The sequence below is a fragment of the Streptomyces sp. NPDC060031 genome (assembly GCF_042736805.1).
Classification (GTDB): Bacteria; Actinomycetota; Actinomycetes; order Streptomycetales; family Streptomycetaceae; genus Streptomyces.
This window is the reverse complement of the sequence record NZ_JBHWVM010000022.1, coordinates 55813-98564: the sequence shown is the minus strand read 5'-3', so window position 1 is coordinate 98564 and position 42752 is coordinate 55813. Positions and strand designations below refer to the sequence as shown.

42 protein-coding genes (1 of these 42 running past the window's edge) are annotated in these 42752 nt (G+C 71.7%); 19 read left to right on the top strand and 23 right to left on the bottom strand.

The window, feature by feature from the left end; all coding sequences use genetic code 11:
* Positions 1–79: 79 nt before the first annotated feature.
* The 3 genes from ACFWB8_RS13025 to ACFWB8_RS13015 all read right to left on the bottom strand — a co-directional run bounded on the left by ACFWB8_RS13025 (position 80) and on the right by ACFWB8_RS13015 (position 1354).
* On the bottom strand, positions 80–334 hold the full coding sequence (locus ACFWB8_RS13025; RefSeq protein WP_385225270.1) for a hypothetical protein: 255 nt from the start codon (positions 332–334) through the stop codon (positions 80–82).
* Positions 331–765, bottom strand: a complete 435-nt coding sequence (locus tag ACFWB8_RS13020; RefSeq protein WP_385225268.1) for a sigma factor-like helix-turn-helix DNA-binding protein — start codon at positions 763–765, stop codon at positions 331–333. Before ACFWB8_RS13020 ends, ACFWB8_RS13025 begins: the two co-directional genes overlap by 4 nt.
* A 61-nt stretch (positions 766–826) precedes the next feature.
* Positions 827–1354, bottom strand: a complete 528-nt coding sequence (locus tag ACFWB8_RS13015) for a MarR family winged helix-turn-helix transcriptional regulator (RefSeq protein ID WP_385225266.1) — start codon at positions 1352–1354, stop codon at positions 827–829.
* Between the two features lie 245 nt (positions 1355–1599).
* Here ACFWB8_RS13015 and ilvA point away from each other — a divergent pair, with 245 nt between their 5' ends.
* The 4 genes from ilvA (at position 1600) to ACFWB8_RS12995 (ending at position 5042) form a co-directional block, all read left to right on the top strand.
* Entirely contained in the window at positions 1600–2832 is a 1233-nt protein-coding gene (gene ilvA / locus ACFWB8_RS13010; RefSeq protein WP_385225264.1) for a threonine ammonia-lyase, read from the top strand.
* A gap of 117 nt (positions 2833–2949) precedes the next feature.
* Positions 2950–3474 carry a hypothetical protein gene (locus ACFWB8_RS13005; protein WP_385225262.1) on the top strand — a complete coding sequence of 175 codons (525 nt, stop codon included), beginning with the start codon at positions 2950–2952 and terminating at the stop codon, positions 3472–3474.
* A gap of 150 nt (positions 3475–3624) precedes the next feature.
* Positions 3625–4314: a transposase gene (locus ACFWB8_RS13000; RefSeq protein ID WP_385225260.1), complete on the top strand. Its 690-nt coding sequence runs from the start codon at positions 3625–3627 to the stop codon at positions 4312–4314.
* Complete coding sequence (locus ACFWB8_RS12995) at positions 4272–5042, top strand: ABC transporter permease (protein WP_385225278.1); 771 nt, start codon at positions 4272–4274, stop codon at positions 5040–5042. The genes ACFWB8_RS13000 and ACFWB8_RS12995 overlap by 43 nt, the downstream gene beginning before the upstream one ends.
* A 72-nt stretch (positions 5043–5114) precedes the next feature.
* Here ACFWB8_RS12995 and greA read toward each other — a convergent pair whose 3' ends face one another.
* Both greA and ACFWB8_RS12985 read right to left on the bottom strand, forming a co-directional pair.
* On the bottom strand, positions 5115–5612 hold the full coding sequence (greA, locus tag ACFWB8_RS12990; protein WP_385225258.1) for a transcription elongation factor GreA: 498 nt from the start codon (positions 5610–5612) through the stop codon (positions 5115–5117).
* A 196-nt stretch (positions 5613–5808) separates the two neighbouring features.
* Complete coding sequence (locus ACFWB8_RS12985; protein ID WP_385225256.1) at positions 5809–6222, bottom strand: DUF4307 domain-containing protein; 414 nt, start codon at positions 6220–6222, stop codon at positions 5809–5811.
* A gap of 120 nt (positions 6223–6342) precedes the next feature.
* Here ACFWB8_RS12985 and mca point away from each other — a divergent pair, with 120 nt between their 5' ends.
* Together mca and ACFWB8_RS12975 are read left to right on the top strand one after the other, a co-directional pair.
* Positions 6343–7224: a mycothiol conjugate amidase Mca gene (gene mca / locus ACFWB8_RS12980; RefSeq protein ID WP_385225254.1), complete on the top strand. Its 882-nt coding sequence runs from the start codon at positions 6343–6345 to the stop codon at positions 7222–7224.
* A 2-nt stretch (positions 7225–7226) separates the two neighbouring features.
* Positions 7227–7454, top strand: coding sequence for a hypothetical protein (locus tag ACFWB8_RS12975; RefSeq protein WP_385225252.1), 228 nt, complete (start codon positions 7227–7229; stop codon positions 7452–7454).
* A 99-nt stretch (positions 7455–7553) separates the two neighbouring features.
* Here ACFWB8_RS12975 and ACFWB8_RS12970 read toward each other — a convergent pair whose 3' ends face one another.
* Positions 7554–10814: a tetratricopeptide repeat protein gene (locus ACFWB8_RS12970; protein WP_385225250.1), complete on the bottom strand. Its 3261-nt coding sequence runs from the start codon at positions 10812–10814 to the stop codon at positions 7554–7556.
* 127 nt (positions 10815–10941) lie between these two features.
* On the opposite strand from ACFWB8_RS12970, the gene ACFWB8_RS12965 reads away from it, so the two are divergent.
* On the top strand, positions 10942–11694 hold the full coding sequence (locus ACFWB8_RS12965; RefSeq protein WP_385225248.1) for a DUF4344 domain-containing metallopeptidase: 753 nt from the start codon (positions 10942–10944) through the stop codon (positions 11692–11694).
* A 33-nt stretch (positions 11695–11727) separates the two neighbouring features.
* Here ACFWB8_RS12965 and ACFWB8_RS12960 read toward each other — a convergent pair whose 3' ends face one another.
* A complete protein-coding gene (locus ACFWB8_RS12960) occupies positions 11728–12294 on the bottom strand; it encodes a Uma2 family endonuclease (protein WP_385225246.1) in 567 nt (188 codons plus the stop codon).
* A 212-nt stretch (positions 12295–12506) separates the two neighbouring features.
* On the opposite strand from ACFWB8_RS12960, the gene ACFWB8_RS12955 reads away from it, so the two are divergent.
* The 5 genes from ACFWB8_RS12955 to ACFWB8_RS12935 all read left to right on the top strand — a co-directional run bounded on the left by ACFWB8_RS12955 (position 12507) and on the right by ACFWB8_RS12935 (position 21448).
* The gene (locus ACFWB8_RS12955; protein WP_385225244.1) at positions 12507–14567 is read left to right on the top strand and encodes a thioredoxin domain-containing protein; all 2061 of its coding nucleotides are present in this window, start codon (positions 12507–12509) and stop codon (positions 14565–14567) included.
* Positions 14568–14806: 239 nt separating this feature from the next.
* The gene (locus ACFWB8_RS12950) at positions 14807–16132 is read left to right on the top strand and encodes a glycosyltransferase (protein WP_385225242.1); all 1326 of its coding nucleotides are present in this window, start codon (positions 14807–14809) and stop codon (positions 16130–16132) included.
* Positions 16129–17817, top strand: a complete 1689-nt coding sequence (locus tag ACFWB8_RS12945) for an ArnT family glycosyltransferase (protein WP_385225240.1) — start codon at positions 16129–16131, stop codon at positions 17815–17817. The genes ACFWB8_RS12950 and ACFWB8_RS12945 overlap by 4 nt, the downstream gene beginning before the upstream one ends.
* Positions 17818–17823: 6 nt before the next feature.
* On the top strand, positions 17824–18999 hold the full coding sequence (locus ACFWB8_RS12940) for a glycosyltransferase (protein WP_385225238.1): 1176 nt from the start codon (positions 17824–17826) through the stop codon (positions 18997–18999).
* A gap of 22 nt (positions 19000–19021) precedes the next feature.
* Positions 19022–21448 carry a galactose oxidase-like domain-containing protein gene (locus ACFWB8_RS12935; protein ID WP_385225236.1) on the top strand — a complete coding sequence of 809 codons (2427 nt, stop codon included), beginning with the start codon at positions 19022–19024 and terminating at the stop codon, positions 21446–21448.
* Here the strand turns inward: ACFWB8_RS12935 and ACFWB8_RS12930 are convergent.
* A complete protein-coding gene (locus tag ACFWB8_RS12930) occupies positions 21445–22137 on the bottom strand; it encodes a hemolysin III family protein (RefSeq protein ID WP_385225234.1) in 693 nt (230 codons plus the stop codon). The genes ACFWB8_RS12935 and ACFWB8_RS12930 overlap by 4 nt on opposite strands.
* Positions 22138–22356: 219 nt before the next feature.
* On the opposite strand from ACFWB8_RS12930, the gene ACFWB8_RS12925 reads away from it, so the two are divergent.
* Complete coding sequence (locus ACFWB8_RS12925; RefSeq protein ID WP_385225232.1) at positions 22357–24201, top strand: phosphoenolpyruvate carboxykinase (GTP); 1845 nt, start codon at positions 22357–22359, stop codon at positions 24199–24201.
* Between the two features lie 26 nt (positions 24202–24227).
* On the opposite strand, the gene ACFWB8_RS12920 is transcribed toward ACFWB8_RS12925, so the two are convergent.
* The 4 genes from ACFWB8_RS12920 to ACFWB8_RS12905 all read right to left on the bottom strand — a co-directional run bounded on the left by ACFWB8_RS12920 (position 24228) and on the right by ACFWB8_RS12905 (position 28906).
* A complete protein-coding gene (locus ACFWB8_RS12920) occupies positions 24228–24860 on the bottom strand; it encodes a hypothetical protein (protein WP_385225276.1) in 633 nt (210 codons plus the stop codon).
* Positions 24861–24903: 43 nt separating this feature from the next.
* On the bottom strand, positions 24904–26511 hold the full coding sequence (locus ACFWB8_RS12915) for a substrate-binding domain-containing protein (protein ID WP_385225230.1): 1608 nt from the start codon (positions 26509–26511) through the stop codon (positions 24904–24906).
* A gap of 113 nt (positions 26512–26624) precedes the next feature.
* Positions 26625–27812: a toxic anion resistance protein gene (locus ACFWB8_RS12910; RefSeq protein WP_385225228.1), complete on the bottom strand. Its 1188-nt coding sequence runs from the start codon at positions 27810–27812 to the stop codon at positions 26625–26627.
* Positions 27813–27826: 14 nt separating this feature from the next.
* Complete coding sequence (locus ACFWB8_RS12905; RefSeq protein WP_385225226.1) at positions 27827–28906, bottom strand: substrate-binding domain-containing protein; 1080 nt, start codon at positions 28904–28906, stop codon at positions 27827–27829.
* Between the two features lie 143 nt (positions 28907–29049).
* Here ACFWB8_RS12905 and ACFWB8_RS12900 point away from each other — a divergent pair, with 143 nt between their 5' ends.
* Positions 29050–29472 (top strand): hypothetical protein, encoded by a 423-nt coding sequence (locus ACFWB8_RS12900; protein WP_385225224.1) that lies wholly within the window; start codon positions 29050–29052, stop codon positions 29470–29472.
* A gap of 306 nt (positions 29473–29778) precedes the next feature.
* Here the strand turns inward: ACFWB8_RS12900 and ACFWB8_RS12895 are convergent, their stop codons facing one another.
* Positions 29779–30171, bottom strand: coding sequence for a hypothetical protein (locus ACFWB8_RS12895; protein WP_385225222.1), 393 nt, complete (start codon positions 30169–30171; stop codon positions 29779–29781).
* A gap of 70 nt (positions 30172–30241) precedes the next feature.
* A complete protein-coding gene (locus ACFWB8_RS12890; protein WP_385225220.1) occupies positions 30242–31453 on the bottom strand; it encodes a pyridoxal phosphate-dependent aminotransferase in 1212 nt (403 codons plus the stop codon).
* Positions 31454–31745: 292 nt separating this feature from the next.
* Here ACFWB8_RS12890 and ACFWB8_RS12885 point away from each other — a divergent pair, with 292 nt between their 5' ends.
* Together ACFWB8_RS12885 and ACFWB8_RS12880 are read left to right on the top strand one after the other, a co-directional pair.
* Positions 31746–32222, top strand: a complete 477-nt coding sequence (locus tag ACFWB8_RS12885; protein ID WP_385225218.1) for a macro domain-containing protein — start codon at positions 31746–31748, stop codon at positions 32220–32222.
* A 25-nt stretch (positions 32223–32247) separates the two neighbouring features.
* Positions 32248–32796 carry a GNAT family N-acetyltransferase gene (locus tag ACFWB8_RS12880; RefSeq protein ID WP_385225216.1) on the top strand — a complete coding sequence of 183 codons (549 nt, stop codon included), beginning with the start codon at positions 32248–32250 and terminating at the stop codon, positions 32794–32796.
* Here ACFWB8_RS12880 and ACFWB8_RS12875 read toward each other — a convergent pair.
* Positions 32769–33026: a DUF397 domain-containing protein gene (locus ACFWB8_RS12875; protein ID WP_385225214.1), complete on the bottom strand. Its 258-nt coding sequence runs from the start codon at positions 33024–33026 to the stop codon at positions 32769–32771. The genes ACFWB8_RS12880 and ACFWB8_RS12875 overlap by 28 nt on opposite strands.
* Positions 33023–33817 (bottom strand): Scr1 family TA system antitoxin-like transcriptional regulator, encoded by a 795-nt coding sequence (locus tag ACFWB8_RS12870; protein ID WP_385225212.1) that lies wholly within the window; start codon positions 33815–33817, stop codon positions 33023–33025. The genes ACFWB8_RS12875 and ACFWB8_RS12870 overlap by 4 nt, the downstream gene beginning before the upstream one ends.
* 103 nt (positions 33818–33920) lie before the next feature.
* On the opposite strand from ACFWB8_RS12870, the gene ACFWB8_RS12865 reads away from it, so the two are divergent.
* Positions 33921–34328 (top strand): ATP-binding protein, encoded by a 408-nt coding sequence (locus ACFWB8_RS12865; RefSeq protein ID WP_385225210.1) that lies wholly within the window; start codon positions 33921–33923, stop codon positions 34326–34328.
* Here the strand turns inward: ACFWB8_RS12865 and ACFWB8_RS12860 are convergent.
* From ACFWB8_RS12860 to ACFWB8_RS12840, 5 genes are all read right to left on the bottom strand, one after another.
* Complete coding sequence (locus tag ACFWB8_RS12860; RefSeq protein WP_385225208.1) at positions 34315–34779, bottom strand: nitroreductase/quinone reductase family protein; 465 nt, start codon at positions 34777–34779, stop codon at positions 34315–34317. The genes ACFWB8_RS12865 and ACFWB8_RS12860 overlap by 14 nt on opposite strands.
* A 131-nt stretch (positions 34780–34910) precedes the next feature.
* Complete coding sequence (locus ACFWB8_RS12855; RefSeq protein WP_385225206.1) at positions 34911–35096, bottom strand: hypothetical protein; 186 nt, start codon at positions 35094–35096, stop codon at positions 34911–34913.
* 90 nt (positions 35097–35186) lie between these two features.
* Positions 35187–36197 carry a YdcF family protein gene (locus ACFWB8_RS12850; protein ID WP_385225204.1) on the bottom strand — a complete coding sequence of 337 codons (1011 nt, stop codon included), beginning with the start codon at positions 36195–36197 and terminating at the stop codon, positions 35187–35189.
* A 17-nt stretch (positions 36198–36214) separates the two neighbouring features.
* Complete coding sequence (locus ACFWB8_RS12845) at positions 36215–37792, bottom strand: amidohydrolase family protein (RefSeq protein ID WP_385225202.1); 1578 nt, start codon at positions 37790–37792, stop codon at positions 36215–36217.
* Between the two features lie 13 nt (positions 37793–37805).
* The gene (locus ACFWB8_RS12840; protein WP_385225200.1) at positions 37806–39098 is read right to left on the bottom strand and encodes an amino acid deaminase; all 1293 of its coding nucleotides are present in this window, start codon (positions 39096–39098) and stop codon (positions 37806–37808) included.
* Between the two features lie 272 nt (positions 39099–39370).
* Between ACFWB8_RS12840 and ACFWB8_RS12835 the strand changes: the two genes are divergently transcribed.
* Together ACFWB8_RS12835 and ACFWB8_RS12830 are read left to right on the top strand one after the other, a co-directional pair.
* The gene (locus tag ACFWB8_RS12835) at positions 39371–40129 is read left to right on the top strand and encodes an IclR family transcriptional regulator (protein ID WP_385225198.1); all 759 of its coding nucleotides are present in this window, start codon (positions 39371–39373) and stop codon (positions 40127–40129) included.
* Positions 40126–40536: a RidA family protein gene (locus ACFWB8_RS12830; RefSeq protein WP_385225196.1), complete on the top strand. Its 411-nt coding sequence runs from the start codon at positions 40126–40128 to the stop codon at positions 40534–40536. Before ACFWB8_RS12835 ends, ACFWB8_RS12830 begins: the two co-directional genes overlap by 4 nt.
* Before the next feature lie 58 nt (positions 40537–40594).
* Here the strand turns inward: ACFWB8_RS12830 and ACFWB8_RS12825 are convergent, their stop codons facing one another.
* Both ACFWB8_RS12825 and ACFWB8_RS12820 read right to left on the bottom strand, forming a co-directional pair.
* Positions 40595–41926 carry a M14 family zinc carboxypeptidase gene (locus tag ACFWB8_RS12825; protein WP_385225194.1) on the bottom strand — a complete coding sequence of 444 codons (1332 nt, stop codon included), beginning with the start codon at positions 41924–41926 and terminating at the stop codon, positions 40595–40597.
* 109 nt (positions 41927–42035) lie between these two features.
* Positions 42036–42752 carry the final stretch of a chitinase gene (locus ACFWB8_RS12820; RefSeq protein WP_385225192.1) on the bottom strand. 975 nt of this gene lie beyond the right edge of the window, so the window shows 717 of its 1692 coding nt (coding positions 976–1692); the start codon falls outside the window, past its right edge — the gene reads right to left on this strand; the stop codon is at positions 42036–42038.

The following is a 42752-nucleotide window of genomic DNA, read 5'->3' as shown; positions in this document are numbered from 1 at the left end:
GGGGGCGGGGGGCGGCCCCCCCCCGGGCGCCCGGCGCCCCGCGGCGGAGCTGATACGGCCGGGCGGAGCCGGCGCCCCGCTACCAGCCCTCCAGCGGCGGGGACACTCCGCTCGACGGGGTCGTCCACGCGTGGGTCAGCGAGGCCCACACCAGCAGGGCCACCACCGCCGCGAACAGCAGGGTCCAGCAGGCCCGCCGCAGGACCCGGCGCCGGCGCCGCAGCCGGTCCCCGCGGGCGGCCGCGCCGGCCGCGAGGCCGGCCGGGACCACCGGGTACGGGCCGTCCATCAGCCGCCTGACCTGGGCTTCCTTGTGATCCGGGACCCCGCTCACGCCGCCTCCCGGGACCTCATCGCGGTCACCGCCCGGTGGCAGAGCGCCCGGACCCGTTCGACCGGCAGGCCCAGCTGCGCCGCGGTGACCTCCTCGGCGACCCCCTCGTAGATCCGCAGCACCAGCACGAGCCGCTCCAGCGGGCCCAGCCGCGCGAGTACGCCCGTACCTCCGTGGTGGCGCCAGGCGGTGCGGGCGTAGGACGCGCACAGCTCCTGGCGGGTGTGGTCGTACGGGTCGTCCCCGCGCAGCCGGCGCCAGTTCGCGTACGTACGGGCCAGCGCGCCGTCGAGCAGGGTGCGTGCGAGGGGGGCGTCGGCCTCGGGCTCGGCCGTCAGCAGGATCGCGACGCGCAGGAGCCGCCCCGCCGCGCCCGCGACGAAGGCCTCGAACTCCACGTAGCGGCCCGAACGGTGGTCCACAGGCCACATAGTGCGGCCTGCGGGTCCACCCGGGTCAAGAGGTCGGACGCACTCCGGATAGACCGGCGCCTCAGGACGCGGGTCCGGCCTCGGCCACGGCCACGGACGCCATCAGCTCCGACAGCGAGAGGTTGAAGCGGGTCAGCAGCGAGGTGAACACCTCGCGCTCCTCCTCGTTCCAGCCCTCCGTCACCCGCGCCATCAGCTCGCGCCGCGAGGAGCGGACCTCCTCCAGCCGCGACAGCCCGCGCGGGGACAGCGCCAGCACCACGGCCCGGCCGTCCTCGGGATGCGAGGTCCGCTTGACCAGGCCGCTGTCGACCAGCGGCGCGACCTGCCGGGTGACGGTGGAGGAGTCGATGCCCATGCCGCCGGCGAGCGCCTTGACGCCCATCGGCCCCTCCAGGTCGAGCCGGTTCAGCAGCAGGTACGCGGCCCGGTCCATCGAGTTGCGGGCCTGGCCGACCCCGCCCAGGCGGGTCTGCTCGGCGCGCCGGGCGAAGACCGCCACCTGGTGCTGGAGCGCGTCGAGGAGACCGGCTTCGGCGGGCGCGCCGGCTGGCGCGGGCAGGTCGGAACTGGCCGGGATGGAGGGCATGGCCGTGGGCTCTCTTCGCGTGGGGCCGACAAGGATGGGGGACAGAGTACGCGGACGCGCGGCGGCTCGTACTCCGCGTACGAGAACTGATACGGCCAGTACGGAGCCAGGTTGCCGGGGTGTCCCGGATGGCCGGATTCCGCCCCTTCTCCGGGCTCTCGCGAGGGCCTCTCCGGGCTCTCGCGAGAGCCTCTCCAGCCCCTCGCCACGGCGCCGCGATCCGCGCGGGCTGCCAGACTGGCCGCATGAACTACCGCGTGCCCGAGCCCGTCCCGCAGGTCATCCTCGACGACGTCCGGGGGGCTCAGAAGATGCTCTCGGGCGTCTCCCGGGTCACCGCGATGGAGGGCAGCCGGCACCTGTCCGCCCTCACCGGCTCCCCGGTCCACCTCAAGTGCGAGAACCTCCAGCGCACCGGCTCCTTCAAGCTGCGCGGAGCGTACGTGCGCATCGCGGGCCTGCGCCCCGAGCAGCGCGCCGCCGGCGTGGTGGCGGCCAGCGCCGGCAACCACGCGCAGGGCGTGGCCCTGGCCTCCTCCCTCCTGGGGGTCCACTCGACGGTCTTCATGCCGTTCGGGGCCCCGCTGCCGAAGGTGGCCGCGACCCGGGACTACGGCGCCGACGTGCGCCTGCACGGGCAGGTCGTCGACGAGACGCTCGCCGCCGCGCAGGACTACGCGGACCGCACCGGGGCGGTGTTCATCCACCCCTTCGACCACCGCGACATCATCGCGGGCCAGGGCACGGTCGGCCTGGAGATCCTGGAGCAGTGCCCGGAGGTGCGCACCATCCTGGTGGGCATCGGCGGCGGCGGTCTCGCGGCCGGTGTCGCGGTCGCGGTGAAGTCGCTGCGGCCGGACGTGCGGATCATCGGCGTCCAGGCGGCGGGCGCGGCCGCGTACCCGCCCTCGCTGAAGGTCGGGCACCCGGTGTCGATCGACCACCCGAGCACGATGGCGGACGGCATCAAGGTCGGCCGCCCCGGCGACATCCCCTTCAAAATCATTGGCGAACTCCTCGACGACGTCCGTACGGTCTCCGAGGACGCGCTCTCCCGCGCGCTGCTGCTCTGCATGGAGCGGGCCAAGCTGGTGGTCGAGCCGGCCGGGTGCAGCCCGGTGGCCGCCCTGCTGAGCGAGCCCGAGCTGTACGGCGGCGGCCCGGTCGTCGCCGTCCTGTCCGGCGGCAACGTCGATCCGCTGCTGCTCCAGCGGATCCTGCGGCACGGCATGGCGGCGGCGGGCCGCTACCTGTCGCTGCGGCTGCGCGTGGCGGACCGGCCGGGGGCCCTGGCCGGGCTCCTGGGGGTGTTGTCAGTGGTGGATGCGAACGTGTTGGACGTGAGCCACGTACGGACCGACCCGCGGCTCGGGCTCACGGAGGTGGAGGTGGAGCTGCACCTGGAGACGAAGGGGCTGGACCACTGCGCCGAGGTCGCGCGGTCGCTGCACAACGCGGGTTACAGGGTCATGAGCTAAAACACGACATCTCTAGGTCCTGACCCGCTCATGGCTGATAATCACGTGCACAACGAGGCGAATTCACGGCGGATGTGTGAAAGTCCCGCCGTGTTCACATGGGGTGGGAGTGTCACGGTGTACACACGCGTAAGACCGCAGGCGGCGGTCGTCATCGCCCTGGCCGCGTCGGCGGCCCTCGCCCTGACGGGCTGCTCGGCCGACACCCCCGCCGGCAAGCCTGCCGCCGCGAAGGCGGCCGCGACGACGACCCCGCCCCCGAAGCCCACCCCCAACAACACCGGTGCGCCGCTGACCCGGGACGCCGTGGACGGAGAGGTCCGGTCGGCGCTGCGCACGGCGGGCCTCGACCCCGAGAAGGGGAAGGCCACCACCGCCGGGGCCTCCGGCACGAAGAACGCGAGCCTGGTCGACTGGACCGCCATCCTCTCCACCCAGCAGGCCGACTGGGCCCTGCCCAGGTTCGGGCAGCAGCTGGAGCACCTCGGCTGGAAGTCGCACCCGGTCGGCACCGCGACCCTCAGCTACGAGAAGACCGACTGGGTCCTGCTCGTCGGCAGTGTGAAGCAGGCGGACGGCGTCACCCTGCGCACCGGCGAGAGCCTGCTCACCGTGAACGTCACCTACCTCGGCGCGGGCTGACGCGGCGCGGGCCGATGCGGCCGATCGGGTGAAGCCCGCCCGGAAAGCATATGAACAGATCCCTAAGGGCTGGCTCTTGTTCTGGCGAAGCTGACGGCCCTCCTTGAAGACGATAGCGAGGACGCGACGGATGTCCTGGCTGAGGATGCAGTGGCTGAGGTGAAGGCCGCACTCATGGAGAAGGAGGCGACGCTTCGGGAGGAGCGGGATCGGGTTGCCGGCTGGTTGGCTGAGGCTGAAGGTCAGACTGCACGCGTACAGGGGGTGATCGATGTCGTGGAAAACCTGTCCACCAAGATCACGGACTTTACGGAGGAACAGCGGCGGGACCTCCTGACGATGCTGGACGTGCGGGTTCAGGTCATGGCTCCGGGTAAGCGGCAGCGCCAAGGAAAACCCGACCCCCTGACGGAGTGGCATCGGGAGACGGGGACGGTCGTGCCTCTTGAAATCACTGATGAACAGTGGGCTCAGATCGATCCTCTGTTGCCCTCGTCCCGTCAGCAGGGTTCACCCAAGCGTGAAGTGTTTGAAGCGATCTTGGGCAAGCTGCGAACCGCCTGCGCTTGGAACGAGGTGACTGTCTCTGCCAACGCCTGGAACGCCGTACGGCGCCGCTCTGAGGTGTGGCGCACCGGCGGGCGCTGGGAAGAGGCCATGAGGGTTCTCGGCGCGGTGGAGGGCGTACCTGTGCCCCCTCTGAGGACTCTGCCCCCGATGGTGGTGACTGGGGTGGTTGACCCGACCTACACCACACAGGCCCTGGAGGAGCGCGGGGAGGACCAGGAAGCCGCGAGCTGCAACCGGACTTTTACCACTGCACAGTCTTCCCCGAGATGATCATCTTCGGCGTGATCCAGCCGGTGATGTTCGTGGTCCTCTTCAGTTACGTCTTCGGCGGCTCGATCAGCGTCGGCGGCAGCACCTCGCCCGCCGCCTACCGCGAGTTCCTGATGGCGGGCATCTTCGCCCAGACCGTCACCTTCGCCACGGCCGGCGCGGGCGCGGGCATCGCGGACGACATGCACAAGGGCCTCATCGACCGCTTCCGCTCACTGCCCATGGCCCGCGGCGCGGTCCTCACCGGCCGTACCCTCGCCGACCTCGTCCAGACGACGCTCACCGTCGTCGTCCTGGCGATCGTGGCCCTCATCGTCGGCTGGCGCACCCACGAGAACATCGGCAAGGTGCTCGCCGGCTTCGCCCTGCTGCTCCTGCTCGGTTACGCGTTCTCCTGGATCGGCGCCCTGATCGGCCTGTCGGTGCGCACCCCGGAGGCGGCCACCTCGGGCGGGCTGATCTGGCTCTTCCCGCTGACGTTCATCTCGAACGCGTTCGTCCCCTCCGACAACATGCCGACCTTCCTGCGGCACATCGCGGAGTGGAACCCCTTCAGCGCCACCGTCCAGGCGGCCCGCCTGCTCTTCGGGAACCTCCCACCGGGCTACGAGGCCCCGCAGGCCTGGCCGATGCAGCACCCGATCCTGGCGTCCGTCATGTGGTCGCTGCTGATCATCCTGGTCTTCCGCACGCTGGCGGTCCGCAAGTACCGCTCGGCGACGGCGTAGGGCGCGGCAGCGGAAAGAAGCCCGGCCGGGGGAGACCCGGCCGGGCTTCTTTTCATCGGAACAGGGGGGTGATCAGCCGGTGAAGGGCTTGACGTCGAGGATCTTGACGGAGGCCTTCTTGCCGTTCGGCAGCTCGTACTCGGCGTCCTCGCCGATCGTCTTGCCCATCACGCCGCTGCCCAGCGGGGACTGCGGCGAGTAGGTCTCGAAGTCCGAGGACGCGTACTCGCGCGAGGCCAGCAGGAACTCCATGGTGTCGCTCTCGTCGCCGTCGAAGGCGATCTTGACCAGGGTGCCCGGGGCCACCACGCCGTCGGAGGCGGGCGCGGTGCCGACCTTGGCGTTCTCCAGGAGCTGCGTCAGCTGGCGGACGCGAAGCTCCTGCTTGCCCTGCTCCTCCTTGGCCGCGTGGTAACCGCCGTTCTCACGGAGGTCACCTTCCTCACGGGCAGCAGCGATCTTCGTCGCGATCTCCGTGCGTGCGGGACCAGAGAGGTAGTCCAGCTCCGCCTTCAGCTGGTCGTACGCCGCCTGGGTCAGCCAGGTGACGCTTTCGCTCGTCTGGGTCACGGGGTGCTCCTCGTCGGTACAGGGGGACTACATGGCCGCCAGCGGCGGACGAAACCACGAGCCTAACAATTCGGGAAGAAAAGGGGGAGGACCCGAAGGCGTCCCGGGGGTCCCCGATCACCCCGGCCACGCGCCCGGGCCCCGGGCCGCGCCCAGGGTCACCCCGGGCGTGTTCCCCGCGGAACGGCCGGATCCGTCAGCGCTTCGCGGCGGCGGGACGACAGCCGACGAGCTCGATCACCGCGGCCCGGCCGGTGGTCTTCAGCGAGACGACCTCGTCCACGCGCGTGTCCTTCTGCGCGAAGGTGAAGTCCGCGCGACCCACCTCGCCGTGCTCCTTGTTCTGTGAGCTCAGAGTGCACACCCCGGCGATCGAGGCCTCCTTGCGCACCTCCAGGTGCACCTTCACCTCGGTGTCCGAGACGACCTGGAACTTGATCACCTCGGCGCTGACGGTCTGCCCGGCGACGTAGTCCCAGCCGATCCAGCCGACCACGGCCAGCAGCCCGACGCCCAGCACCGACCCGACGATCTTGAGCTTCCGGTCCGCACGCTCGTCCGCCGACCGGCCGTACCGGCCCTCGGGCAGTCCCTCGCGCACCGCGCTCATTGATCGATCCTTTCGAGAGGGCGGGACCGGGCCTTCACAGGCCCACCCCAGGAATTTTCCGTCCCCCGATTCGGTCACTATAGAAGCCGCCCACCCTGACGAATCACAGAGGATCCTGTCTTGACCGAGCAGCTTCGACTGATGGCCGTCCACGCCCACCCCGACGACGAGTCGAGCAAGGGCGCGGCCACCATGGCCAAGTACGTGTCCGAGGGGGTGCCCGTGCTGGTCGTGACCTGCACCGGCGGCGAGCGCGGCTCCGTCCTGAATCCCAAGCTCCAGGGTGACAAGTACATCGAGGAGCACATCCACGAGGTCCGCGCCAAGGAGATGGACGAGGCGCGCGAGATCCTCGGCGTGCAGCAGGAATGGCTGGGATACGTCGACTCCGGGCTCCCGGAGGGCGACCCGCTGCCGCCGCTGCCCCAGGGGTGCTTCGCACTGGAGGACATCGACGAGGCGGCCGGCCGCCTGGTGAAGAAGATCCGCGCCTTCAGACCGCAGGTCATCACCACGTACGACGAGAACGGCGGCTACCCGCACCCCGACCACATCATGACCCACCAGATCTCGATGGTCGCCTTCGACGGCGCCGCCGACACCGAGAAGTACCCGGAGGCCGAGTTCGGCCCGGCGTACCAGCCGCAGAAGCTGTACTACAACCAGGGCTTCAACAAGCCGCGCACCATCGCCCTGCACGAGGCGCTGCTCTCGCGCGGCATGGAGTCCCCGTACGGGGAGTGGCTGGAGCGGTGGAAGGAGTTCGAGCGCACCGAGCGGACCCTGACCACGCACGTTCCCTGCGCGGACTTCTTCGAGATCCGTGACAAGGCGCTCATCGCGCACGCCACGCAGATCGACCCCGACGGCGGATGGTTCCGCGTCCCGATGGAGCTCCAGAAGGAGGTCTGGCCGACGGAGGAGTACGAGCTGGCGAAGTCGCTCGTCGACACTTCCCTCCCCGAGTCCGACCTCTTCGCTGGCATCCGGGACAATGCCTGACTATGAGCGCTACGCAGGCAGCACTGACCCAGCTCCTTCCGCTGGCGGGTGACACCTTCGACAAGAACAAGGTGACCCCCGGAATCCTGGGCTTCATCGTGTTCGCGGCCCTCGCCCTCGGGGTGTGGGGCCTGATGAAGTCGATGAGCCGGCACATGGGCCGGGTGGACTTCAAGGAGGCCCCCGAGCCCGCCCCGACCGCGGGCCAGGACGGCTCCCGGACCCCGTAGCCCCCGGGCTGCCCCGCACGACCGCCGCCACCGCCCCGAAAAGGGGTGGGGCGGCGGGTTCGGCGCGCTCTCACCTGCACCCCCCCGGGGGGGCGGGCCTCAGGCCGGCACTCCCATGATCTCCTGCGCGTGCAGGTTCGGGACCAGGGAGAGCCGCCAGGCCTGCCAGCCCTCCGAGGGGTCGACACCGCGGGCCAGGATGAGCCCGTACGTCTCCAGGCAGTCCTCCAAACGTCCGTCCCGCAGCGGGTGCGGTGCGCCGGCCAGGCGGGCGAGTTCCGTCCGGGCCTCCTCGGGGGCGCTCGGGAGCGCGTACGGGAGCAGGGTGCAGCGCAGGAAGCGCGCCCAGTCCTCGCCGCGCCGGTCCCCGTACGAGATGAACAGCCGGACCGCCTCCTCGCACAGGCCCAGCGCCTGCGCGATCTTGGCGTTGCCCGCGTCGACGACCGCGAGTTCCAGACAGGTCCAGGCCTCGCCGTGGGCCAGGCCGATGCGCCGGAAGTCCGCCCGCGCGTCCACCAGCAGCTGGCGGGCGAAGCCGGAGTTCCTCAGGTTCCCCGTCTGGACGGCGCGCTGGTCGCGCGTCACCCGGCCCGAGTGGTGGCGGGCGTGGGCCAGCCCGTACACGTCCCGCATCCGGGAGAACATCGTGCGGGCCCGCTCCAGCTCCCGTATCGCCCGGTCGCGCTCGCCGTCCTCCTCCAGCGCCTGCCCGAGGTAGAACAGCGTCCACGCCTCGCCGCGCGCGTCCTCAGCCTCGCGGTGCCGGGCGAGCGCCTCGCGCAGCCGCTCCACCGCCGCACCGGGATCCCCGTCGACCACCCGGGCCCGGCCGAGCTGGGTCAGCGCCCAGGCCTCGCCGCGGTCGTCGCGCGTGCGCCCGTACAGGTCCAGGGCCAGGCGCAGCTCCGCCTCCGCCCGGTCCACCTCGCCCAGGCGCAGGTGCACCTGGCCGAGCTGGAAGTGCGCCCAGGCCTCGCCGTGCACGCTCTCGCTCTCCCGGTGCAGGGCCAGGGACTGCCCCAGCAGCCGCCGTGCCTCCGCCAGGCGTCCGAGGTCGCGCTCGACCGCCGCCAGGGCGTGCAGCCCCCAGGCCCGGTCGCCCGCCAGTTCCTCGGGCGCCTGCAGGGCGAGGGCCTCGCGGATGCGGGCGGCCGCCTCGGGGAGGTTGCCCTGGTGGTGCAGGGTGATGCCGAGGGAGATCAGGGCCATGCCCGCGCCCGCTTCCTGGCGGGCCTCCATGTACTGGTCGACGACCGAGGTCAGGGTGGTGCGCGCCTTGTCGAGGTCACCGAGCTGACGGGCCGCGATGCCCGTGCGCCACTGCACGGAGCGCCCCAGCAGCCCTTGGCCCCCGGCCTCCACCGCCTGGGTGAGCTCGTTGATCTCCCCGAGGCGGTACAGGTCCCCGCGCAGCAGGCAGAAGTCACAGAGCGCGCCGAGCAGGTCCAGCACCGCCTGCTGGTCCACGCCCTCCGAGTGCCGCAGCGCCGCCGTGATGAAGCTCGACTCGTCGTCCAGCCAGCGCAGGGCCGCGTCGAGGGAAGGGAAGCCGTGGCCGTCGAAGTGGTTGGCGCGGGTGGACATCTTCCCGTCGACCATGCGGATCACCGAGTCCGCGAGCTGCGCGTAGTTGCGGATCAGCCGCTCGTGCGCGGCCGCCGCCTCGGCCCGGTCCTCGTCCGCGGCGAGCCGAGCCGCGGCGTACGAGCGGACCGCGTCGTGCATCCGGAACCGCTCCCCGCGTACGTGGTCCAGCAGTCCCGCGTCCGCCAGCTCGCGCAGCAGCCGCCCGGCCTCCGCCCGGTCCGCGTCGATCAGCGCGGCGGCGGCCGCCACGCCGAGAGAGGCCCGGCCGGCCAGGGTGAGGCGGCGCAGCAGCCGGCGCCGCTCCTCGGGGAGGCGTACGTAGGCCAGGTCCAGGGCCTGCTCCAGGGGGGCCTGCGAGCCCGCGGCAGAGCCGCCGTCCGAGGCCCGCGCCGAGCCGAGGGGCGCCAGCACCCGCAGCGCGAGCGGCAGCCCCGCGCCCAGCTCCAACAGCCCGGCCTCCGCCGCGGCCCCGGCCGCCGCCCCGGCGCCGCCCGCCGCCCGCGCCCCGGAGCGCAGCACCTCGGCCGCCTCCGGCTCCGCCAGGCGCGTCACCGGCAGCTGGTGCACCCAGGCCGGCAGGTCCGCGGGCAGCTCCAGCGGCTCCCGCGCGGTGACCAGCACGAGGCTCTCGGAGCGCTCCGGTACGAGGAGCCGTACCTGGGCCGCGTCCACGGCGTCGTCGAGCACCACCGTCACCGGGAGCCCTTGCAGGTGCTGGTGGTACAACTCGCCGAGCCTGCGCACCTGATGCTCCGCCGAGGCGCCGTCGCGGAAGAGCAGCTGCTCGCGCGGGGCGCCCAGCCGGTTCAGCAGGTGCAGCAGTGCCTCCCGGGTCGGCAGCGGGGCCTCGCCGCCGCCGGAGCCGCCGCCGGAGCCGGTGCCGCCGCTGCCGGCACCGGTCGATGCACCCCGCAGGTCCACCACGCAGGCGCCCCGGAACTGGTCCCGCAGCTCGTGGGCCGCCCGGAGCGCCAGCGTGGTGCGGCCCACCCCGGGCTCGCCGTGCAGCACCACGACCACCGGCCGGGTGTCCGTACTGGCCCGGGCGGTCTGTACCCACTGTGCGATCCGGGTCAGCTCCGCCTTGCGTCCGGCGAACGCCTCGTCCTGGTGCGGGAGTTGCCCGAAGGACTGCTCCAGGGCGCTGCGTCGGCGGGCTTCCGCGCTGCGGTCGACGGTCCGGCGCGGCGGGATGCCGTTGCCGGTGCGGGGCGCGCGGGCCGCCGCGGCGACCGTGCGCTGCTGCTCCAGGAACGGGCGGATCCCGCGCACCTCCAGGGCCGACAGCCACTGGAGCCTGAGCTGCTCGGCCCCGCCGGGCCGGCCCAGCTCCCCGGCGCGGCGGTTCGCGGCCGGCAGGTGCAGGGCGGTCACCTTGGCGACCGTCGCCGTGGCCCCCGCGACCCCGGCGATGGCGCCCGCCGTCAGCGAGGTGCCCACGGCCACCCCGAAGGCGAGGTCCGCCCCGGCCGCAGCGAGCGCGGCAACCGCCGTGACCAGCAGGGCCGTTGAGGTGTTGGTGCGGCGGAAGGCGTCGCCGATCGACTCGTCCCCGGCCGCCGCCTCGTCCAGGGCCCGTACGTATGCCTCGTACTCGGGGGCCGCGCTCGCCGCGAGGGCGTCCAGCGCCTCCTTGCCGCGGGCCAGCAGTGCCGCCTTGTTCGGGGGAGGCTCGGACCCGCCCGCCGCCGCGGGCGCCGTCCGCCGGGCCTCCTCGTCGATGGCCCGGCCCAACAGTCGTTCGGCCTCACTGCGATGGCTGTCCCGCATCGGCATCCCCTCAGAGAGCTGGCTCCGCAACCGAGCCCCAAGTGTCCGCCGGGACTCCGGCGAGCGCGAGGGAATCTGAGCTAGTTCAGAGGGAGTTGCAGCAGATTCGGTCGCATATGGTGGCCTGATGGGGAACCGCTGGGGGGCGTGGGGACTGTGCGCGGCGCTGCTGTCGCTGTCGGCGACCGGATGTGAACTGCCGTTGCCGGAGAAGGGGTTCGTGGTGACACGCCACGAGAAGCCCGTGGCGGCCGATGCCGGGAGCGCCCGGTTCCTGAAGCAGTGGGGGATCGACACGATGGCCGTCGACCAGCTGAACGCGTACGTCGACCTCCCCCACCGGGTCACCGTGGTCTCCCGCTCCTGCGCGGGCGAGGGCGCCGGATACGACCCCGGGGCCCACCGCATCGAGCTCTGCTACGACGACTTCACCGAGGACCTGGAGCTGCTGCGGCGGGCCGGGGCCGGGGCCGGGGACGAGGCGTTCTCCGACCTCGTCCGGGAGACGCTCTTCCACGAGGCCGGCCACGCGCTGATCGACGCGCTGGACCTTCCGGACGCGGGCGACCGGGCCGAGGAGGACGCAGCCGACCGCTTCGCCCGGCTGATGTTGCTGGGTCAGGGGAAGAGCGGCGAGGGGGCGCTCCTGACCGCCGCCCGGGGCTACGACCTCGCGGCGGCCGACTCCCCCGAGGTGGACCCGCAGGACGAGCACGCCCCCGACACCGAACGCGCGGAGGGCCACCGCTGCGCGGTCTACGGCGCGGCCCCCGCCCGGCACGAGGACCTCGCCACCCCGGCCCGCGCCGACTGCGGCGCGACCTGGATCCGGACCCGTGACGCCTGGACCCGCGACCTGGCCCCGCTCCTTCGCCGCTGATCCGGGCGCGTGCGTGAGGAAATCCCCGCGCTGTCAGATGGCTCCCAGATCGGCGGTGACGGGGAAGGGCGCGGCAGCTTTGATCAGGCCGGTGAACATCTCGCCGTCCCGGTAGGCCTTGGTGGCGGGGTCGAGAACGTAGGTGTAGACGATCGGGACACCGGTGGCGGCCTGCTCGATGCGCCAGTAGAAGGGGATGCCGGCCTTGGCGTACTGGTCCACCTTCACGATCCGGTCCGTGGTCTCCGAGCCGGGCGACACGGCCTCGACGACCAGGAGTACGTGTTCGGGGCGGGCGGGCGTGAGGTCGATGGTCTTTGCCCGGTAGACGATGACGTCCGGACGGCGGTTGGTGAGGGGAACGTCCTGCAGGCGGACGTCGAAGTCCGTATCGGCGTTCCAGTCCGGGCCTGCGGCGGCGTCCAGGACATTGGCCAGGATCCGGGCCAGCCGGTTGCGCCGCCTGGAGGCGCTCGGGCCCACCACGACCATCCCGTCGACGATCTCGATGCCGGCACACTGTTCCTCGGACCAGGAGTCGTACTGCTCCGCGCTGATCTGGGTGTGCATCCACGCGGGCGCCACCATCTCGGCGGTCATGGTGTGCCTCCTTCGAGGAGCCTCGACAGTTCCGGCGCTGCTGGTCGCAGCCTACTGTCCCGTGATGCAGAGGCGCCCGATTTCGCACGAGCGTGATCGCCTCCCCCCTCTCTCTTCACTGTTTCGGCGCACCGACGGCCCTGGGACCTGCGGGGCCCTTGCCGGGCTCGTCGAACCCCGCCCGGCGAGGGCGCTGTGAGAGGCTGGGTCACATGAACCGGTTGGCTGGTGTGACCTCGCCGTATCTGCTTCAGCACGCCGACAATCCCGTCGACTGGTGGCCCTGGACGCCGGAGGCTTTCGAGGAAGCACATCGGCGCAACGTGCCCGTTCTGCTGTCGGTCGGCTACTCGGCGTGCCACTGGTGCCACGTGATGGCGCACGAGTCCTTCGAGGACGAGCTGTCGGCGGCGTACATGAACGAGCACTTCGTCAACATCAAGGTGGACCGCGAAGAGCGGCCCGACATCGACGCCGTGTACATGGAGGCCGTGCAGGCGGCCACCGGTCAGGGCGGCTGGCCCATGACCGTCTTCATGACCCCCGAGGCAGAGCCGTTCTACTTCGGGACCTACTTCCCGCCCGAGCCCCGGCACGGCTCGCCGTCCTTCATGCAGGTCCTCGAAGGCGTGCGGAGCGCCTGGGTGGGCCGCCCCGAGGAGGTGGCCGACGTAGCGCAGCGGATCGTACGGGACCTCGCGGGCCGGCAGCTGGACTACGGGAAGGCCGGCCTCCCCGGGGGCGAGGAGCTCGCGCGGGCGCTGCTCGGTCTGACGCGGGAGTACGACGCCACGCGCGGCGGGTTCGGCGGCGCGCCGAAGTTCCCGCCGTCCATGGTGCTGGAGTTCCTGCTGCGCCACCACGCCCGGACCGGGTCCGAGGGGGCGCTGCAGATGGCCGCCGACACCTGCGAGGCGATGGCCCGGGGCGGGATCTTCGACCAGCTCGGCGGCGGCTTCGCGCGGTACTCGGTGGACCGGGAGTGGGTCGTCCCGCACTTCGAGAAGATGCTGTACGACAACGCGCTGCTGTGCCGGGTGTACGCGCACCTGTGGCGGGCCACCGGGTCGGACCTGGCCCGCCGGGTGGCGCTGGAGACGGCCGACTTCATGGTCCGCGAACTGCGCACCGGCGAGGGCGGTTTCGCCTCGGCGCTCGATGCCGACAGCGAGGATCCGCTGAGCGGCAAGCACGTGGAGGGGGCGTACTACGCCTGGACCCCGGGCGGGTTGGCCGAGGTGCTCGGCGAGGCCGACGGGGAGCTGGCGGCCGCGTACTTCGGGGTGACCGACGAGGGCACCTTCGAGCACGGCACGTCGGTGCTCCAACTCCCGGCCGGGGGGCCCGCCATCGACGCCGGGAAGGTCGCGGAGATCCGGGAGCGGCTGCTGGCGGCGCGCGCGCGGCGTCCGGCGCCCGGCCGGGACGACAAGATCGTGGCCGCCTGGAACGGGCTGGCCATCGCCGCCCTCGCCGAGTGCGGGGCCTTCTTCGACCGGCCGGACCTCGTGGACCGGGCCACCGAGGCCGCCGATCTGCTGGTCAGGGTCCATCTCGACGTGGCGGCCGGGCGGGCCCGGCTCGCGCGGACCAGCAGGGACGGCAAGGCCGGGGCCAACGCGGGGGTGCTGGAGGACTACGGCGATGTCGCCGAGGGGTTCCTGACGCTCGCCGCCGTCACCGGCGAGGGGGTCTGGCTGGAGTTCGCGGGCTTCCTCGTGGACCTGGTGCTGGACCTGTTCACCGCCGAGGACGGGTCGCTGTACGACACCGCGCACGATGCCGAGCAGCTGATCCGCCGACCCCAGGACCCCACCGACACGGCCGCCCCCTCCGGCTGGACCGCCGCCGCGGGCGCGCTGCTCGCGTACGCCGCGCACACCGGCTCCCGGGCGCACCGCACGGCGGCCGAGCGGGCGCTCGGGGTGGTGCAGGCGCTCGGGCCGCGCGCCCCGCGCTTCATCGGGCACGGTCTGGCGGTCGCCGAGGCGCTGCTCGACGGGCCGCGCGAGGTCGCGGTCGTCGGGCATCCCGAGGACCCGGCGCGGGCGGAGTTGCACCGGACCGCGTTGCTGGGGACGGCTCCCGGGGCCGTGGTGGCGGTCGGTCTGCCGGGTGCGGAGGACGGGAGTGCGGGGGAGTTCCCCCTTCTGGCCGAGCGCACACTCGTGCGCGACCTTCCGGCGGCGTATGTGTGTCGACATTTCGTCTGCGCGCGGCCTACGACGGACCCGGTCGAGCTGGCCGAGCAGTTGGGGACGGTTCGCCCCTGAAAATGCCGGAGTGCCGTCAATTCCGGTTACTTGTAGATCTCTTCGGAAACACGGTTTTTATCCAAGCGGCGTCCCGGCTTCATCTTCGGTGCCTAGTCTCATGGCCTCGGGTGTCACGGAGACACCGAGGCGGGCACCGGGGGGTGCGCGCGCTGGGGGAAGCGGGGGCGGTGGGCCGGGGGGCCCGCCGTGAGCCCTCGGGGGGTTTGACGATCGCCGCCTGGGGTTGCGGCATGTCTATGGGGGACAATTTGTACACCTCCGTGTTCATTTCTGTCGTTTCGCTTGCGCTCTTCTGGATGGCCGCGTTCACGCTCTGGTGGCAGATGCACGCGTGGCGAACACCCGAGACGCTGGCATCCACCCGCTTCGACCGGCCGGACGGCGACGGCTGGCTGGCCTTCTCGCTCCTCCTGCCGGCCCGCCACGAGCAGGCGGTCTTGGAGCACACCATCGAACGCCTCCTCGAATCGAGCCACACCGACTACGAGATCATCGTGATCGTCGGCCACGACGACCCGGAGACGGCCGCCGTCGCCGAGCGGGCGGCAGCCCGCGCACCCGGCCTGGTCCGGGTGATCACCGACCACAACGAGACGAAGAACAAGCCCAAGGCCCTCAACACCGCGCTCCCGCACTGCCGGGGCGACATCGTCGGGGTCTTCGACGCCGAGGACCAGGTCCACCCCGAGCTCCTCGCCCATGTGGACCACGCCTTCCGCGCCACCGACGCCGACGTGGTCCAGGGCGGGGTCCAGCTCATCAACTTCCACTCCAGCTGGTACAGCCTGCGCAACTGCCTGGAGTACTTCTTCTGGTTCCGCTCGCGCCTGCACCTGCACGCCGAGAAGGGCTTCATCCCGCTCGGCGGCAACACCGTCTTCGTCCGCACCGAGGTGCTGCGCGAGGCCGGCGGCTGGGACCAGAACTGCCTCGCCGAGGACTGCGACCTCGGCGTGCGGCTCTCCTCCGTCGGCAAGAAGGTGGTCGTCGCCTACGACTCCGACATGGTCACCCGCGAGGAGACCCCGGGCTCGCTGATGAGCCTGCTCAAGCAGCGCACCCGCTGGAACCAGGGCTTCCTCCAGGTCTACCGGAAGAAGGACTGGCAGCAGTTGCCCGGGCGCGGCCAGCGCTGGCTGGCCCGCTACACGCTGATGACGCCGTTCATGCAGGCCACCTCCGGCGTGATCATTCCGCTGAACTTCGCCATCGCGCTCTTCCTCGACGTGCCCGTGGGCATCGCGATCATCACCTTTCTCCCCATGATCACGGCCCTGGTGACCTTCGTCTTCGAAATCGTCGGCCTGCACGACTTCGGCCGCCAGTACGGCCTGCGCGTGCGCTTCGTGCACTACCTCAAGCTCGTCGTGGGCGGCCCGTTCTACCAGGTCATGCTGGCCGGCGCCGCGATCCGCGCGGTCTGGCGCGAGCAGCGCGGCCACAACGAGTGGGAGCTCACCAGCCACACCGGCGCGCACCTGACGCCGAGCACCGCCGCCGCCACCGCCGCCGCCACTGCGACCGCCACTGCGACCGCGATCCGAAAGGACGTCCACCAGTGACCGCCACTCTGCCCACGGCCACTGATCCCCAGCCCCAGCCCCAGCCCACGACGACCACCGTCCCGGCCCAGCGCCGCGCCGGCAGCAGCGGCGGCGGTCTCGGGGTCCGGCCGGCCGCGCCCGCCCGGGAGCTCGTCCGCTTCCGCTCCTCCCGCCCCGACCTGCTCCTGTGCGGGGTCCTGCTGCTGGCGATCGTCGTCGTACAGGGCTGGAACATCGGCAACTTCCCGACGCTCAGCGACGACGAGGGCACCTACCTCGCCCAGGGCTGGGCCGTCCAGCAGGGCCAAGGCCTCGCCCACTACACGTACTGGTACGACCATCCGCCCCTCGGCTGGATCCAGCTCGCGGGCCTCACCTACCTGCCGTCCCTCTTCGTGCCGGACTCGATGACCGTCGCGCCGATGCGGTTCTCGATGCTCGCCGTCTCCGCGGTCAGCGCGGTCCTCATGTACGTCCTCGCGCGCCGGCTCCTGCTGCCGCGCTGGGCGGCGGGGCTCGCGATGGGCCTGTTCGGGCTGTCCCCGCTGTCCGTGGTGCTCCAGCGGGAGATCTTCCTCGACAACCTCGCCGTGATGTGGATGCTGCTGGCCTTCTGCCTCGCGGCGTCCCCCAGCCGCCACCTCTGGCACCACTTCGGGGCCGGGCTGGCGGCCGCCACCGCCGTCCTGACCAAGGAGACGATGCTGGTGGTGCTGCCGGCGCTGCTGGTGACGATGTGGCGCCACAGTCACCGCGACACCCGGAAGTTCGCCGTCACCGGGGCCATCACCGCCTGCACGCTGATCGGACTGTCGTACCCGCTCTACGCCCTGCTCAACGGCGAGCTGCTGCCCGGCTCCGGGCACGTCTCCCTCATCGACGGCATCACCTACCAGATGGGCCGCGCCGGCTCCGGCTTCATCCTCGACCCCGGCTCCGGCTCGCACGGCGTGTTCCGGTCCTGGCTGTACTACGACACCGTCCTGCCGCTCGGCGGACTGGCCGGCGCCGTCCTGCTGCTGGCCACCAGCCGCCGGTCCGTCACCGCCCGCGCGCTGGCCGGCCCCGCGCTGGCCGCCGTCATCCTCGCGCTCGTCGCGATGCGGCCCTCCGGCTACCTGCCCGCGATGTACGTGATCCAGGCACTGCCGTTCCTGGCGCTGGTCCTCGCCGGGGGCGCGGCGAGCATCACGCACGCCGTCCTGCGCCGCCGCCGTACGCCCGGGGAACGCAGGCTGTCGGTGTACGCGCGCCGGGCGCTGGTCGGCGCACTCGCCGCCGCTGCCGCCGTGTACGTCCTGCCGCGCTGGTACGACGGCGACCGCACCGCCCTCACGGTCGACGCGAACGCCCCGTACCGGCAGGCCGCGGCCTGGCTCGGCCGCGAGGTCGCCGACCCCGCCCACACCCGGGTCCTGCTCGACGACGCGCTCTGGCTGGACGCCGTCCACCAGGGCTTCGAGCCGGGGCTCGGCGCCATCTGGTTCTACAAGGCCGACCTCGACCCCGCCGTCACCAAGACCCTGCCGCGCGGCTGGCAGGACATCGACTACGTCGTCTCCTCGCCGACCGTGCGCAGGGACGCGGTGCAACTGCCCAACGTGAAGGCGGCGCTGGAGCATTCGACCACGGTGGCCGTCTTCGGCTCGGGCGAGGACCGCATCGAGATCCGCCGCACCAACGGCACGCAGAGCGGGAGCTGAGCCGACATGGGCGAAGACCTGTGGGCTCCGCACGCCCTGGGCGATCCGGAGCTCAGCCCTCCGCCGGCGTCCGCCCCGGGCGGCGTCACCCTCGTCATCCCGACCTTCAACGAGGCGGGGAACGTGGGGGAGTTGCTGAAGCGGCTCGGCGCGGCCCTGCCCGCGCACCTGCCCTGCGAGGTGCTGTTCGTGGACGACTCCACGGACGACACCCCGGCCGTCATCGAGCAGGCGGCCCCGCAATGCGCCTTCCCGGTGTCCGTCCTGCACCGCGAGCGCGCCGACGGCGGGCTCGGCGGAGCGGTCGTCGAGGGGGTGAAGCGGGCGGGCACGGAGTGGATCGTCGTCATGGACGCCGATCTCCAGCACCCGCCCCACCTGGTCCCCGAGCTCGTCGGCGAGGGCGAGCGCACCGGCGCCGAGCTCGTGGTCGCCTCCCGCTACATCGCCGGCGGCAGCCGCGCCGGACTCGCCGGGAGCTACCGGATCGCCGTCTCGCGCGCCGCGACCTGGCTCACCAAGGGACTCTTCCCGCGCGCCCTGCGCGGGATCAGCGACCCGATGAGCGGCTTCTTCGCCATGCGCCGCTCGGCCGTCACGGCCCCGTCGCTCAAACCCCTCGGCTACAAGATCCTGCTGGAGCTGACCGTCCGCTGCCGGCCCGCGAAGGTCGCCGAGGTGCCGTTCGTCTTCCAGGACCGGTACTCCGGCGAGTCCAAGTCCACCGCCCGCGAGGGCCTGCGCTTCCTGGCCCACCTCGCCGCGCTGCGCACGGCGAGCACCCCGGCCCGGATGATCGGCTTCGGCCTGATCGGGCTGTCGGGCTTCGTCCCGAACCTGCTCGCGCTGTGGCTGCTGACCGGGACCGGCATGAACTACCTCGCCGCCGAGATCGTCGCCAACCAGGCCGGTGTGCTGTGGAACTTCCTCCTCATCGAGACCCTGCTGTTCCGCGACCGCCGCCACCGCCACCGGGCGGACCGGGCCGGGCGTTTCGCGCTGCTCGCCAACGCCGACCTGCTCCTGCGCATCCCGCTGATCGCGGTGTTCGTGGCCAGGCTCGGCATGGCCGTGCTGCCCGCGACCGCCCTCGCGCTGGTCACCACGTTCTTCCTGCGCTTCGCGGCGACGGAGACCCTCGTCTACCTCCCGCGCAGGGCAGGCCGTACCACCAGGAGTTGAGCCGCACCGAAGGGACCCTTCCATGCCATTGAAGATCCGGCGCCGGGCCGGGCGGCGGGCCGCCCTGCTGGCCGTCGGGGCGATGACCGCGGGCCTGCTGCTGACCGCACCGCAGCAGGCCACGGCCGGAGCGCCCAATCTGCTCACCAACCCCGGATTCGAGACCGCCGGCGCGCCCGGCGCCGACATGCCGTCCTGCTGGGCGAAGTCCGGCTGGGGCGACAACGACTTCTCCTTCGCCACCGTCGCCGACGCACACGGCGGCACCAAGGCCATGAAGGTCTCGCTCACCCGCCGGGTGGACGGCGACCGCAAGGCCCTGGTCACCGAGAACGCCACCTGCGCGCCGACGGTGGTGCCGGGCCGGCAGTACGACCTGTCCGCCTGGTACAAGTCGAACACCCCGGACGTGTCGGTGACGGTCTTCCGGCACGACACCGTGGCGGGCTGGCAGTACTGGGCCGACCTGCAGAACCCGCCCGTCAGTGCGGGCTGGGCGCGCACGGAGGTCCGTACGCCCGCCGTACCGCCCGGCACCGACAAGATCACGTGGGGGCTGTCGGTCTACGGGGTCGGCACGCTCACCACCGACGACTACGCGCTGGAGGAGGTGGGCGCGGCCGGGCCGCAGCCCGGCTGCACCGGGACCCCGCAGGAGTGCGCGAAGGGCAAGTGGGAGGTGATCGGGGCCAAGAACCCGGTCCGCTCCATGCACGCGGTGGTGCTGAGGAACAGCAAGGTGCTGCTGATCGCGGGCTCGGGCAACGACATCGCGCAGTTCAACGCGGGCACCTTCACCTCGGCGGTGTACGACCCGGCGAACGGGTCCTTCAAGACGATCCCGACGCCGGTGGACATGTTCTGCTCGGGCCACGTGCAACTGTCCGACGGCCGGGTGCTGGTGATGAGCGGGAACAAGGGCTACCCCACCGCCGACGGCAAGATCGGCTACCAGGGGCTGAAGGACTCGTACGTCTTCGACCCGGCCACCGAGAAGTACACGAAGACCAACGACATGAACGGCGGGCACTGGTACCCGTCGGCGACGGTCCTCGGCAACGGCGACGTGATCTCCTTCGGAGGCCTGAAGGAGGACTCGACGGGCAATGTGACCGCGGAGAAGTTCTCGGCGGCGCAGGGCCGGTGGCTGCCGATGAACGAGGTCAACCAGACCTGGTCGTACTGGGGCCTGTACCCGTCGATGATCCTCATGCAGGACGGGCGGCTCTTCTACTCGGGCAGCCACACCTTCGGCAACGGCACCCCGGGCAGCGGCGCGTCGATCTACGACTACGGCGCCAACACCGTCACGGACGTGCCCGGGCTCAGGAAGAAGGACGAGCGCGACGAGTCGGCGAGCGTGCTGCTGCCCCCGGCGCAGGACCAGCGGGTGCTGACGATCGGCGGCGGCAACAACGAGTCCAACCCGGCGGCGCACCGGCTCACCGACCTCATCGACCTCAAGGCGGCGAGCCCCGCGTACACGGCGGGCCCGGACCTGCCGCAGGGCCTGGTCGACGCGGGCGCGGGCAAGCGGCCGCAGACCGGGGCCGAGGGGAAGATGTACGTGTCGGCCGTGCTGCTGCCGGACGGCAAGGTGCTGGAGACCGGCGGCGGGCTGCACGACCGGGCCGACCCGGTGTACGAGGCCTCGTTCTTCGACCCGGTGTCGGGCACCTACCAGGCGGGGCTGCCCGCCGACCCGATCCCGCGGACGTACCACTCGGCGGGGTTCCTGCTGCCCGACGGGCGGGTCATGACGGTCGGCGACAACCCGGGCAACGGCACGTACGACCACAACGTGTCGATCTACACGCCGCCGTACCTCTTCAAGGGCGCGCGCCCGCAGCTCACCTCGGTGATCGACACGCAGTGGGTGTACGGGGACACGCAGCGGATCACCGTGGACCGGCCGATCGCCAAGGCCGAGCTGATCCGCCCGGCGGCGGTCACGCACTCCTCGGACCCCAACCAGCGGTTCGTGGACCTGCCGATGACCGTGGTCAACGGCACCACCATCGACCTCAATGTCACCAGCAACCCGAACCTGGCACCGCCCGGCTGGTACATGCTCTTCGGGGTCGACGCGAACGGCGTCCCGTCGCTCGCGAAGTGGGTCCACCTGGGCGGCCCCTCGGCCCTGTCGGCCGAGACTCCCTCGGCGCACGTCCACGAGTTCGCGGACGCGCCGCAGGCTGCCCCGAAGCCCAACCCGGCCCCGCGGGACTCGGTCCCGGTCGCGCCGGGCGTGGCCGGCTGCGACCGCCACTACGGGTCGGTCAACGTGTGCGTGCCGACCCGGTTCCCCGCGGAGGTGCAGGAGACGACGAAGGCCCGCTGCGACTGGCTGTCCGCCCACAAGTACCCGCCCGCCCTGAAGGTCAACGGCAGCGACCCGCTCCTCCTGGACCCGGACCGCGACGGCTTCGCCTGCCGGAGCCGCAGCTAGTGCGAGTACGCGGCCAGGGAGATGCCGACGTAGTGGGCCACGAAGGCCGCCAGCGTCAGTGAGTGGAAGACCTCGTGGAAGCCGAAGAAGCGTGGGGAGGGGTTGGGGCGCTTCAGCCCGTAGATGACCCCTCCCACGCTGTACAGCAGGCCGCCGACGATCACCAGGACCAGGACGGCGATGCCGCCGGTGCGCATGAAGTCGGGCAGGAAGAAGACGGCCGCCCAGCCCATGGCGATGTAGCACGGCGTGTACAGCCAGCGCGGGGCGCCGACCCAGAAGACACGGAAGGCGATGCCGGCGGCGGCCGCGATCCAGACCGCCCACAGCAGGGTCCGCCCGGTGGAGGGCGGCAGGAGCAGGACGGTCAGTGGGGTGTACGTGCCCGCGATGATCAGGAAGATGTTGGCGTGGTCGAGCCGCCGCAGGATGGCCTCGCCGCGCGGGCCCCAGGTGCCGCGGTGGTAGACGGCGCTGACGCCGAAGAGCAGGCAGGCCGTGAGGATGTAGACCCCGCACGCCACCCGCGCCCGGGCCGAGTCGGTGAAGGCCATCAACACCAGGCCCGCGATCACGACGGTGGGGAACATCCCCGTGTGCAGCCAGCCGCGCATCAGCGGCTTGGCTTCCGGTTCCGGGGCGGCATCCGGCACATCCGGCACGGCCACGGCAGCGGCGTCAGAAGTCATGGCGACATGCTACCTACGGGTCCGTAGGTTTCCGTTAGTGAGCTTTACGGAAGATTGACCGGAGTGGCGATGCTCACGTGAGAGGCCCCCTGGACATATGCGCACACGCACCGGATGATCAGATGAGTGCGGTCGACACCGGATGAGCGGAGCGCGAAGCATCCGGGTCGCAGCCCCCACGGGGCCTACACCAAACACACCCCTCAACAAGGAGCAATCGTGGCGCGCGACAACGCGGCTCCCACTTCCGGCACGACCCGTCCGACCGAGCACGCGGGGCTCGTCTCCTGGGTCGACGAGATCGCGGCGATCACCGAGCCCGACCGGATCGTCTGGTGCGACGGCTCCGAGGCCGAGTACGAGGCCCTCTGCGAGGAGCTCGTCGCCAAGGGCACGTTCAAGAAGCTCGACGAGACCAAGCGCCCGAACTCGTACTACGCCGCCTCCGACCCGACCGACGTCGCGCGCGTCGAGGACCGGACCTTCATCTGCTCCGAGAAGGAAGAGGACGCGGGCCCGACCAACCACTGGAAGGCCCCGGCGGAGATGAAGGACCTCTTCTCCGGTGAGAAGGGCATCTTCCGCGGCTCGATGAAGGGCCGGACGATGTACGTCGTCCCGTTCTGCATGGGTCCCCTGGGCTCGGAGCTCTCCGCCATCGGCGTCGAGATCACCGACTCCGCCTACGTCGCCGTCGCCATGCGCACCATGACCCGCATGGGCAAGCCCGTCCTCGACGAGCTCGGCACCGACGGGTTCTTCGTCAAGGCCGTCCACACCCTCGGCGCTCCGCTCGCCGAGGGCGAGGCCGACGTGCCGTGGCCCTGCAACACCACCAAGTACATCTCGCACTTCCCGGAGACCCGCGAGATCTGGTCCTACGGTTCCGGCTACGGCGGCAACGCCCTGCTCGGCAAGAAGTGCTACGCCCTGCGCATCGCGTCCGTCATGGCCCGCGACGAGGGCTGGCTCGCCGAGCACATGCTGATCCTCAAGCTCACCCCGCCGCAGGGTGAAGCCGCATCTCCGACGTATCTCGCCGCCGCCTTCCCGTCCGCCTGTGGCAAGACCAACCTCGCCATGCTGGAGCCCACGATCCCCGGCTGGACGGTCGAGACCATCGGCGACGACATCGCCTGGATGCGCTTCGGCGAGGACGGTCGCCTGTACGCGATCAACCCCGAGGCCGGCTTCTTCGGCGTCGCCCCCGGCACCGGCGAGCACACCAACGCCAACGCCATGAAGACGATGTACGCCAACACCGTCTTCACCAACGTCGCGCTCACCCCGGACGGCTCCGACGTCTGGTGGGAGGGCATGACCGAAGAGGCGCCCGCGCACCTCATCGACTGGAAGGGCAACGCCTGGACCCCGGAGTCCGGCACCCCGGCGGCCCACCCCAACGCCCGCTTCGCCGTCCCGGCCTCCCAGTGCCCGACGATCGCCCCCGAGTGGGAGGACCCCAAGGGCGTCCCGATCTCCGCGATCCTCTTCGGCGGCCGCCGCGCCTCCGCCGTGCCGCTGGTCACCGAGTCCTTCGACTGGAACCACGGCGTCTTCATCGGCTCGAACATCGCCTCCGAGAAGACCGCCGCCGCCGAGGGCAAGGTCGGCGAGCTGCGCCGCGACCCCTTCGCGATGCTGCCGTTCTGCGGCTACAACATGGGCGACTACATGGCCCACTGGGTCAAGGTCGCCGCCGACAAGGACCAGTCGAAGCTCCCGAAGATCTACTACGTGAACTGGTTCCGCAAGAACGACGCGGGCAAGTTCGTGTGGCCCGGCTTCGGCGAGAACAGCCGCGTCCTGAAGTGGATCGTCGAGCGCCTCCAGGGCACCGCCGAGGGCGTGGAGACCCCGATCGGCATCCTGCCGACCGTCGCCTCCCTCGACACCGACGGCCTGGACATCCCGGCCGCCGACCTCGACTTCCTCCTCACGGTCGACAAGGAGGTCTGGCGCGAGGAGGCCTCCCTGGTCCCCGAGCACCTGAACACCTACGGCGACCACACCCCCAAGGAGCTGTGGGACCAGTACCACGCGCTCGTCGAGCGCCTGGGCTGAACCACGGCCACACATACCACGGCCGACTAGTCCCCGGCCGTTAGACGCGGGAGTCCCCGACCGGATTCCCCACGACCTTCCAAATAGGTCGTGTGCGTCTGCTGACGGCGGGCCTCCGTGTCACGGAGGTCCGCCGTCGTGCGTTCCGCCTCCTCGTACAGCACCGTCAGCTGCCGCTCCAGGTGCCGTTCCGGCGACTCGCCGCCCGGCGTGAACCGCGTCCACCAGCGCGTCCGGTCGTACGTGTGCACGCACTCCGGTACGTCCTGCGCGATGGCCCGCGACAGCGCGTGCACCGCCTCCGGGTCCGCGGCCAGCGCGTCGGCCACCCAGCCCGGCTCCAGCAGCGCCCCGTACAGCTCCAGCAGCGCGGCGAGCGGACCCGCGGCGGCCTGCGGCAGGTCCACCTCGGCCACGTACTCCCGAAGCCGCTCGAACTGCTCCCGGATCGCGTCCAGCTGCCGGCCCGGCTCCGGCGGGGGCGGCGGGACCCGCTCCGGCGGCGCGATCAGCGCGCCCGCCCCGTACAGCCCGGCGACCACCACCGGCCAGTACGTCCCCGCCACCCCGGTGACGGTCAGGCCCAGGCCCGCCACGCCGCACGCGCAGCCGGCCAGGTTCTTCTTCGACTCCAGGTAGCCGAGCGCCCGGGCCGCCACACCCGGTCGGCTCTGTCCGCCGTGCCCGCTGGGCCTGCTGTGCCTACTGGTAGCCACGGATCTCCTCGAAGGCCCCGTTCAGGGACCGGTCGCCGCCGGTGGCGTCGAAGAGCCGTCCGCCGGTCAGTTCGGTGATGTGGGTGAGCTCCTTGCGGTCCGAGTCCCCGAAGAGCACCGCGAAGACCGGCGTGCGCTTCTGCTCCTCGGGCAGGGCGGCGTAGAAGGAGTCGAAGTGCTTCGCCCCGACGCCCTCGGTGTTCTCGCCGTCCGTCATCAGCACGATCGAGGTGAACGCGTCCGCCCCGTCCTTGCCGAGGTGCTGGTAGGCCGCCTCCAGGCTGCTGTAGACCGCGGTACCCCCCTGCGGGGTCAGCGACTTCACGTCCCCGCGGATCGCGTCCAGGGCGGGCCCCGGATCGCCCGGCTCGACGACGTGCGTCAGCACCTCCTTCACCGTGCCGCCGAAGGGGAGCAGCGTCACCTCCTCGCGGTCGCGGAAGCGCTGTCCGGTGCCCGAACTGCCGGTCCCCGTCAGCTCGGTGAGCGCCGACTTGAGCCGCCCGATGCGGTCCTCCTCGGACATGGAGCCCGAGGTGTCCAGGACGTAGACGGTGCGCGAGGGCCGGCGCAGCTCGTTCTCGTAACTGGCCAGCAGCCCGTCGGCGACCGAGCGGGTGCCCGGGAAGGGCAGCTCGCGCCGCTTGTCGGCGTTCAGCCCGGCGGCCGGTGCGACCCCGGAAGCCACCGGCCGGCGGAAGGTCCGCTCGGTGATCGCCTTCTGGGCGTCGGCGCCGCGCAGGTACTCGGTCAGCGCCCGGCCCGACTCGCGGGCCCCGGCGGGGGCGGAGGTCAGCAGGGTCAGCGGGTAGTGGGCGGTGACCACGCCGTCGAGCGGCCGGACGACCGTCAGGTCCGTCTTCGAGTCCCGGTTCATGGAGAGCAGCACCGACTCGTAGTTCACCAGCGCGTCCACGTCCCCGCGCTTGGTGTACGCCGTCGCCAGCCAGCCCGAGGAGCCGGAGGTCAGCTTCTGCCCGGTGAAGAACTGCTTCAGCCGCGGCTGCGCGTTCCTCACGTCCGCGTCGGTCAGCGCGGCCTGCGCGCCGGACAGGGCGGAGGTCACCGATATCAGCGCGGAGAAACCGGAGTTGGAGCGTACGGGATCCGTCATGCCGTAGCTCAGCTTCCCGGCGGTCACGGCCTCGTGGACCGCCGACCAGGTGACCTCCTCGGGCTTCCACCCGAGCCGGGCCAGCGCCTGCGGCTTCACGCCGAGTGCGACGGGCGAGGACATCACCGGGGTCTCGCTGGACAGCTTTCCGACGGCCTCGGGGCGCAGCCGCAGGTAGTCGTTGGAGGACAGCCAGATCGCGTCGTACTGCCCGTCGGCCTTCCCGGAAGCGATCTGCTCGACGGCGTCGAGAGTCCCGGACCACGTCAGCTTCACCGTGACCCCGGTGGCCTTCCGCGCCTGCTCCAGCACCGGCTGCATGTCGGCCAGCTCACTGGATGCCAACACCCGCAGGGTCCCCTCCTTGTACGCGGTCGTCTTCGGAGCGTCAGGCTTTTCGGACGAGGTGCAGCCCGTGGCCGCGGCGAGCACGGCCAGCGCGGCGGCGCCGGCCAGCGCAGCCCGGCGGAGCCCGGGCACGCCCGCGCGTGCGACCGTCGCGTCAGCGGCACTTTCAGCCCCGCCGGCGTTTGAGTGGGGGTACCTCCCGGACGGAGTCCGGGGGAGGGTCCGGGCAGAGCCCGTAGCCCCCCTCACTGCGCACCCCCCTCAAGCGCGCCGGCCGTCCGCGTCCGCGCAAGGTACGCCGACGCAGTCTGAAGCTCCCCCGTCAGCGCCTCCACCGTCACCGCCATGTTCTCGGTGGCCTGCACCTTGAAGGTGTCGATCGCATCCAGCGTCGTGTAGATCTGCGCGAACGCCGACCGCAGGGTCTCCGCCCCCACGGCCGGATCAGCCGCGATCCGCTGGATCTCACCGCTCTGCGAGGACAGCATCTCCGCGTTCCCCCGGATCAGCTCCTCCGTCGTCCCCTTCAGCGCGTTGACCTGCTCGATCACCTTGCCCTGCGTCTCCAGCGCGGAGGCCAGCATCACCGCGATCCGCAGCGCGGACACGGTGGTGGTGGCGGCCCGGTCCACGCCCTTGATCAGCTCGTCGTTGTTGCGCCGCACCACGTCCATCGCCAGGTACCCCTGCGCGCAGACGGCCAGTTGGGTCAGCAGGTCCTGGTGCTTCTGCCGGACGGGGAAGAGCACGTCCGCGCGCATGGCGTCCGCGCCCTGCGGATCGGCGTACCCGGTCTCGGCGATCCGCTGCTCGACGGCCCCGTCCAGGGCCTCGGTGAGGACCGCGTACTCCTGGAGCTTGCCCATGGTCTCCCACAGGCGGGTCCGCTCGGTGTGCAGGGCCGCGTTGTCGCGGCGCAGCTCGTCTTGGCCGCCGCGCAGCGCGCCGACGATCCGGTTGAGGGTGGCCTGCGAGGAGGCGTACTTGGCCACGTGGTCGCGGAACTTGTTGCCGCCGGGCAGCTTCGCGAGCAGCCTGCGGGCGCCCTTGGCGGGTGTGTCGCGCGGGTCGAGGTCCTCGACCGTGCGCCGCAGTTCGACGAGCGAGCCCGCGACGCGGGCGGTCGCGTCGCCGCCGCCGTCCGGGCCGAGGGACCGTACGGCCCGCTCCAGCATCCGGTTGGACTGCTGGGCGGCGCTGCGGATGTCGGCCGAGCCGAGCCCGGCGATCTCCCCGATCCGGGTGGCGAACTCGGGGGAGCGGGCGTCGAGCCCGGCGAGCGAGCCGACGTACTCCCCGGCCCGGCGGGCCATCTCGTCGCGCACCCCGTCCTGGAGCGGTACGAGGCCGGCGGCCTGCTCCCGCTTGACGGGGGCGACGGGCTCGGGAGCGGTGAGGACGAGCGGGCCGTCCTCGGGCGGTGTCAGTGTCATGTGCGGTGGTCCCCCTATCCCTTGGCGCGCGCGGCCAGCGCCATCAGGATCTTGACGGTCGGTGCGCCGACCTGGCGGATGCCGGTCAGCCCCGGGTTGAGGTACGCGGCGTGCGGCGCGGTCGCGGCGGTGAACTCGGCGACGCCCTCCTGCGGGCGGAAGCCGTGGCGGACGGCCAGCTCGCGCAGCTTCGGGTCGGTGGCGAGCAGCGAGCCGAGCTCCTTGGCCTCGTCGCTGATCGGAACGAAGGTGTGCGGGGAGTTGACGGTGGTGTCCGGATACAGGACCACCATGTCGCCCGGATCCTGCTTCTGCTGGAGCAGGGCCGCCACCTGGGACTCGTAGGCCAGGATGAGCGGTTCACCGCTGCCGCTGATGAAGGACCGGAAGGGGTCGTCGGTGCTCTGTTCCAGGGCGCCCTGCACGGAGATCAGCTTGTGCATGAGCGGCGCGGTGCGCTCGACCGCGGCGTCGTCGCCGACGACTCCGAGGTTGTTGGCGACGTTGGAGGTCGCGGCGAGGAAGAGCGCGCCGGAGTTGGAGGTGGTCGGGTCGGTGGTCTTGATGAACACCGTGCCGATCAGCTCGGGATAGGCGGAGGTGCCGCCCTGCAGGGCCTGCCAGGTCCTGTCCTCCTGGGCGGCCTTGAGGTAGGGACCAAGGAGAAGGGTGCCGGAGTTCTTGCCGGTCATCTTGGCGAGGCCGTGCTCGGAGAGCACCTTGGCCGCGTTGGAGCGGGCGATGACGACGAGCGGGGAGAAGAAGGGCTTGGTGTTCTGCGCGCCCTTCAGGCCGGCCGCCGCCTCGATCTCCTTGGCGGGCTCACTGCTGCTGGGGAAGGCGAAGTCGAACTCCTTGAGGGCGAGTTGATCCATCGCCCAGGAGCCCGAGGTCTCCGTCTTCACGGTGTAGCCCTTGTCCGCAAGGGCCTTGACGACGTCCCGGTCACGAAAGAACTCGGACTTCTCGGACCCGATGACGCCTCGCACGGTCTTCGTTGCCGTGCCTTCCGGCTTGTGCCCCCCGATGGCGATGACGGCTGCGACGCCGCCGATCAGGAGGACCGCCAGGGCGATTCCCAATATGCGTCTCACGGGTGCAGCGTGCTCGCGGAAACCCACATTCCGCGAGGTCTTGAATGAACGTCAGGTGTCCAGCCGGTCCCACTTCGAAATGCTGTGTGGGCCCGTGGGTGCTGGTGAGCGGGGCGGGTGCCGAGGAGGATCGTGGCATGGGCGTGAGCGGGTTGAAGTGGCAGGGCTGGCTCGTCGGACTGGTGGTCCTGGCGGGGCTGCTGGTGTTCGCCCCGCTGGGGCTGTACGTCTGGGCCAGCGGCGAGCCGGGCGCGGCGCCGCCTCGGGCGGCCGTGGAGGACGTACGGGTCACCGGGTGCCGAATCGATCCGGCGAGCCGGCGCGTGGTGGCGACGGTCCAGGCGGCGGGCCGGCCCCAGGGCCTGGGGGCGTACGTCGTGACGGTCGAGTTCCGCGAGCGGGCGGACGCGGTCCCGGGCGACCGGGCGGCCCAGGCTTTGGTCAGGCTCCCGGGCGTCGCCCCGGCCGCGGTGGAACACGCAGAAGCCGTGGGCCCGGTCTGGCCGCCGTCCACGCCCCCCTGGTGCGGTGTCGCTGCCGCGGAGTTCCGCCCGACCCCGGGCTGACCACCCCGCGCCGCCGCTGCTGGGGCTCCGCCCCCGGCCCCCCGCGCCTCAAACGCCGGCGGGGCTAAATTCGGGCTGACGCCCTCACGCCTCAAACGCCGGCGGGGCTGGATTCGGGCTGGTGCCGGCCGCCTCGCGCCGCGTCGGCTGGATTGCCGCAGGGCAATTCCAGCCCCGCCGGCGTTTGAGGCGCGGGGTCCGGGGCGGAGCCCCGTAGTGCCCCGCGCAGCGGCGGTATCCCCCCGAGCAACCCCGCAGGGGACATGGCACCCGGTCCGGAGCCTCCGCGGCCCCGGACCGGGGCCGTCAGTGGGCGCCGGCCAGGTCCAGCGAGGACAGGGCGGCGGCGTGCGCGTCCATCCGCTCGGCGGCGAGGATCGCGACGGTGGTGTCCGCGCGGGACGCGGCGACGAGGAGCGCGCGGGCGGCGAGGTCGTGCGCGCGCTGGTGCAGCGCCGCGGTCTCCTCGGCGGCGCCACCCGCCGCACGGGTCGGCTGGGCCCCGCGCAGTCGCGCCACCTGCGCGGCGATCTCCGCGGCGGCGTCCTGGAGCCCGAGCTCGTCGGTCAGGGTGAGCAGCGCGGCGAGATGCCCGGCGAGCTGGATGTCCAGGGCCTCGCCCCGGCTGCTGTGCGGGTAGTCGCTCTGGTGGCCGCCCACACGGTGGACGACCGGCTTGGTGCGGATCGGCTCGTACATGAGGAGGCCTCCTGCGTGGGTCAGGAGACCATCCTACATTGGATTCGTTCTAAAGTTGAGCTGAATCCGGCTACGGCTGGCTGTAGCCGTCCAGGAAGTTCCCGATCCGGGTCACCGCGTCGGCCAGATCCTGGGCGGCGGGCAGGGTGACGATCCGGAAGTGGTCGGGCTCGGGCCAGTTGAAGCCCGTGCCGTGCACGACCATGATCTTCTCGGCCCGCAGCAGGTCGAGGACCATCTGGCGGTCGTCCTTGATCTTGTAGACCGAGGGGTCGAGCTTCGGGAAGAGGTACAGCGCCCCCTTGGGCTTCACGCAGGTGATGCCGGGGATCTGCGTCAGCACGTCGTACGCCGCGTCGCGCTGCTCCAGCAGCCGTCCGCCCGGCAGGACCAGGTCCACGATGGACTGCCGGCCGCCGAGGGCGGTGGCGATGGCGTGCTGGGAGGGCATGTTGGCGCAGAGCCGCATGTTCGCCAGGATCGTCAGGCCCTCGATGTACGACGAGGCGTTCTTCTTCGGGCCGCAGACCGCCATCCAGCCGGCCCGGTAGCCGGCGACGCGGTAGTTCTTGGAGAGCCCGTTGAAGGTCAGGGTCAGCAGGTCCGGCGCGATGGCGGCGGTATTGGTGTGCGTGGCCCCGTCGAAGAGGATCCGGTCGTAGATCTCGTCCGAGCAGACGACCAGGTTGTGGCGGCGGGCGATGTCCGTCAGCCCGCGCAGCATCTCGTCGTCGTAGACGGCGCCGGTCGGGTTGTTCGGGTTGATGATCACGAGCGCGCGGGTGCGGTCGGTGATCTTGCGCTCGATGTCGGCGAGGTCCGGCATCCAGTCGGCCTGCTCGTCGCAGCGGTAGTGCACTGCCGTGCCGCCGGCGAGGCTCACCGAGGCCGTCCACAGCGGGTAGTCCGGCGCCGGGACCAGCACCTCGTCGCCGTCGTCGAGCAGCGCCTGCATCGACATCTGGATCAGCTCGGAGACGCCGTTGCCGAGGTAGATGTCCTCGACGTCCAGCTCGATGCCCTTGGTCTGGTAGTGCTGCATGACCGCGCGGCGCGCGGAGAGCAGCCCCTTCGCGTCCCCGTAGCCGTGGGCGTTGCCCAGGTTGCGGAGCATGTCCTCAAGGATCTCCGGCGGGCAGTCGAAGCCGAAGGCCGCGGGGTTGCCGGTGTTGAGCTTGAGGATGCGATGACCTGCTGCTTCGAGCCGCATCGCCTCTTCGAGCACGGGGCCGCGGATCTCGTAGCAGACATTGGCGAGTTTCGTTGACTGGATCACCTGCATGACGGGAGCTTACGGGGCCCCGTGCGGGCGCGCCGCGCCATTTCACCCAGGGGTGCCGCGAGCGATATGTCCCGTTTCGCGCGAAGGGTGGGTGCGGGCGCCGCGCGTCCTTGGAATCCGGGGCCGCGCCACGGTTCCGGCCTGCGGAACGGCGGCGCCCCCGCGGCCGGGTCCGCGCCGATGTTGCGCTCGTCACTCCGGGAGGGTGCACACCACCCGGGTGACCCCGCCCTGTCAGTGGGGCGCTCTACGGTGTGGGGAGTGCCGTACGTCAGGGGGAGGGGTGAGGCACATGACACCGCTGAAGGTCATCGCGGGGGACGCGACCAGCCCGCAGGCCAAGGGGCCCAAGGTCATCGCGCACGTCTGCAACGACATCGGGGGCTGGGGGAAGGGCTTCGTGCTCGCGCTCTCCAAACGCTGGCCCGAGCCGGAGGCCGAGTTCCGGGCCTGGCACCGGCGCCGGAGCGCGAACGACTTCGGGCTCGGCGCCGTGCAGCTGGTGCGGGTCCGGCCCGACACCTGGGTGGCCAACATGGTCGGCCAGCGCGGCATACGCACCGGCAGCGGCGGCCCGCCGATCCGGTACGAGGCGGTCGGGCGCTGCCTCGGACTGCTCGCCGGGCACGCGATCGAGCTCGGGGCCTCCGTACACATGCCCCGCATAGGCTGCGGGCTCGCCGGCGGCAGGTGGTCGCGCATCGAACCGCTGATCACCGACGCGCTGTGCGCCCGCGACGTGTCGGTGACGGTGTACGACCACGGCTGAGACCGCGCATGGCAGCATCGGCCCCATGGAGTACCGGTACGCGACCGAGGCCGACGCGCCCGCCATGGCGGCTCTCTTCGCCGCCAACCACCACGACGCGCTGAGTGCGCAGCAGCGGGCCGCCCAGGGCTTCGTACAGGGCGCGTTCGACGAGGCCGCGCTGACCCGCATGGCCGGGGCCGGGGAACTGCTGGTCGCGGACGACGGGGGCCGCGTCGCCGGCCTGCTCGCCCTGTCGGTCGCGCAGGACCTGCCCGCCCCGCCGCCACCGGTCCTGGGCCTGCTCGGGGCGCAGGACACGCTGCGGTGGCAGGGCCGCGCGCTGAGCGAGACCCGCTGGCTGCTCTACGGCCCGGTGGTGGTCGACGCCGCCTACCGCGGCCACGGCGTGGCCCGGGGCCTGTTCACCATGGCCGTCGCGGAGGCGGCCGGCCGAGCGGACGCGGTGGTGGCGTTCATCGAGGCCGGGAACCTCCCGTCCTGGCGCGTCCACGTGGACGGCTTCGGCATGACCCCACTGGGCGACTACGTGGCCGCCGGCCGCACCTACAGCGCGGTGGCGGCTGCCGCCTGACCGTCGAGGAACGCAGCCCAGGCCGCGCCGGTCACGGCGAACCGGGGGCCGGCCTCGCCGAGTTTGGAGTCCCGGACGTGCACGGTGTGGGGGCACAGGGCGACCTCGACGCAGTCACTGCCTTGGTCATCGCTGTACGTCGACTTCCGCCAGTCCAGGGCGACTTCGATGCAGTTGGCGCCCTCGTCGTCGCTGTAACTGGACTTGAACCACGTGAGACCGCTGCTCATAGCTCCTCCGCGAGCTTCTTGATGAACTCCGCCGACTCTGCCGCACTGAGGGCGTTCATCCGGATCATGCCATGCGTCTGCGTGAGCGCACTGACCTTGTCCCGGTGGGAGTACATCGCCGTGGTCTTCTGGCCGTCGGCCCACGCCCACAGTTGGTGTTCGGGCGTCTCCATGAGGACGAGGGGGCCGCGCAGGGCCGCTCCACAGACCCGCCCGGAGGGCAGGACCTGGATGAAGACGTTCCGCAGATCGCTCAGCTTCAGGAGCAGGTGCAGTTGTCGGCGCATGACCTCCTTGCCGCCGACCCCCGTGCGCAGGGCTGCCTCGCCGATGATGAAGCCGTACACGGTCTTGATCCGGCGGCCCATCTTCTCCTGGCGTTCGAGTCGACCGCGGACGCGTTCCTCGATGGTCTCGGGGTCCAAGGGGGGAGAGCCGTCGCCCATCAGAGCCCGCATGTACTCCTCGCTTTGCAACAACCCCGGGATCAGCAACGGTTCGTAGTTGTTGAACGCGAAGCACTCCGCCTCCGCCGCCATGAACTCCTCGGACCGTTTAGGAAACGGCTCCGGCTTCATGTACTCCGAGACGGCCGCCAGCTTGCCGCCCGCGCCGAACATCGAGTCCGCGACCTGGAGGAGCCGCAACGTGGGCCGCCGGCGGCCCAGTTCCATCGACTTCACCGTCTCCGCGTCGTAATTGGCCTCCGCGCCCAGTTCCTCGCGGGTCTTGCCGGCCTCCGTGCGCCACAGCTTGACCTGGTTGCCGCCGTACCGCCACGCCTCGGTCATCGGTCCGTTCCTCCCCTCGCACCGGTACCGCGCGTGTACAACCAGCCCCGGTCTACGCGCGGTTACTCGCCCGGCCCATACCCCCGGCGCCACTGTATGGACCATGGATCACCCCATCGAGTGGCGCTACCCCCGCGCGCCCCGCAGCGTCCCTCACGCCCGCGCCCGGCTCGCCGCCCAGGCCCGGGAGTGGAAGCTGCCCGACGACACGGCCGAGACGGCCGTGCTCCTGCTGAGCGAGCTGATGGCCAACGCCTGCCGTCACGCCCGGGTGCCCGCCGGGCGGGAGGTGTGGGTGCGGTGCCTGCTGAGCGGGGAGCGGCTGCGCGTCGAGGTGCTCGATGCCGGGTGCGAGCTGCCCGTACCCCGCGAGGCGCGCCCGCTGGACGAGTCCGGGCGGGGGCTCGCCATCGTGGCGGCGCTGGCCGGGGCCTGGGGCGCGTACCCGAGGGAGTGCGGGATCGGCAAAGCCGTCTGGTTCGAGCTCGGCTTCGAGTTCACCGCTCGATGATCACCAGCGGGATCTCGCGGGGCGCGGCCGCCGCCTGGTAGTCGTCGTACGCGGGCCAGAGCGCGGTCATCGCCGCCCAGTACGTCTCGCGCTCCTCGGGGGTCGCCGTGCGGGCGCGGGCCCGGGCGGTGAGCGCGCCGACCTGGAGGCGGACCTCGGGGTGGCTGCACAGGTTCCGGTACCAGCCGGGGTGGTGGGCCGCGCCGTCGGCGGCGGCGAGGACGATGTAGCGGTCCTCGTCCCTGGCGTAGATCAGCGGGGTGCGCACCGTACGGCCCGCGACGCGGTCGAAGGTGGTGAGCAGCAGGGTCGGGACCCCGTGCCACAGGTGTCCGTCGGCGCCGGCGCTGGCGACGTACGCGCGCACGTGGTCGAGGCGGCTGCCGGGCGGCGGGTCGGCCGGGTGCTCCCAGTCGACGGCGGCGGTGGCGGGGGTGATGGCGGTCTGCATCCTGCTGTCCTCCGGATCGGGCCCCCGCGCGGCTAACGAGCGTCCACCGATTCTGGATGCGGTCGGCCGGTCCCGCACGGCAGGCGCGCGGGGGGAGCCCCCGGGGCCGGGCGCCGGGGGCGGGTCCGCGGCTACGGGAGGTAGCGCTCGATGACCTGCGGACCTTCCTTCTCGATCAGCTTGCGTGCCTTCTCGACCCGCTCCGGAGTCGGGTCGTGTCCGGTCGCCATCACCAGGTCTTCGGGGTCGTACGGCCGGTCGCCGCCCGTGTGGAGCCGGTCCGACCGCGTGGGCTGCTGGTCCGATTCACTGTCCATCGGGTACCTCCTCCTGTGTTCCCTGGCCCCATCGTCCGGCCGCGGTCCCATGAACGCACCTCGGGACGTCGGGACCCGGGGACCTCGGGATCAGAGGGTGCCCGCCGTGGCCAGCGTGCCGAGGGCGACCAGGGCGGCGCAGATGCCCAGGTTCACGGCCCTGTGCTCCCAGAACACGGCGACGAACTCGCGGATCGTGGCGCTCGGCCAGTAGTACCGGGCGGTGGGCGAGCCCAGTACCTGCCCGTTCACCCGGGCCTTGCGGGCCATCATCGCCGCCCGGAAGGCGTGGAAGTCGTTGGTGACCACCACGCACCGGTAGTGCGGGTCGTGCGCCGTCATGAGCTCGCGGCTGAACAGCATGTTCTCCTCGGTCGTGGTGGACCGGTCCTCCAGCACGACGTGCTCCTGCGGCACCCCCTGCGCGATCAGCCAGTCCGCCATCGCCCGGGCCTCGGGGACCTTCTCGTCCGAGCCCTTGCCGCCCGAGACGAGCAGCACCGGCGGCCGCCCGCCCCGGGCGAGCTGGGCCTCGTAGATCTTCTGGCCCTTGCGCAGGCGCGAGGCCAGCAGCGGTGGCACGCGGTCGCCGCCGATGAGGCCCGAGCCCAGCATGACCACGTGGTCGACGTCGCCGCGCACCCTGATCCGCCCGTACAGGAAGGCGTACCCGAGGAAGCAGAGGAAGGTGAAGGAGACGTACACGACGACCAGGGTCAGCGTCGCGACCATGCCGTCGAGGATCCGGGAGCCCTGCATGTCGACGGTGATCAGCAGCGCGATCATCGCGAAGATGCCCAGCCCCGCCAGCAGCGACAGCAGGTTGGCCGGGCTGCGGCCCTCCCGGCGGACCATGGTCACGCCGTTGCCGATCAGGAAGACGCCGAGCGCGAGGATGCCGAGGGTGGGGACGGCGAACACGAGCATCAGGACGGCCACGAACGCCCATTGCGGCAGTGCGGACACCTGGAGGAGCAGCGCGAACGACAGGGTGATGAAGGTCAGGCCGAGCAGCACCGCGTTGCGGAAGCGGCGGCGGTCTTTGCGGACGCTGAGGCAGAAGAGCAGGAAAAGCAGGGCGGCTAGGGCGAAGGCGACCATGCGGTTCATCGTAAGTGTTACGGATGGGCCGGTCCGCGGCGTACGGACCGTCCCGCGAGGACGTCCGTCCGGCGGCCGTCCCGCATCACGAAGCGCCCGTCGATCAGTACGTACGGGATCCCGGTGGGCAGCGCGCGCGGCCGCTCGTACGTGGACCCGGCCGCCACCGTGTCGGGGTCGAAGAGCACCAGGTCGGCGCGGTACCCCTCGCGTACGAGCCCCCGGTCGGGCAGCCGCAGGCGCGCGGCCGGGCGGCCGGCCAGGTGGGCGACGCACTCCTCCAGGGTGAGCACGCCCAGCTCGCGGACGTAGTGGCCGAGGTAGTGCGGGAAGGTGCCGTACGCCCTCGGGTGCGGCTTCGCGCCCTGCAGGATGCCGTCCGAGCCGCCCGTGTGCACGGGGTGGCGCATGATCGCCCGGACGTTCTCCTCGTGCCCGACGTGCTGGAGGATGCCCGTCCGCAGCCGGTCCTCCAGCAGGAGCCGCCGGGCGGCCTCCCAGCCGGTCAGGCGCGTGCCGACGTACGGGGAGAGCGCCGGATCGCCGACGCCCGCGATCTCGATCGTGGACCAGTCGACGGGGACGCCGTGGCAGCCGTCGGAGCCCTCCACCTCCAGTTCGCGACGGATCCGCTCGGCCTCGGCGTCGTCGCGCAGCCGCGCCAGGACCGCCTCCGGGCCGCCCTCGCCCGCACGGCTCGGGAGGAGCGCGACGAGGGTGGTGCAGCCGGGGGTGTACGGGTAGCTGTCGAGGGTGATGTCGCAGCCGTCGGCCAGCGCCGCGTCGAGGAGGGCCAGCAGCTCGGGGGCCCGGCCGGCGTTCTCCCCGAAGTTCATGGTGGCGTGCGCGAGGTGCAGCGCGCAGCCGGCCTCGCGGGTCAGCTCGACCATCTCGGCGTAGGCGGCGAGCGCGCCGCGGCCGTACGAGCGGTGGTGCGGGCAGTAGTAGCCGCCGTACCGGGCGACGACCCGGCACAGCTCGGTCAGCTCGGCGCCGGACGCGTACATGCCGGGGGTGTAGGTGAGCCCGGAGGACATCCCGACGGCGCCCTGCGCGAGGCCGTCGGCGACGAGCGTACGCATCCGGTCCAGCTCGGCCGGGGTGGCCGGGCGGTCCTCCCAGCCGAGGGCGTACGCGCGGACCGTGCCCTGGGGGACGAGGTAGGCGGCGTTGACGGCGATGCCCCGGCCGCCGTGGGCGGTGTCCAGGGCGTCGAGGTAGCCGCCGACGGTGCGCCAGCGGAAGTCGACGTCGTCGCCGGGGCCGTTCCAGCCGGCGATGGCGGCCCGCACCTCGCCGAGGGTGCGGTCGTCGACGGGGGCGTAGGAGATGCCGTCCTGGCCGAGGACCTCCAGGGTCACGCCCTGGGCGGCCTTGGCGCCGTGGTCCGGGTCGCGGAGCAGGGCGAGGTCGCTGTGGGCGTGCATGTCGACGAAGCCCGGGGCGAGGACGAGGCCGTGGGCGTCGAGGCTGCGCCCGCCCCGGGGGACCCGGCCGACCGCGGCGATCCGGCCCTCGTGGACGGCGACGTCGGCGGTGTACGAGGGCCCGCCCGTGCCGTCGACGACGCGGGCCCCGCGGATGACCAGGTCCATCGGGGTGCCGGACCTAGAAGAAGGTGCGGACGTAGTCGCTGACCGTGCCGTCCGCCTCCACGACCGGGATCAGCGGCCACTTCTCGAAGATCGTGCAGGGGTGGGACATGCCGAGGGCGACCCAGTCGCCGACGTCCAGGTCCTCGGCCGAGTCGGTCTCCAGCCAGGCGTGCTGGTCGGACAGCTTGGTGACGCGGATCCCGGTGGCGGGGCGCTCGGCGCCGTCAGCACCGTCGGCCGCGGTGCGCACCAGCTCGGCCTCCGGCAGGCCGAGGTCGTAGGCGATGTCGCGCTTGCCGGCGTTGACGAAGGCCTGGGTGGGGGAGGGGCGCGAGACGACCTGGGTCCAGAGGCGGAACGCCGGGCGCAGGCCGCCCTCCTCGGGGACGCGGTTGAAGGGAGTCAGGCGGGTGTACCAGCCGTGGTCGTGCGAGACGTACGCGCCGGAGCGCAGCAGGCGAAGGGTGGGCCGGGACAGCTCCGGGAGGTCGCCGAAGACGTCGGCGACGGCGTCGAACCAGGCCGAGCCGCCGGCGCTGACGACGATCTCCTCCAGGGCGGGGGAGAAGCGGCCGGCCTTGTCGAACTCGACCACGAGGCCGGTCATCCGGCGCAGGTAGGCGTGGACGTTGTCCGGGTCGGCGCCGGGCACCTCGGCCTCGTAGCCGGCGACGCCGACGAGGCGCAGGGTGGTGGAGGCGTGGGCGACGGCGTCGGCCACGGCGCGGCAGTCGTCGTCGCTGCGGGCTCCCGTGCGGGCGCCCTCGCCGGCGCCGAGCTCGACGACGACGTCCACGCGGACGCCGAGGCCCATCAGGGCGCGGTCCATGAGCTGTACGCCGCGTACGGAGTCGACGTAGCAGACGAAGCGGAAGTCGGGGTCGGCGGTGAGCTCGGCGGCTACCCAGCGCAGGGCGGCGGGGTCCACGAGCTCGTTGGCGAGGAAGATCCGCTGGATGCCGAAGGCGCGGTAGACGCGGGCCTGGTGGGGAACGGCGGCGGTGATGCCCCAGGCGCCGTGGTCGAGTTGGCGGCGGAAGAGCTGCGGAGCCATGCAGGTCTTGCCGTGCGGGGCGAAGGCGAGGCCGTGGCGGGTGGCGTACTCGCCGAGGGCGGCGAGGTTGTGCTCGAGCGCGGCGGCGTCGAGGGTCAGGACGGGGGTGGTGAACCCGCCGGTGTAGAGGTTGCGCCGCTCGGCGGCGAGGCGGCCGACGGTGAGGCCGGCGCTCTGCGCGTCCGGGGGCAGGCCCTTGAACCGGTGGTCCACCGGTTCGTCGGCGAGTGCCTTGACGGGGTCGCTGGCCATGTGGGTGCCTCCCGGGGTTGTGCGGTTGCGCTGTCCGCAACGGTCGTTGCGTATGCCGCTGCATGCTGTCTAACATCCCGGGTGACGGGCGGTCAACGCCGGTGCGGCGCCGCTGCCGGGGGCCAGCCCCCGGACCCCCGCGCCTCAAACGCCGGCGGGGCTGATTTTCTCCGGGCGGCCCCGGCAAAAGGCGGCATCAGCCGAAATCCAGCCTCGCCGGCGTTTGAGGCGCGGGGTCTGGGGCGGAGCCCCAGGAGACGAGAGGACACGGCGTGAGCCAGTCGGTGGAGCGGGCGCTGCGGATCCTGCCCGCGCTGGCCAAGGGGCCGGCCGGGCTGGGGGACGTGGCCGCGGAGCTCGACGTGCACAAGAGCACCGCGCTACGGCTGCTCCGGACCCTTCACGCACACGGCTACGTGTACCGGCAGGCCGACGGCCGCTACCGCCTCGGCGCCGGGCTCTTCGCGCTCGCCGCGGAGGCCGTCGAGAACCTCGACGTCCGCGACCTCGCCCACCCCCACCTCGTCGAGCTGAACCGGACCACCGGCCACACCGTGCACCTCGCCCTGCACCAGGACGACGAGGTCGTCTACGTGGACAAGGTCGACAGCCGCTACCCCGTACGGATGTACTCCCGCATCGGGAAGCCCGTACCCCTCACCGTCGCCGCCGTCGCGAAGGTGCTGCTCGCCGACCTCCCGGAGAAGGAGCGCGCGGCCCTGGCCGACCGGGTCGACTACCCCCGGTACACGGCCCGTTCGACCCCCGACGCCGCCGCCTTCCTCCGCGAGCTGGCGCTCGTACGGGAGCAGGGCTGGGCCACCGACCTCGGCGGCCACGAGGAGGCGATCAACTGCGTCGGCGCGCCCGTCCGCGGCCCCGGCGGGCGGGTCGTCGCCGCGCTGTCGGTCTCCGCCCCGACCGCCGCGGCCCCCGCCGAAGCGCTGCTCGAACTCCTGCCGCTCGTACTGCACACCGCCGACACCATCAGCCGGGAGTACTCCGGCTCCGCACAGGAAGACCCCTCATGACCGAGAAGACCGCCGTCACCCCCGCCACCCACACCGCTCCGCCCGCGAAGTTCTCGCACGGCGTGCGCAAGGGGAACATCCTCCAGGTCGCCGGCCAGGTCGGCTTCCTGCCGCACGTGGACGGCCGGGCGCCCACCCCGGCCGGGCCCACCCTGGGCGAGCAGACCCTCCAGACGCTGGAGAACGTCCGCTCCGTGCTGGAGGCCGGCGGCGCGGGCTGGGACGACGTGATGATGATCCGCGTCTACCTCACCGACACGGGCCACTTCGCCGAGATGAACGAGATCTACAACGCGTACTTCGAGGAGCAGGGCCTGAAGGAGGCCCCGGCCGCCCGTACGACCGTCTACGTCGGCCTGCCCGCCGGCCTGCTCGTCGAGATCGACGCCCTCGCCGTCCTCGGATGAGGGGAACGGCAAACGGGACGGGAAAGGGCGCCCCCCTGGCGGTGGGGCGCCCTGGTTCCTAGACGCAGTACTGCGACTGCTTGCCGATCGACCGGTACATGCAGTCCGCGTTCTCCAGGAGCTGGAGCACCGCTTCCTTGTTGCGCGCGGTCTCGCGGTCGATCACCTCGTCGGGCGGGTAGAAGCCGCCCCCGCCGTTCTCCGGGTACATCTCGAAGGTGTACGTGAAGATCTTCTGGTTGCCCCACATCCAGTCGTCGATCGTCCCGTCCGTGATGTACAGGTCGCTCGACTGCTCCGGCGTGTAGCCGTTGCTGTTCGCCATGCTCGTGCCGATGGTCTTGTACACCGCCAGGTCATCGGCGGTCAGGCCGGGCGCCGTGTCGTTGTACGTCCACCCGAACGGCCACAGCACCAGCTCGCTGTACGTGTGGAAGTCGATGGAGGCCGTGATCTGCTGCTTGCCGCCGACCACGCGGCTGCGTACGAAGTCCGCGACCACCTTCACCTCGGGCGCCGACTCGGCGGACGCGCCGCGGTAGGTCTCGGAGCTCTTGCTGCTGCTGGAGCCGCCGCAGCAGCCCCACTTGTAGTTCCAGTTGCGGTTCTCGTCGGTGCCCACGAACGAGGAGCCCGAGTTCGGCTGGCGGTTCTTGCGCCACGAGCGGTACGAGCCCGTCGCGATGTCGTACTCGCCGCCGTCCGGGTTCAGGTCCGGCACGATCCAGATCTCGCGCCCGTTGACCATGTTGGTGACCCGGGACTCGGTGCCGTACTTCGAGCCGAACTCCTTGAGCAGGTAGAGCGCCATCTCGACGGTCAGGTGCTCGCGGGCGTGCTGGTGGTGGGTGAAGAGGACCTCGGGCTCGTTCTCGTCGGTCGCGACGTTGTCGCTGATCTTGATCGCGATGATGTCCCGGCCCTGGTACGACTTCCCGATCACCTTCTTGCTCATGATCGAGGGGTACTGCGCGATGCGCTGGTCGATCTCGGCGTTCGCCTCGGCGTAGTTGTGGTACTTAGAGTCCGCCGAGGGGAAGTCCATCGCCTTGGCCGCGACGCCGGGCTCGGTGCGGGCCGGCGGGCCGGGCAGGGGCGTCAGCCTGTAGCCGAGCCCGCGCAGGGCCTTGGCCTGCATGGTGTCGGCGCTGACGACGACCGAGCGGGCGTCGACCTCGTCGATGGAGGCGCCGGTGCGGAGCAGGTCCGTGCGCTCCTGCGCGGTGGCCGGGCCCTTGATCTCGTACTGGACGATCGCCTCGTCCTGGGTGGCCGTGGACGGGGTGGGCGGGGGAGCTGCTGTCGCGCTCAGGCCGTAGGCGGGTGCGCCGAGCGCGAGCGCCAGCAGGGCCGCCGTGACGGCGGCCCTTCGGCGGTTGTGGAGCCGCATGCGTTCTCCTGGGTGGGAGTGTGGGGGTAGCCGTGCGGACGCGCACAGCGTGCTCTTGTGGCATGTCCGGGTCAAGAACCCGAATCGGCCACCCCCACACCACTACCTGCTAGGGCAGGCCGTGGACCTTGGGACCCACCGCATTGGACCAAGCGCTACCCGCCTTGGCGTCCCAGTTGGTCGACCAGGTCATCGCGCCGCGCAGCCCCGGGTAGGTCTTCGACGGCTTGAAGGACCCGCAGCTCGTGCCGCGCGCCAGGCAGTCCAGCGCGTTGTTCACGACGGTCGGGGAGACGTAGCCGCTGCCCGCGCCGCTCGGCGAGGCCGGGAGGCCGATGCCGACCTGTGAGGGGTCGAGGCCGCCCTCCAGCTGGATGCAGGCGAGCGCGGTGAGGAAGTCCACCGAGCCCTGGGAGTAGACCTTGCCGTCGCAGCCGTTCATGGAGCCGCTGTTGTAGTACTGCATGTTGACGACGGTCAGTATGTCCTTGATGCCCAGCGCCGTCTTGAAGTAACCGCCCTGCGTGGACTGCATGTCGATGGTCTGCGGGGCCATCGTGATGACGAGCGAGGAGCCCGCCTTCGAGGACAGCGAGCGCAGCGCCTGCGTCATGTACGTCGGGTTGAGGCCGTTCTCCAGGTCGATGTCGATGCCGCTGAAGCCGTACTCCTGCATCAGCGCGTACGCGGAGTTGGCGAGGTTGTTCGCGGAGGTCGAATCATTGACCGAGATCGTGCCCTTCTCGCCGCCGATCGACAGGATGACGGACTTGCCGGCCGCCTTCTTGGCGGCGATGTCCGCCTTGAACTGGGCGACGGTGTAGCC

Bases quoted from the DNA above. Each gene is read 5' to 3' on its own strand.
- ACFWB8_RS13020 (WP_385225268.1), bottom strand. From the start codon at position 765: ATGTGGCCTGTGGACCACCGTTCGGGCCGCTACGTGGAGTTCGAGGCC.
- ACFWB8_RS13015 (WP_385225266.1), bottom strand. From the start codon at position 1,354: ATGCCCTCCATCCCGGCCAGTTCCGACCTGCCCGCGCCAGCCGGCGCG.
- ilvA (WP_385225264.1), top strand. From the start codon at position 1,600: ATGAACTACCGCGTGCCCGAGCCCGTCCCGCAGGTCATCCTCGACGAC.
- ACFWB8_RS12985 (WP_385225256.1), bottom strand. From the start codon at position 6,222: ATGAGCGCGGTGCGCGAGGGACTGCCCGAGGGCCGGTACGGCCGGTCG.
- ACFWB8_RS12975 (WP_385225252.1), top strand. From the start codon at position 7,227: ATGAGCGCTACGCAGGCAGCACTGACCCAGCTCCTTCCGCTGGCGGGT.
- ACFWB8_RS12970 (WP_385225250.1), bottom strand. From the start codon at position 10,814: ATGCGGGACAGCCATCGCAGTGAGGCCGAACGACTGTTGGGCCGGGCC.
- ACFWB8_RS12965 (WP_385225248.1), top strand. From the start codon at position 10,942: ATGGGGAACCGCTGGGGGGCGTGGGGACTGTGCGCGGCGCTGCTGTCG.
- ACFWB8_RS12960 (WP_385225246.1), bottom strand. From the start codon at position 12,294: ATGACCGCCGAGATGGTGGCGCCCGCGTGGATGCACACCCAGATCAGC.
- ACFWB8_RS12955 (WP_385225244.1), top strand. From the start codon at position 12,507: ATGAACCGGTTGGCTGGTGTGACCTCGCCGTATCTGCTTCAGCACGCC.
- ACFWB8_RS12950 (WP_385225242.1), top strand. From the start codon at position 14,807: ATGGGGGACAATTTGTACACCTCCGTGTTCATTTCTGTCGTTTCGCTT.
- ACFWB8_RS12940 (WP_385225238.1), top strand. From the start codon at position 17,824: ATGGGCGAAGACCTGTGGGCTCCGCACGCCCTGGGCGATCCGGAGCTC.
- ACFWB8_RS12935 (WP_385225236.1), top strand. From the start codon at position 19,022: ATGCCATTGAAGATCCGGCGCCGGGCCGGGCGGCGGGCCGCCCTGCTG.
- ACFWB8_RS12930 (WP_385225234.1), bottom strand. From the start codon at position 22,137: ATGACTTCTGACGCCGCTGCCGTGGCCGTGCCGGATGTGCCGGATGCC.
- ACFWB8_RS12910 (WP_385225228.1), bottom strand. From the start codon at position 27,812: ATGACACTGACACCGCCCGAGGACGGCCCGCTCGTCCTCACCGCTCCC.
- ACFWB8_RS12895 (WP_385225222.1), bottom strand. From the start codon at position 30,171: ATGTACGAGCCGATCCGCACCAAGCCGGTCGTCCACCGTGTGGGCGGC.
- ACFWB8_RS12890 (WP_385225220.1), bottom strand. From the start codon at position 31,453: ATGCAGGTGATCCAGTCAACGAAACTCGCCAATGTCTGCTACGAGATC.
- ACFWB8_RS12885 (WP_385225218.1), top strand. From the start codon at position 31,746: ATGACACCGCTGAAGGTCATCGCGGGGGACGCGACCAGCCCGCAGGCC.
- ACFWB8_RS12880 (WP_385225216.1), top strand. From the start codon at position 32,248: ATGGAGTACCGGTACGCGACCGAGGCCGACGCGCCCGCCATGGCGGCT.
- ACFWB8_RS12875 (WP_385225214.1), bottom strand. From the start codon at position 33,026: ATGAGCAGCGGTCTCACGTGGTTCAAGTCCAGTTACAGCGACGACGAG.
- ACFWB8_RS12870 (WP_385225212.1), bottom strand. From the start codon at position 33,817: ATGACCGAGGCGTGGCGGTACGGCGGCAACCAGGTCAAGCTGTGGCGC.
- ACFWB8_RS12865 (WP_385225210.1), top strand. From the start codon at position 33,921: ATGGATCACCCCATCGAGTGGCGCTACCCCCGCGCGCCCCGCAGCGTC.
- ACFWB8_RS12860 (WP_385225208.1), bottom strand. From the start codon at position 34,779: ATGCAGACCGCCATCACCCCCGCCACCGCCGCCGTCGACTGGGAGCAC.
- ACFWB8_RS12855 (WP_385225206.1), bottom strand. From the start codon at position 35,096: ATGGACAGTGAATCGGACCAGCAGCCCACGCGGTCGGACCGGCTCCAC.
- ACFWB8_RS12850 (WP_385225204.1), bottom strand. From the start codon at position 36,197: ATGGTCGCCTTCGCCCTAGCCGCCCTGCTTTTCCTGCTCTTCTGCCTC.
- ACFWB8_RS12845 (WP_385225202.1), bottom strand. From the start codon at position 37,792: ATGGACCTGGTCATCCGCGGGGCCCGCGTCGTCGACGGCACGGGCGGG.
- ACFWB8_RS12840 (WP_385225200.1), bottom strand. From the start codon at position 39,098: ATGGCCAGCGACCCCGTCAAGGCACTCGCCGACGAACCGGTGGACCAC.
- ACFWB8_RS12830 (WP_385225196.1), top strand. From the start codon at position 40,126: ATGACCGAGAAGACCGCCGTCACCCCCGCCACCCACACCGCTCCGCCC.
- ACFWB8_RS12825 (WP_385225194.1), bottom strand. From the start codon at position 41,926: ATGCGGCTCCACAACCGCCGAAGGGCCGCCGTCACGGCGGCCCTGCTG.